The sequence below is a fragment of the Massilia sp. UYP11 genome, from assembly GCF_050434805.1.
Lineage (GTDB): Bacteria > Pseudomonadota > Gammaproteobacteria > Burkholderiales > Burkholderiaceae_D > Telluria.
Window position 1 is genome coordinate 57,672 of the sequence record NZ_JBNDJE010000017.1, and the last position, 53,829, is coordinate 111,500.

General features: G+C 66.5%; 62 protein-coding genes (2 of these 62 running past the window's edge). 29 read left to right on the plus strand and 33 right to left on the minus strand.

All coding sequences use genetic code 11. From position 1 onward, the window contains the following. Nucleotides 1-410, minus strand: partial view of a type IV pilus twitching motility protein PilT gene (locus ABIB38_RS19040; protein ID WP_429206333.1) — the 5' end (the start) only. It extends 712 nt beyond the left edge of the window; 410 of the gene's 1,122 nt are visible here — the first part of the coding sequence; the start codon lies at nt 408-410; its stop codon lies off the left edge, out of view. 69 nt (nt 411-479) lie between these two features. Further along, nucleotides 480-962 (minus strand): DMT family transporter, encoded by a 483-nt coding sequence (locus ABIB38_RS19045; protein WP_429206268.1) that lies wholly within the window; start codon nt 960-962, stop codon nt 480-482. Between the two features lie 180 nt (nt 963-1,142). Between ABIB38_RS19045 and ABIB38_RS19050 the strand changes: the two genes are divergently transcribed. Beyond that, nucleotides 1,143-1,913 (plus strand): head GIN domain-containing protein, encoded by a 771-nt coding sequence (locus ABIB38_RS19050; RefSeq protein WP_429206270.1) that lies wholly within the window; start codon nt 1,143-1,145, stop codon nt 1,911-1,913. 66 nt (nt 1,914-1,979) lie between these two features. Here ABIB38_RS19050 and ABIB38_RS19055 read toward each other — a convergent pair whose 3' ends face one another. Then, complete coding sequence (locus ABIB38_RS19055; protein ID WP_429206272.1) at nt 1,980-2,522, minus strand: YaeQ family protein; 543 nt, start codon at nt 2,520-2,522, stop codon at nt 1,980-1,982. 115 nt (nt 2,523-2,637) lie between these two features. On the opposite strand from ABIB38_RS19055, the gene ABIB38_RS19060 reads away from it, so the two are divergent. The 4 genes from ABIB38_RS19060 (at nt 2,638) to ABIB38_RS19075 (ending at nt 5,244) form a co-directional block, all read left to right on the plus strand. Next, nucleotides 2,638-3,669: an NADP-dependent oxidoreductase gene (locus ABIB38_RS19060; protein WP_429206274.1), complete on the plus strand. Its 1,032-nt coding sequence runs from the start codon at nt 2,638-2,640 to the stop codon at nt 3,667-3,669. Between the two features lie 66 nt (nt 3,670-3,735). After that, on the plus strand, nt 3,736-4,140 hold the full coding sequence (locus tag ABIB38_RS19065; RefSeq protein ID WP_429206276.1) for a phasin family protein: 405 nt from the start codon (nt 3,736-3,738) through the stop codon (nt 4,138-4,140). Nucleotides 4,141-4,291: 151 nt separating this feature from the next. Next, nucleotides 4,292-4,645, plus strand: coding sequence for a KGG domain-containing protein (locus ABIB38_RS19070; RefSeq protein ID WP_429206278.1), 354 nt, complete (start codon nt 4,292-4,294; stop codon nt 4,643-4,645). A gap of 83 nt (nt 4,646-4,728) precedes the next feature. After that, nucleotides 4,729-5,244, plus strand: coding sequence for a YgjP-like metallopeptidase domain-containing protein (locus tag ABIB38_RS19075; RefSeq protein WP_429206280.1), 516 nt, complete (start codon nt 4,729-4,731; stop codon nt 5,242-5,244). Here ABIB38_RS19075 and ABIB38_RS19080 read toward each other — a convergent pair. Then, nucleotides 5,241-5,627: a hypothetical protein gene (locus ABIB38_RS19080; protein WP_429206281.1), complete on the minus strand. Its 387-nt coding sequence runs from the start codon at nt 5,625-5,627 to the stop codon at nt 5,241-5,243. The two genes, ABIB38_RS19075 and ABIB38_RS19080, sit on opposite strands and share 4 nt — an antisense overlap. A 259-nt stretch (nt 5,628-5,886) precedes the next feature. Between ABIB38_RS19080 and ABIB38_RS19085 the strand changes: the two genes are divergently transcribed. Genes ABIB38_RS19085 through ABIB38_RS19105 form a run of 5 tightly spaced genes read left to right on the plus strand, consistent with a single transcriptional unit; the run spans nt 5,887 to nt 12,099 of the window. After that, nucleotides 5,887-7,146 (plus strand): hypothetical protein, encoded by a 1,260-nt coding sequence (locus ABIB38_RS19085; RefSeq protein WP_429206282.1) that lies wholly within the window; start codon nt 5,887-5,889, stop codon nt 7,144-7,146. Further along, nucleotides 7,146-7,598, plus strand: coding sequence for a phosphate ABC transporter substrate-binding protein (locus ABIB38_RS19090; RefSeq protein WP_429206283.1), 453 nt, complete (start codon nt 7,146-7,148; stop codon nt 7,596-7,598). The genes ABIB38_RS19085 and ABIB38_RS19090 overlap by 1 nt, the downstream gene beginning before the upstream one ends. A gap of 7 nt (nt 7,599-7,605) precedes the next feature. Continuing rightward, nucleotides 7,606-10,353 (plus strand): bifunctional diguanylate cyclase/phosphodiesterase, encoded by a 2,748-nt coding sequence (locus tag ABIB38_RS19095; RefSeq protein WP_429206284.1) that lies wholly within the window; start codon nt 7,606-7,608, stop codon nt 10,351-10,353. After that, nucleotides 10,317-11,450, plus strand: a complete 1,134-nt coding sequence (locus tag ABIB38_RS19100; protein ID WP_429206285.1) for a diguanylate cyclase — start codon at nt 10,317-10,319, stop codon at nt 11,448-11,450. The genes ABIB38_RS19095 and ABIB38_RS19100 overlap by 37 nt, the downstream gene beginning before the upstream one ends. 22 nt (nt 11,451-11,472) lie before the next feature. Continuing rightward, the gene (locus ABIB38_RS19105; RefSeq protein ID WP_429206286.1) at nt 11,473-12,099 is read left to right on the plus strand and encodes a YdcF family protein; all 627 of its coding nucleotides are present in this window, start codon (nt 11,473-11,475) and stop codon (nt 12,097-12,099) included. On the opposite strand, the gene ABIB38_RS19110 is transcribed toward ABIB38_RS19105, so the two are convergent. From ABIB38_RS19110 to ABIB38_RS19140, 7 genes are all read right to left on the minus strand, one after another. Beyond that, a complete protein-coding gene (locus tag ABIB38_RS19110; protein WP_429206287.1) occupies nt 12,051-12,653 on the minus strand; it encodes a TIGR00730 family Rossman fold protein in 603 nt (200 codons plus the stop codon). The two genes, ABIB38_RS19105 and ABIB38_RS19110, sit on opposite strands and share 49 nt — an antisense overlap. Nucleotides 12,654-12,663: 10 nt before the next feature. Further along, nucleotides 12,664-13,359: a TetR/AcrR family transcriptional regulator gene (locus ABIB38_RS19115; protein ID WP_429206288.1), complete on the minus strand. Its 696-nt coding sequence runs from the start codon at nt 13,357-13,359 to the stop codon at nt 12,664-12,666. A 91-nt stretch (nt 13,360-13,450) separates the two neighbouring features. Beyond that, entirely contained in the window at nt 13,451-14,278 is an 828-nt protein-coding gene (locus tag ABIB38_RS19120) for a response regulator (protein WP_429206289.1), read from the minus strand. Nucleotides 14,279-14,338: 60 nt separating this feature from the next. Next, on the minus strand, nt 14,339-15,313 hold the full coding sequence (locus ABIB38_RS19125) for an esterase/lipase family protein (RefSeq protein ID WP_429206290.1): 975 nt from the start codon (nt 15,311-15,313) through the stop codon (nt 14,339-14,341). Next, nucleotides 15,310-16,929: a GMC family oxidoreductase N-terminal domain-containing protein gene (locus tag ABIB38_RS19130; protein WP_429206291.1), complete on the minus strand. Its 1,620-nt coding sequence runs from the start codon at nt 16,927-16,929 to the stop codon at nt 15,310-15,312. The genes ABIB38_RS19125 and ABIB38_RS19130 overlap by 4 nt, the downstream gene beginning before the upstream one ends. Then, nucleotides 16,926-17,459: a hypothetical protein gene (locus tag ABIB38_RS19135; RefSeq protein WP_429206292.1), complete on the minus strand. Its 534-nt coding sequence runs from the start codon at nt 17,457-17,459 to the stop codon at nt 16,926-16,928. Before ABIB38_RS19135 ends, ABIB38_RS19130 begins: the two co-directional genes overlap by 4 nt. Nucleotides 17,460-17,495: 36 nt before the next feature. Then, nucleotides 17,496-18,266, minus strand: a complete 771-nt coding sequence (locus tag ABIB38_RS19140) for an RNA methyltransferase (protein WP_429206293.1) — start codon at nt 18,264-18,266, stop codon at nt 17,496-17,498. Between the two features lie 181 nt (nt 18,267-18,447). Between ABIB38_RS19140 and ABIB38_RS19145 the strand changes: the two genes are divergently transcribed. From ABIB38_RS19145 to ABIB38_RS19160, 4 genes are all read left to right on the plus strand, one after another. After that, nucleotides 18,448-19,227, plus strand: a complete 780-nt coding sequence (locus ABIB38_RS19145) for an inositol monophosphatase family protein (RefSeq protein WP_429206334.1) — start codon at nt 18,448-18,450, stop codon at nt 19,225-19,227. Between the two features lie 250 nt (nt 19,228-19,477). Next, nucleotides 19,478-20,842: a DEAD/DEAH box helicase gene (locus ABIB38_RS19150; RefSeq protein ID WP_429206294.1), complete on the plus strand. Its 1,365-nt coding sequence runs from the start codon at nt 19,478-19,480 to the stop codon at nt 20,840-20,842. 572 nt (nt 20,843-21,414) lie between these two features. Then, nucleotides 21,415-22,266 (plus strand): hypothetical protein, encoded by an 852-nt coding sequence (locus ABIB38_RS19155; RefSeq protein ID WP_429206295.1) that lies wholly within the window; start codon nt 21,415-21,417, stop codon nt 22,264-22,266. A gap of 9 nt (nt 22,267-22,275) precedes the next feature. Further along, the gene (locus ABIB38_RS19160; protein WP_429206296.1) at nt 22,276-22,881 is read left to right on the plus strand and encodes a hypothetical protein; all 606 of its coding nucleotides are present in this window, start codon (nt 22,276-22,278) and stop codon (nt 22,879-22,881) included. 79 nt (nt 22,882-22,960) lie between these two features. Here the strand turns inward: ABIB38_RS19160 and phbB are convergent, their stop codons facing one another. The 5 genes from phbB to ABIB38_RS19185 all read right to left on the minus strand — a co-directional run bounded on the left by phbB (nt 22,961) and on the right by ABIB38_RS19185 (nt 27,166). Further along, entirely contained in the window at nt 22,961-23,740 is a 780-nt protein-coding gene (gene phbB, locus ABIB38_RS19165) for an acetoacetyl-CoA reductase (protein WP_429206297.1), read from the minus strand. A 161-nt stretch (nt 23,741-23,901) separates the two neighbouring features. Next, nucleotides 23,902-24,456: a hypothetical protein gene (locus tag ABIB38_RS19170; protein ID WP_429206298.1), complete on the minus strand. Its 555-nt coding sequence runs from the start codon at nt 24,454-24,456 to the stop codon at nt 23,902-23,904. Between the two features lie 205 nt (nt 24,457-24,661). After that, the gene (locus ABIB38_RS19175) at nt 24,662-25,549 is read right to left on the minus strand and encodes a zinc-dependent peptidase (RefSeq protein ID WP_429206299.1); all 888 of its coding nucleotides are present in this window, start codon (nt 25,547-25,549) and stop codon (nt 24,662-24,664) included. Nucleotides 25,550-25,551: 2 nt separating this feature from the next. Then, nucleotides 25,552-26,298, minus strand: a complete 747-nt coding sequence (locus ABIB38_RS19180; RefSeq protein ID WP_429206300.1) for a glutathione peroxidase — start codon at nt 26,296-26,298, stop codon at nt 25,552-25,554. Nucleotides 26,299-26,542: 244 nt separating this feature from the next. Then, nucleotides 26,543-27,166 carry a winged helix-turn-helix domain-containing protein gene (locus ABIB38_RS19185; protein WP_429206301.1) on the minus strand — a complete coding sequence of 208 codons (624 nt, stop codon included), beginning with the start codon at nt 27,164-27,166 and terminating at the stop codon, nt 26,543-26,545. A gap of 504 nt (nt 27,167-27,670) precedes the next feature. On the opposite strand from ABIB38_RS19185, the gene ABIB38_RS19190 reads away from it, so the two are divergent. Together ABIB38_RS19190 and ABIB38_RS19195 are read left to right on the plus strand one after the other, a co-directional pair. Then, complete coding sequence (locus ABIB38_RS19190) at nt 27,671-28,705, plus strand: OmpA family protein (RefSeq protein ID WP_429206302.1); 1,035 nt, start codon at nt 27,671-27,673, stop codon at nt 28,703-28,705. Nucleotides 28,706-28,836: 131 nt separating this feature from the next. Then, nucleotides 28,837-29,751, plus strand: a complete 915-nt coding sequence (locus ABIB38_RS19195; protein WP_429206303.1) for a YihY/virulence factor BrkB family protein — start codon at nt 28,837-28,839, stop codon at nt 29,749-29,751. Nucleotides 29,752-29,984: 233 nt separating this feature from the next. Here the strand turns inward: ABIB38_RS19195 and ABIB38_RS19200 are convergent, their stop codons facing one another. From ABIB38_RS19200 to ABIB38_RS19210, 3 genes are all read right to left on the minus strand, one after another. Then, nucleotides 29,985-31,226, minus strand: a complete 1,242-nt coding sequence (locus ABIB38_RS19200; protein ID WP_429206304.1) for an AI-2E family transporter — start codon at nt 31,224-31,226, stop codon at nt 29,985-29,987. Between the two features lie 44 nt (nt 31,227-31,270). Further along, nucleotides 31,271-31,585: a BON domain-containing protein gene (locus ABIB38_RS19205; RefSeq protein ID WP_429206305.1), complete on the minus strand. Its 315-nt coding sequence runs from the start codon at nt 31,583-31,585 to the stop codon at nt 31,271-31,273. 83 nt (nt 31,586-31,668) lie between these two features. After that, a complete protein-coding gene (locus ABIB38_RS19210; RefSeq protein WP_429206306.1) occupies nt 31,669-32,214 on the minus strand; it encodes a hypothetical protein in 546 nt (181 codons plus the stop codon). A gap of 275 nt (nt 32,215-32,489) precedes the next feature. On the opposite strand from ABIB38_RS19210, the gene ABIB38_RS19215 reads away from it, so the two are divergent. After that, nucleotides 32,490-32,954 (plus strand): glycine zipper 2TM domain-containing protein, encoded by a 465-nt coding sequence (locus tag ABIB38_RS19215; protein WP_429206307.1) that lies wholly within the window; start codon nt 32,490-32,492, stop codon nt 32,952-32,954. Between the two features lie 93 nt (nt 32,955-33,047). Beyond that, on the plus strand, nt 33,048-33,413 hold the full coding sequence (locus ABIB38_RS19220) for a hypothetical protein (protein ID WP_429206308.1): 366 nt from the start codon (nt 33,048-33,050) through the stop codon (nt 33,411-33,413). Between the two features lie 61 nt (nt 33,414-33,474). On the opposite strand, the gene ABIB38_RS19225 is transcribed toward ABIB38_RS19220, so the two are convergent. The 7 genes from ABIB38_RS19225 to ABIB38_RS19255 form a co-directional block, all read right to left on the minus strand. Beyond that, entirely contained in the window at nt 33,475-34,617 is a 1,143-nt protein-coding gene (locus tag ABIB38_RS19225; RefSeq protein ID WP_429206309.1) for a DUF3616 domain-containing protein, read from the minus strand. A 480-nt stretch (nt 34,618-35,097) separates the two neighbouring features. Beyond that, a complete protein-coding gene (locus tag ABIB38_RS19230) occupies nt 35,098-35,481 on the minus strand; it encodes a hypothetical protein (protein ID WP_429206310.1) in 384 nt (127 codons plus the stop codon). Between the two features lie 191 nt (nt 35,482-35,672). Then, nucleotides 35,673-36,059, minus strand: coding sequence for a phage holin family protein (locus tag ABIB38_RS19235; RefSeq protein ID WP_429206311.1), 387 nt, complete (start codon nt 36,057-36,059; stop codon nt 35,673-35,675). Nucleotides 36,060-36,073: 14 nt separating this feature from the next. Next, nucleotides 36,074-36,418 (minus strand): DUF883 family protein, encoded by a 345-nt coding sequence (locus ABIB38_RS19240; RefSeq protein ID WP_429206312.1) that lies wholly within the window; start codon nt 36,416-36,418, stop codon nt 36,074-36,076. A 100-nt stretch (nt 36,419-36,518) separates the two neighbouring features. Beyond that, entirely contained in the window at nt 36,519-37,052 is a 534-nt protein-coding gene (locus tag ABIB38_RS19245) for a ferritin-like domain-containing protein (RefSeq protein WP_429206313.1), read from the minus strand. Between the two features lie 43 nt (nt 37,053-37,095). After that, the gene (locus ABIB38_RS19250) at nt 37,096-37,998 is read right to left on the minus strand and encodes an OmpA family protein (protein ID WP_429206314.1); all 903 of its coding nucleotides are present in this window, start codon (nt 37,996-37,998) and stop codon (nt 37,096-37,098) included. Nucleotides 37,999-38,075: 77 nt separating this feature from the next. Next, entirely contained in the window at nt 38,076-38,462 is a 387-nt protein-coding gene (locus tag ABIB38_RS19255; RefSeq protein WP_429206315.1) for a DUF4398 domain-containing protein, read from the minus strand. Between the two features lie 189 nt (nt 38,463-38,651). Between ABIB38_RS19255 and ABIB38_RS19260 the strand changes: the two genes are divergently transcribed. Together ABIB38_RS19260 and ABIB38_RS19265 are read left to right on the plus strand one after the other, a co-directional pair. After that, nucleotides 38,652-39,011: a BON domain-containing protein gene (locus tag ABIB38_RS19260; RefSeq protein ID WP_429206316.1), complete on the plus strand. Its 360-nt coding sequence runs from the start codon at nt 38,652-38,654 to the stop codon at nt 39,009-39,011. Between the two features lie 20 nt (nt 39,012-39,031). Next, the gene (locus tag ABIB38_RS19265; protein WP_109344196.1) at nt 39,032-39,253 is read left to right on the plus strand and encodes a glycine zipper 2TM domain-containing protein; all 222 of its coding nucleotides are present in this window, start codon (nt 39,032-39,034) and stop codon (nt 39,251-39,253) included. Nucleotides 39,254-39,420: 167 nt separating this feature from the next. Here ABIB38_RS19265 and ABIB38_RS19270 read toward each other — a convergent pair whose 3' ends face one another. After that, a complete protein-coding gene (locus ABIB38_RS19270; RefSeq protein ID WP_429206317.1) occupies nt 39,421-40,185 on the minus strand; it encodes a Crp/Fnr family transcriptional regulator in 765 nt (254 codons plus the stop codon). Nucleotides 40,186-40,381: 196 nt separating this feature from the next. On the opposite strand from ABIB38_RS19270, the gene ABIB38_RS19275 reads away from it, so the two are divergent. The 4 genes from ABIB38_RS19275 to ABIB38_RS19290 all read left to right on the plus strand — a co-directional run bounded on the left by ABIB38_RS19275 (nt 40,382) and on the right by ABIB38_RS19290 (nt 42,542). Further along, nucleotides 40,382-41,098, plus strand: coding sequence for a glycine zipper 2TM domain-containing protein (locus ABIB38_RS19275; protein ID WP_429206318.1), 717 nt, complete (start codon nt 40,382-40,384; stop codon nt 41,096-41,098). Between the two features lie 211 nt (nt 41,099-41,309). Beyond that, complete coding sequence (locus tag ABIB38_RS19280; RefSeq protein WP_429206319.1) at nt 41,310-41,534, plus strand: hypothetical protein; 225 nt, start codon at nt 41,310-41,312, stop codon at nt 41,532-41,534. An 87-nt stretch (nt 41,535-41,621) separates the two neighbouring features. Further along, a complete protein-coding gene (locus ABIB38_RS19285; protein ID WP_005671362.1) occupies nt 41,622-41,768 on the plus strand; it encodes a lmo0937 family membrane protein in 147 nt (48 codons plus the stop codon). A gap of 105 nt (nt 41,769-41,873) precedes the next feature. After that, nucleotides 41,874-42,542, plus strand: coding sequence for an OmpA family protein (locus ABIB38_RS19290; RefSeq protein WP_429206320.1), 669 nt, complete (start codon nt 41,874-41,876; stop codon nt 42,540-42,542). A 61-nt stretch (nt 42,543-42,603) separates the two neighbouring features. Here the strand turns inward: ABIB38_RS19290 and ABIB38_RS19295 are convergent, their stop codons facing one another. Next, nucleotides 42,604-43,455 carry a branched-chain amino acid aminotransferase gene (locus tag ABIB38_RS19295; protein ID WP_429206321.1) on the minus strand — a complete coding sequence of 284 codons (852 nt, stop codon included), beginning with the start codon at nt 43,453-43,455 and terminating at the stop codon, nt 42,604-42,606. A gap of 329 nt (nt 43,456-43,784) precedes the next feature. On the opposite strand from ABIB38_RS19295, the gene ABIB38_RS19300 reads away from it, so the two are divergent. Beyond that, nucleotides 43,785-45,968, plus strand: coding sequence for a site-specific recombinase (locus ABIB38_RS19300; protein ID WP_429206322.1), 2,184 nt, complete (start codon nt 43,785-43,787; stop codon nt 45,966-45,968). Then, nucleotides 45,965-47,353 carry a cardiolipin synthase gene (gene cls / locus ABIB38_RS19305; RefSeq protein ID WP_429206323.1) on the plus strand — a complete coding sequence of 463 codons (1,389 nt, stop codon included), beginning with the start codon at nt 45,965-45,967 and terminating at the stop codon, nt 47,351-47,353. Before ABIB38_RS19300 ends, cls begins: the two co-directional genes overlap by 4 nt. Before the next feature lie 55 nt (nt 47,354-47,408). On the opposite strand, the gene ABIB38_RS19310 is transcribed toward cls, so the two are convergent. Both ABIB38_RS19310 and ABIB38_RS19315 read right to left on the minus strand, forming a co-directional pair. Then, complete coding sequence (locus ABIB38_RS19310; RefSeq protein ID WP_429206324.1) at nt 47,409-48,245, minus strand: metallophosphoesterase family protein; 837 nt, start codon at nt 48,243-48,245, stop codon at nt 47,409-47,411. Nucleotides 48,246-48,270: 25 nt separating this feature from the next. Further along, complete coding sequence (locus tag ABIB38_RS19315) at nt 48,271-49,020, minus strand: phosphatase PAP2 family protein (RefSeq protein ID WP_429206325.1); 750 nt, start codon at nt 49,018-49,020, stop codon at nt 48,271-48,273. A 139-nt stretch (nt 49,021-49,159) separates the two neighbouring features. Between ABIB38_RS19315 and ABIB38_RS19320 the strand changes: the two genes are divergently transcribed. The 3 genes from ABIB38_RS19320 (at nt 49,160) to ABIB38_RS19330 (ending at nt 51,765) form a co-directional block, all read left to right on the plus strand. Next, nucleotides 49,160-49,372, plus strand: coding sequence for a hypothetical protein (locus ABIB38_RS19320; RefSeq protein ID WP_005671379.1), 213 nt, complete (start codon nt 49,160-49,162; stop codon nt 49,370-49,372). 112 nt (nt 49,373-49,484) lie between these two features. Then, nucleotides 49,485-50,486: a sulfate ABC transporter substrate-binding protein gene (locus ABIB38_RS19325; protein ID WP_429206326.1), complete on the plus strand. Its 1,002-nt coding sequence runs from the start codon at nt 49,485-49,487 to the stop codon at nt 50,484-50,486. A gap of 259 nt (nt 50,487-50,745) precedes the next feature. Then, a complete protein-coding gene (locus tag ABIB38_RS19330) occupies nt 50,746-51,765 on the plus strand; it encodes an SDR family oxidoreductase (protein WP_429206327.1) in 1,020 nt (339 codons plus the stop codon). On the opposite strand, the gene ABIB38_RS19335 is transcribed toward ABIB38_RS19330, so the two are convergent. The 3 genes from ABIB38_RS19335 to ABIB38_RS19345 form a co-directional block, all read right to left on the minus strand. Continuing rightward, nucleotides 51,727-52,161: a hypothetical protein gene (locus tag ABIB38_RS19335; RefSeq protein WP_429206328.1), complete on the minus strand. Its 435-nt coding sequence runs from the start codon at nt 52,159-52,161 to the stop codon at nt 51,727-51,729. The two genes, ABIB38_RS19330 and ABIB38_RS19335, sit on opposite strands and share 39 nt — an antisense overlap. Nucleotides 52,162-52,260: 99 nt before the next feature. Continuing rightward, nucleotides 52,261-53,250 (minus strand): porin, encoded by a 990-nt coding sequence (locus tag ABIB38_RS19340; protein WP_429206329.1) that lies wholly within the window; start codon nt 53,248-53,250, stop codon nt 52,261-52,263. Between the two features lie 223 nt (nt 53,251-53,473). Continuing rightward, nucleotides 53,474-53,829, minus strand: partial view of a helix-turn-helix domain-containing protein gene (locus ABIB38_RS19345; RefSeq protein ID WP_429206330.1) — the final stretch only. 376 nt of this gene lie beyond the right edge of the window; the window shows 356 of its 732 coding nt (coding positions 377-732); its start codon lies off the right edge, out of view — the gene reads right to left on this strand; the stop codon is at nt 53,474-53,476.

The window sequence follows — 53,829 nt, forward strand, 5'->3', positions numbered from 1 at the left end:
TCCCACAGGCCGAGTTCGCCCAGCGCAATCGGCTCCTTCGGAAAGCGCCGGATCACGCACCCGATGCGCTTGCCGCCCTGGAAGCGGAAACAGTTGGCGCGGATGCGCGCCGTATGCAGGTCGATCGAACGGTCGAAGGCGCGCGAGGCGATGCGCTGCGGCCAGTTCGGCTCGATCACATCGAAGAACTCTTCCAGTTCTTCCTTCGTGATCGGCGAGTCGGTCACCGCCACCAGGCCTTTCGGCTGGCGCAGCATCAGCGGGCTGTTTTGATGGATGATGATGTCCGAGAACACGAGCTTGGAGTTCAGCAGGTGCAGGATCTGCTGCACCAGGGTCTCGAACACCGGGTGGTCTTCGTTTTCGATGTACGAAAGTGTGGGGATCTGCGAGGACTGGTGGTATTCCATCTGGCGGCAAGGAGAAAACACGTTCCAGGCATTATAGAACTGGAATGTTGCACCAGAGTAAAAATATCGTCAGCGTGAAAAACTCGCAACAATGCGGTCGCCAAACACCGTGATGATCACGCCCAGGGCCACCACCAGCGCACCGCACAGACGCGCCGGCGACACCTCGCGCCTGGCCATGTTGATCAGCCCGAAATGGTCGATCGCCAACGAACTGAGCAGCTGGCCGGCGATCACCAGCACCACCAGCGTCAAGAGGCCGATGCGCGGCGCCAGGAACACGGTGCCGAGCACGAACGCCGCGCCCATGAAGCCGCCCAGGAATTTCCAGGCCGGCTGCGACGGCAGCGCCGCCAGGGTCGTCCCCAGGCCGGCCACGCCGCCCTTGGCCAGCGCCATTGCGAGCAGCGCCGCCGTGCCGCAACTGAACGAGATCAGCGCCGCCATGATCGAATTGGCCCCGATCGAATGGGCCAGCTGGCTGTTCACCGCGGCCTGCGCCGACATCGCCACGCCGATGCAGAAGGCCGCCGCCAATAAAATCAGGTTCATCTCGGTACGTCCTGGCAAAAAACGCACGATTCTAGTGCATTCCGGGCCGGCGCGTCGGCACGCCCCGTCGCGTACTCGTGCATTTCATCCCCGGCAAGCTGCAATTCGTCGCAAACGGCGCTTGCGGATCCGCCCGGCTCGCTAGGATGGCTGCCATACCAACGATTCACGGAGTCTACGATGCCAGCCTTTCAACCATCCCTTGCCGTGCGCACCCTGCTGGTGGCCGCCACCCTCGCCTGCGCCGCCGCGCCGGCGCCCGCCATGGCCTGGCCGTTCGGCGGCGAAAAAGTCGAAGGCAGCGGCAGCGTGACGCGCCAGGCGCGCCAGGTCGAGCGTTTCACCGGCATCGCGCTCGAGCTGCCGGCCCAGCTGGAACTACGCATGGGCACTACCGAGGGCATCACGATCGAGACCGACGACAACCTGCAACACCTGATCGAGACCGAGGTCGACGACGGCGTGCTGCGCATCCGGCCAACGAAGCGCAATATGAATTTGCGTGCGCGCACCATGAAAATCGTCGTCAACGCGCGCCAGATCGAGCGCCTGTCGCTGGGCGGCTCGGGCACCATCGATGCCGAGGCGCTGCGCGCCCCGAACCTGCGCTTCAACCTGGGCGGCTCGGGCAAGATGCGCATCGCCAGCCTGGACGCCGACAAGGTCTCGGTCAGCGTCGGCGGCAGCGGCGATTTCCGCGCCAACGGCGGCAAGGCGCGCGACGTGTCGGTGTCGATCGGGGGTTCCGGCAATGTCGACCTGGGCAAGGTCGCGGCCGACAGCGCCAGCGTCAGCGTGGCCGGCTCGGGCGACGTGACGGTCTGGGCCAAAAAAGAACTGAGCATGTCGATCGCCGGATCCGGCGACGTCAAGTACTACGGCGACCCGCAGCTGCGCACCTCGGTCGCCGGCTCGGGCAAGTCGCGCCGGCTGGGCGACGCGCCGCACTGACCGGGAAAGCGGCGCGCACTGATCGGCAAAGCGGCGCCTGCCGGGACAGGCTCCTTGGACAGGCGCTTAAAGCGCGCCGCGCAGCACTTCGCGCTCGACCTGCACCGTGTCCGCGCCGTCGGTCAGCCATATCTGGCCGTCCTGGATCGTGCACTGCAGCTGCATCGAACGCTGCGCCATCTTTTCCAGTTGCGCGCTGATCTCGGACGGGATGTTGATCACGCTGACGTTCTTCGCGCGCTCGATCTTGCCCGCCAGGCCCTTGAACCAGATGGCGCTGGTCGCGCTGTAGCTGTACACCACCACTTTTTCGGCGCGGCCGGCGGCCTTCAGCAGGCGCTTCTCGTCCGGCTGGCCGACCTCGATCCAGGTCTGGATGGCGCCGGTCAGGTCCTTCAGCCACAGCGCCGGCTCCTCGACGTCGAACAAGTCCTTGCCGTAGGCGAGCGCAGGGTCGGCGTGCAGGGCGAAGGCCAGCAGGCGGATCATCACGCGTTCTTCGGTCTCGGACGGATGCCGGGCGATGGTCAGGCTATGCTCCTGATAGTAGTTCCGGTCCATGTCGGCGATCGACAGGTCGGCCTTGTAGATGGTCGCTTTGATAGCCATTGTTGCGTGCGCTCGTGTGTGCTGGAGGATGAAAACCCGCTATTGTCGCATGCGCGGCGACTGCCGGGTTCCCCGCCGGTATAGACTGGCCGTCTCACCGAACATGGAGATCGCGATGACCAATGCTTTTCCTCCGAACCAGCAGTTCCTGCTTGCCGCGCGCCCGGTCGGGCTGCCCAGGCGCGAAGACTGGCGGTTCCACGAACAGGCCGTGCCCGAACCGGGCGAAGGCGAGGTCGTGGTCAAGGTCCTGTACCTGTCGCTCGATCCCGCCATGCGCGGCTGGATGAACGAAGGCAGATCGTATATCCGTCCGGTGGCGATCGGCGAAGTCATGCGCGCCGGCGGCGTCGGCGTGGTGGTGGCCTCGCGCTCGGACCGCTTCGCCGTGGGCGACTACGTGATGGGCGGCACCGGCGTGCAGCGCTACTGGTCCGGCCCGGCCGACGACAAGAGCGCCAACCTGGCCAGGATCGATCCGCAAGCGGGTCACCTGACGGCCTGGCTCAACCTGCTGGGCATGCCCGGCATGACGGCGTACTTCGGCCTGCGCGAGGTCGGCCAGGCCAGGGCCGGCGAGACGGTGGTGGTGTCGGGCGCGGCCGGCGCGGTCGGCATGGCCGTGGGCCAGCTCGCCAGGCAGATGGGCTGCCGCGTGGTCGGCATCGCCGGCGGGTTTGACAAGTGCGCCTTCGTCGTCGACCGTCTCGGCTTCGACGCCTGCATCGACTACAAGGCCGGCCAGCTCGGCGCCGCGCTCAGGCAGCATTGCCCGCAGGGCGTCGACGTCTATTTCGACAACGTCGGCGGCGAGATCCTCGACGCCGTCCTCACCCGCATCAACATGAAGGCGCGCATCGTGATCTGCGGCGCGATCTCGCAGTACAACGCGACCGCGCCGGTGAAGGGCCCGGCCAACTACCTGGCGCTGCTGGTCAATCGCGCGCGCATGGAAGGCATGGTCGTGTTCGACTACGCGGCGCGCTATCCCGAAGCCGTGGCCCAGCTCGGCGAATGGCTCAAGCAGGGCGCGATCCAGAGCCATGAACACGTGGTCGACGGCTTCGAGCAGTTCCCGCAAGCGCTCCTGATGCTGTTCGAAGGCCGCAACCTCGGCAAGCTGGTGCTGAAAGTGGCGGACGCCTGAAGAACTTGTCGCCGCCTCCATGGTCGTACAGGTCCGGGCCACCGCCCTTCTTTCATGGAGCCGGCCATGCTGTCCCTTTTCGAACAATTCTTCGCCAACCCGGCGCCGCAGGGCCCGTTCAGTCCGCAACTGGCCACGCCGCTGCAAGCCCAGCTGGCGGCCCAGTTGGGCACGCAGGTGGGCGCGCTGGCGACGCTGTCGCAGCACAGCCATGAGCTGCTGGCGCGCGTGACCGAGCTGAACCTGCAGATGGCGCGCCACCTGGTCGAGACGGCGCTCGACACCGAGCGCCAGCTCGCCGCCTGCACCGATCCCCTGCAACTGGCTCCCACCGCGATGCGTGGCTGGCAGCCGCTGGGCGAACACGTGCGCGCCTGGCAGCAGGGCCTGATGGGCGTGATGGCCGAGGCCCAGACCGGCCTCGGCCACGCAGCCGCACTGGCGCCGGCGCCTGCGAAACGTTCCGCCTGAGCGGGCCGGCGCCCCGTGTGGCGACGGGGCGGAACTAACGCTCACCACGTTTCTCTAAACGCACGAGCGCAGCCTGAGATGGCTCCAAGTGCGTTCATGCATAGCGTACAGCCTCTACAACTGACAGCCCCCCGGGCACAAGGAGATCGACATGGCGACCAGCAAGGAGAACGAAGGAAAGAGCAGCAGTCAGGGCAGTGCCCAGAAGAGCGGACCGCCCGCCAAGCGCGGCTTTGCGGCGATGGACCAGAACCAGCAGCGCGAGATCGCCAGCAAGGGCGGCCAGGCGGCCCACCAGAAAGGCACGGCGCACGAATTCGATTCCGAAGAAGCGCGCCGCGCCGGCCAGAAAGGCGGCGAGGCCGTGAGCCGCAACCGGGCCCATATGGCCGACATCGGCCGCAAGGGCGGCGAAAGCCGGCAATCGGCCCAGCGCGCGGCGGCCGCGGCGGCCGCGGCGGCGGCGGCGTCGCAAAAGGGCAATCGCCAGGGAGACGAAAGCTAGCGCGGCTGGCTGCCGACTGTCCACAGGGCGGTCCCGGCGCGGCCCGCCCGACGGGCCTGCCCCTGTGGTACATTGCCGGGCTTATGCCTACCCTGAAATACCTGACCGCCTACCCGGACACCCTGCAAGCCCAGGTCAGCGGGCTGATCGAACAGAACCGCCTTGGCGACACCTTGCGCCGCCGCTATCCCGAGCCGCACGGCATCCGCACCGATCGCGCCCTGTACGACTATGTGCAAGATCTGAAGGTCGATTACCTGCGCCAGGCCGCGCCGGTCTCGAAGGTCTCCTTCGACAGCAAGATCCAGGTGATCCAGCATGCGCTGGGCCTGCACACCGCCATTTCCCGGGTCCAGGGCTCGCGCCTGAAGGCCAAGCACGAGATCCGCATCGCCAGCCTGTTCCGCGACGCGCCGCTGCCCTTCCTGCGCATGATCGCCGTGCACGAACTGGCGCACCTGAAGGAAAAGGAACACGACAAGGCGTTCTACCAATTGTGCCGCTGGATGGAGCCGGATTACCACCAGCTCGAGTTCGACGTGCGCCTGTACCTGACCTGGCTCGACCTGTCGGGCGAGCGCTTGTGGGGCGGCGACTAGCCCGACTGCGCGCTCGATGCCGCCGGTGACACTGGCGCCTGACGCAGCGGCGCGCTTTGCGCCTCATCCGACTGCGCGGCGCATGTGCGCGTGCAGCGCTGGAGCGCCGTGTCGCAGGCGCCAAGGCGCGCCATCCGGCGCCCGTCGTCGCCGGCGGCATCGAGCGCGCGGCTCGCCTGGGCCGGTACCGCACCCTGGACGGTGCGCGCCAGCGGATTGCGGTGCTCCACATTGGCCCCCATCAGCCGTTGTTCCAGCGGCAGCGCCTGGGCGCTGGCGCGGCATTCGCGCTGCTCGGAGGCGCACATCGCGCTGCAGAACGCCGCGTCCGCGGCGGGCGCCGGCCTGGCGACGATCGCCGCCAGGGTAGCAAGGATGATCATCGACAAGGGCTTCATTCCAACCTCTCGCAAAGTGGCGGCATGCCATCCTGTCATCCTAGCCCGTTTTCGCTCAGAGCGCCTGTCCGCTACCCGCGCCGCCGCAGCCACCCGCAATCGTTGCCCAGCAACAACGAACGTTTTGTTCAAGTAAATTTATAACCGCCGGTCACTCGACTTCGTGAACCGGCTCCGATACAGTCTGAAAACTCGGAATTGTCGTCATCCCAAGGCCTTTCCAGCCTCCGGCCACTCACATCTCATGGTTCAGCAACATACCAGGCGCGTGTCCGCCGCGTTCGCTACGTGCGCGCTCGCCTTCCTGTCCTCTCACGCCCGCGGCGCCGAAGCGCCGGCCGAGGCGGCCTTGCGCGCATGGAAGCTGTCCGGCTTCGGCACGCTCGGCATGGTGTATGCCGACTCGCGCAGCGCCGACTTCACCTCGTCGGTGCTGCGCGCCGACGGCGCCGGCTACACGCGGGCCTGGAGTCCGGACGTCGACAGCCGCCTCGGCGCCCAGTTCGACCTCCATCTGGGCGCCTGGTCGGGTGTGCTGCAGGTGATCAGCGAGCAACGGCCGGACGGCAGCCATGCGCCCCAGCTCGAATGGGCCAACGTGAAGTACCAGCTGACGCCCGACCTGGCCGTGCGCGCCGGCCGCATCGCCCTGCCCGTCTTCCTCGGCGCCGATTCGCGCAAGGTCGGCTACACGATTGCCTGGGTGCGCACGCCGGTCGAGGTCTATGGTGCCCTGCCGATTTCCAGCAGCGACGGCCTGGACGCCACCTGGCGCTGGGGCACGGGTTCGGTGCTGCACGCCACCCAGGCATTCGTCGGCCGCACCAACCAACGCCTGCGCAACGGGCTGCGCATCAAGGCCGACGACATCGTCGGCCTGTCGCACAGCATCGAGCGCGGCGCCGTCAGCGCGCGCCTGTCGGCCGCCAGCGGACGCCTGCACACCGCCATCGGAGAAGAGCTGATCGTCGGCCTGCGCGGCATCAAGCCGGCCGGCGACGCGCTGGCCGACCGCTACGAGATCACGAACAAGCGCGTTTCGATGGTCAGCATCGGCATGAGCGTCGATCCGGGCGCCTGGTTCGTGACGGCCGAGTGCGGGCGTACCCGCACCGACTCGCTGCTGGGCGGCGGCACCTCGCTGTATGTCGGCGCGGGCCTGCGCCGCGGCGCACTGACGCCCTATGCCGGGTATGCCCAGGTGCGCGCCGACGTCCCGACCCGCGATCCCGGCCTGCCGCTGGACGGCTTGCCGCCGGCGCTGGCCGCGGCGGCCGTCCGTATCAATGCCGGCCTGAATGGCTTCCTGGCGGCGATCCCGGTGCAGTCCACCTGGAGCGCCGGCCTGCGCTGGGATGCGGCGACCAATATCGCGCTCAAGCTGCAGCTCGACCGGGTGCGTCCGCGCCAGGGCTCGCGCGGCACCCTGATCAACAACCAGCCCGACCTGCGTCCCGACCGCGCGGTGCACGTCGGCAGCGTGGCCATGGATTTCGTGTTCTGATGCGCGCGCACTCCCGCCCCTTCCCATCCTTGCGGCGCATCCCCGCCGCCCTCGCCCTCGCCCTTGGCCTGGCCGCCGCCAACGCGTCGGCCGAACTGGTGGTGGTGGTCTCCAACCGCAGCCAGGTGGCGGCCATCGATGCCCACCAGGTGGCGGCGATCTTCCTCGGCCATGCCAGCCGCTTCCCGGACGGCACCCGGGCGGTCGCGGTCGACCAGCAGCTCGGCGCGGCGCAGCGCGACAGCTTCTACCGCGAAGTCACCGGCAAGACGCCGGCCCTGCTCAAGGCGCACTGGTCGAAGATGGTGTTCACCGGCCGCGGCCAGCCGCCGCGCGAAGCCAGCGGGGACGCCGGCGTGCGTCGCCTGGTGGCCGGGAATCCGGCGATGATCGGCTATATCGAGCGCGACGCGCTCGACGCCTCGGTGCGCGCCGTGCTGGTGCTGCCGTGAGGATGCGATGAACACGCTCGCGTCCACCACGCCGGCCGCAGCGGCGGCCACGGCGGCGGCCACGGCGGCGGCGTCGACCGCCTCCCGTGCGCGGGCGCGTCGCGGCACGCCCGCGCGCTGGCTCGCCCTCGCGCTCGAGACCCACATCTCGCTGCCGCTGTTCGCCCTGTGCCTGCTCGGCGCCATGTGGTTCGGCACCCTGCATGTGATCGAGGCGGAACGCCGCGCCGCGGAAGGGGCCGCGCGCAACGCCACCCACGAGCTGCTCGACACCTACGAGGCGCAGATGGCGCGCAGCCTGAGCAACATCGACCAGACCCTGCGCGTGCTGAAATACGCGGTCGAGCAGAGCGGCGCCGGCGGCGCGCTGTCGGCGCTGGCGGCCAAGGGCCTGCTGCCGCCCGGCCTGGTGTTCCAGGTCGAGATCACCGACCGCCACGGGCGCGTGGTGGCCAGCAACCCGGACGTCGGCCCGCGCGACCTGTCCGGCGCCGGCTACTTCGAGTTCCACCGCCATCACCAGCAAGACCTGCCCTACGTGAGCCACGCCATCGTCCATCCGGGCGCCAGCGAACCGCACTTGCATTTCACGCGCCGCATCGACGACGCCGCCGGCCGCTTCGCCGGCGTGGCCGTGGTCGCGGTCGACCCGGCCTATTTCACCAGCTCGTACGAACGCTCGCGCCAGGGCGAGCGCGGCCTGCTCGGCCTGGTCGGCGTCGATGGCGTGGTGCGCGCGCTGCGTATCGGCGAACAGGTCTCCTGGGGCCAGGCCTACGCGGTCGACCCCACGGACATGATCAACCTGCGCACCTGCCGCATCGATGGCCAGACGCGCTACACCACCAGCCGGCCGCTGGGCGGCTTCCCGCTGCTGGCGGTGGCCGGGCTGTCGGAAACCGAACAGATGGCGCGATTTGGCCAGCAGCGGCGCGCCTGGCTGCTGGGCGCAGGCGCCGGCAGCGCCCTGCTGGTGGCGGTGGTGATCCTGGTCAGCGCCTGGTCCTGGCAGCTGGCCAAGGCGCGCCGGCGCGAGCGCCAGGCCCAGGAGACCTATGCGGCCGCATCCGAGGCCAGCCCGGACGCGTTCTTCGTCCTGCGCAGCATCATGGATCAGCATGGGCGCGTGGCCGACTTCACCATCGTCACCACCAACAGCCGCGCCGAGCAGCTCACGGGCCTGCGCAAGGAGCAGCTCACCGGCCAGCGCATGTCGGTGATGCTGCCCGGGGCCTTCAGCGCCGGCATCTTCGCCGACCTGGCCGCGGTGGCGCTGAGCGGCGTCGCGCGCGAAACCGAATGGCTGGCGCGCCCGCTGCCGCGGGGCGAACGCTGGCTGTACCGCCAGGCGGTCGCGGTCGAGGGCGGCGTGGTGGCGATCGTGCGCGACATCACCGAACGCAAGCTGGCCGAAGGGCGAATCCGCCACCTGGCGCACCATGACGACCTGACCGGCCTGCCCAACCGCAGCCTGCTGCGCGAACGCCTGGAGGAGGCGATCGGAGCCGCCGCGCGCGACGGCGGCGCGGTAGGCCTGGCCTTCATCGACCTCGATGGCTTCAAGCTGGTCAACGACGCCCTCGGCCACAACGCCGGCGACGCCCTGCTGAAGGTGGTCGGCGCGCGCATGGCACGCTGCCTGGGCGCGGGCGACACGCTGGCGCGCTTCGGCGGCGACGAGTTCGTGATCCTGCTGCCGGCGCTGTCGGGCGAGCCGGGATCGATCGCGCCGCTGCTGGAAAAGGTGCGCCAGGCGGTCACCGAGCCGGTGCTGGTCGAGGACCAGGAAGTGCGGGTCAGCTGCAGCGTCGGCGTGACCGTCTATCCGCGCGACGGCGTCGACGCCAGCACCCTGATGATGCACGCCGACGTCGCAATGTATCGCGCCAAGGAGCTGGGCAACGACAACGTCCAGTTCTACGCCAGCGAGATGAACGCCAGCATCGACGAGAAGCTGGTGCTGCTGGAAGGCTTGCGCGCCGCGCTCGACACCTGTGCCGACGGTCATGCCGGCCCCTGCCAGTTCGAGCTGCTGTACCAGCCCAAGGTGGACCTGCGCTCGGGATGCCTGTTCGGCGTCGAGGCGCTGATCCGCTGGCACCATCCGGAACAGGGCCGGGTTTCGCCCGAGCGCTTCATTGGCCTCGCCGAAGAGAGCGGGCTGATCGTTCCGATCGGCGAATGGGTGCTGCGCACCGCCTGCGCCCAGAGCGCCGCCTGGCGCGCCGCCGGCCTGCCGCCGGTCAGCATGTCGGTCAACGTCTCGGCGCGCCAGTTCGAGGACAAGCGCCTGGTCGAGCGCATCGCCGACGCCCTGCGCGCGAGCGGCCTGCCGCCCGAAGGTCTCGAGGTCGAGGTGACCGAAAGCCTGATCATGCGCGACCTGGGCCGCTCGGTGGACAAGATGCGCGAGCTCAAGGCCATGGGCGTGTCGCTCTCGATCGACGATTTCGGCACCGGCTACTCCAGCCTGTCGGCGCTGAAATCGTTCCCGATCAGCCGCCTCAAGATCGACAAGTCCTTCGTTGCCGACCTGGCCGACCGCGCCGACGACCAGGCGATCGCGCTGGCCGTGATCTCGCTCGGTCACAAACTGAACCTGCGCGTGATCGCCGAGGGCGTCGAGACCGAGCAGCAGCGCGACTTCCTGCGCGCCAATGACTGCGACGAGATGCAGGGCTATCTGTTCAGCCGCCCGCTGCCCGCGCAGGCGCTGGCGTGCCTGCTGGCCGACAGCCGCAAGGGCGTGGCGTGAATCCGGCGCGCGACACCACCAGCGTCCTGCTCGGCGCCGAGCCCGCGCTGCGGCGCATGCTCAATTACTGGATCGCCACCACCTTGCTGTACCTGGCCGGCGCCCTGCTGCTGGCCGGCCAGGTGGCGGCCGGCCACACGCCGCGCGCGCCGGCCCTGGCGCTGGCCGCCGCCGCCGGCGGCGGCACGCTGGTCTTCTATGCCCTGATCCGCTTCAGCGCGGCACTGGGCCTGGCGCCCGGCGCGCTGGCCATGCTGCAGTCGCTGTTCGCGATCGGCTGCGGCATGGCCTCGTATGCGATCGCGGGGCCGATGCGCGCCGCGCTGCTGTGCATGACGGTGGTGATCGTCGCCTTCTGCGCCATCGCCCTGCGCCCGCGCCAGACCATGTTCCTGTCGAGCGTCGCGCTGGGCGGCATGGGCGCCGTCATGGGGTGGCTGCAGGCCGCCGACCCGCTGCGCCACCCGCCCGAGATCGAGGCCATGAACTTCGGCTACCTGGCGGCGGCGCTGCTGTCCACCGCCCTGCTGTCGAGCGAGATGACCAAGCTGCGCCGGCGCATGAAACGCAAGAAGCAGGAGCTGGAACAAGCCCTCGCGACCATCCGCACCCTGGCCACGATCGACGAGTTGACGGCCCTGGCCAACCGCCGCCACATGAACGAACTCCTGTGCGCCGAGGAACGGCGCCAGCCGCCCGGCGCGCGCAGCTGCGTGGCCCTGCTCGACATCGATTTCTTCAAGCAGGTCAACGACCGCCACGGCCACGCGCTGGGCGACGCCGTGCTGCGCGAGTTCGCCGCGACCGCACGCGGCGCCCTGCGCGCGCGCGACACGCTGGCGCGCTGGGGCGGCGAGGAATTCCTGCTGCTGTTGCCGGACGCCGCGCCGCACGACGCGCGCCAGGTGCTCGAGCGCGTGGCCGACCACGTGCACGCGCTGCGCGTCGAGGGGCTCGACCCGCAACGGCGCATCAGTTTTTCGGCGGGCCTGGCCGAGCGGCGCACCGGCGAGCCGTTCACCGAGGCGATCAGCCGCGCCGACAAGGCGCTGTACCAGGCCAAGGCCGCGGGACGCGACCGCATCGAGGTGGCCTGAAGCGCGATCGAAACCGGCTAGAATGAGCGTCATGCACCCCGACCTGTCCGCCATTGCCGCCTACGTGATGCCCGCGGTGCCGCTGCGCGCCTGCGACGTCGGCTTCCTGTTCGGCACCCGCCACGGCGTGGAGGAATTCTGCCGCGCCGCCCACGACCTGTGGCAGCGCGGCATGTTCCGCGTGCTGCTGGTGTCGGGCGGCGTCACGCGCGGCGACGCGCGGCCCGAGGCCGAGGTGATCGGCGCGCGCCTGGTCGAACTGGGGATGCCCCCGGCGCTGCTGGTGCTGGAAACCGCGGCCGCCAATACGGGAGAAAACGTGATGCTCGGGCGCGCCGCGCTGGCCGCGCGGATGGACCTGGCGGGCGTGCGCAGCGTGCTGGCGATCGGCAAGGCCTGCGCCATGCGGCGCTACCTGATGACGCTCGAGCGCCACTGGCCGGGCCTGGCGCTGGCGGGCTGCCCGGTCAATTATTTCGGCATCGCGACCGAGCGCTGGCACGAGCACCCGGAATTTCGCGCCCGCGTGCTGGCCGAGTACGACAAAATCCCCGGCTATCTCGAGCGCGGTTTTCTGAGCGAACTGGCCGGCTATGGCGCTTATCCGCGCAAGCCCCTGGCCTCGGCGTCGGCCTCGAGCGCCGCCTGAACGGCGGGCGCCGGCGCCGCCGCGCGCAGGCGCCGGATCAACTCGCCGGGGTCGCTCTCGGACAGCATCAGGCCTTCGTGCTCGGGCCGCACGAAGCCTTGCGCCACCTGGTGGCGCACGAAGGCGCGCAGGCCGTCGTAGAAGCCGTTGACGTTGAGCAGGCCGATCGGCTTGGCGTGGATGCCCAGCTGGGCCCAGGTCACCATCTCGAACAGCTCTTCCAGGGTGCCCATCCCGCCCGGCATGGCGATGAAGCCGTCCGACAGGTCCGACATCATCGCCTTGCGCTCATGCATGTCCTTGACCACGAACAGGCGGGTCAGGCCAGCGTGGCCGACCTCGCGCTCGACCAGCGCGCGCGGGATCACGCCGGTGGCTTCGCCGCCGAGGCGCAGCACCTCGTCGGCGATCACGCCCATCAGGCCGACCTTGCCGCCGCCGTAGACCAGGGCGATATTGTGCTCGACCATGGCGCGCGCGAGGGCGCGCGCGGCGTCGGCGTACAGGGGATCGGCGCCGAGCGCGGCGCCGCAATAGACGGCCAGGGTTTTCATCGTGTCAGCCTCAGAAGAAGTCGGCGCCCGGCCTGGCGTCGGCCGAGAGTTTTTGGAGATAGTCGTCGGACAGCTTCTCGAACAGCACCCGGGTCTCGCCGCGCAGGTAGGGGCCCACCATCGACAGCACCTGGTAGCAGCCGCGCGCCAGCGCGTCGGCGATGGCCTGCTGCTCGCTGTACTTGCGCGGGTTGCGCACGTATTCGAACGACAGCCAGTAGGTCGCCACCACCACCATATTGGTCGCCATGGCGCCGATCTGCTGGTCGGACGCCTCGAGCGAGCCTTCGCTGCGCAGGTCTTCGCACAGCTGGCGCGCGACCTTGATCTTGTGGGCGTGGATGGCCTTGAAGTGCAGTTCGAGCTTGCGGTTGCGCGACAGCAGGTCGTTCAGGTCGCGGTAGAAGAAACGGTAGCGCCAGATCAGCTTGAACATATGGTGCAGGTACAGCCACACGTCTTCCATGTTCGAACGGCGCCCTGCCGGCACCGCGAGCACGCGCTCGATCTCCGCCTCGAACTGGACGAAGATCGAATTGACGATGTCGTCCTTGTTGCGGAAATGGTAGTACAGATTGCCGGGCGAGATATTCATCTCCTCGGCAATGACGGTCGTCGTGATATTGGGTTCGCCGAACTCGTTGAACAGCCTGAGCGACAGCTCGAGGATGCGTTCACGGGTGCGGCGCGGAGCTTTTTGTTGCATGAAGGCCGGAGTTAATAGTGCATTCCCGCAAGGATAACATCGAACGGTCGTTCGATGAATCTTTCGATCGCCCCCGGCCCATTGGCCCGGGTCAGGCGGCCGCGCGCTGGCGCTGCAGGCGGAAGGCCTCGTCGATCCGTTCGCGCAGGGCGCGCGCGCCCAGCGGCTTGACGTAGTGGCCGTCGGCCACGCCGCAGGCGATCGCGGCCTCGATCTCGGCGAGGTCGGGCTGGCCGGACAGCATCAGGCGCACGGTCGTGGGATAACGCTCGGCGGCGCGCGCCAGCACTTCGGTGCCGCGCATGCCGGGCATGGCCTGGTCGCACAGGATCACCTCGACCGCTTCGTGGTCGAGCACCGCGAGCGCCTCTTCGCCCGAGCTGGCGCTGAGCACGCGGTAGGGCTGGCCGGCCAGCATGTCGTTCAGCACGCCCAGCATGAAGCGGTCGTCGTCGACCAGCAGCAGCGTGCCCCCTGCGGGCGCGGCGCCGGAACCTGGCACGAGTGCGGGCGCGGACGCCGGCACGCTCGCCGCAGCCGGAGCGGCAGCCGGGGCGGCAGCCAGAAAGGCTTCGAGTTCGGCGACGAAGCTCTCCGGTTCGATCGGCTTGCCGATGTAGCCGTCGAAGCCGGCGGCCAGCACCTTTTCGCGGTCGCCCGCCATCGCCAGCGCGGTCACGGCCAGGATCGGCACGCCGGAAAGCTGCGGATCGGTCCTGAGCGCGGCCAGCACCGCGAAGCCGTCCATGCCGGGCAGGTTGACGTCGCAGGCAATCAGGTCGGGGCGCTCGCTGCGCGCGGCGGCCACGCCGCGCGGGCCATCAGAGGCGCACAGCGGCGTGTGTCCGTAGGCGCCGAGCAGGAACGACATCAGCTCGATGTTGGCCGGGTTGTCTTCGATGATGAGGATGCGGGCCACGGTGGCGCTCCGGGAATGCGGTGTTGTCCTCACTCTACCACGCGGCGCGGCGGGAGTCGGCTACGTGATGCCACGTCGATGGGGCGTTGCGGCAGGCGCCGCACGGTCGCTGCGCAAGGCCTCGATCTCGCCCATGACCATGGCCAGCACGCGCGGGTTGCGGCCGAGCGCCACGTGGCCCACGCCGCCCAGCGCCAGGTTGCGCGCGCCCGGCAGTTCGCTCGAGGTCTGCGGCGCGATGATGTTGTCGTGGTGGCTGTAGATCGACACGATCCGCGCGCGTATCTCGGGCGCTTCACCGCCCGCGAGCGCGGTGAGCCACGCGCAGTCGGGTCCGGCCACGCCCATGCGCCGCATCTGGCCCGCGTTGATGCCCAGGCCAAAGGCGGCCAGGCAGGTGCCGTGGTGCGGCGTGCCGAGCGTGATGAGGCGCGCCACCCGCCCTGCGCCGTGGGTGCGCATCCAGGCGCGCGCCGCCAGCCCGCCCATGCTGTGGGCGACCACGATCAGTTGCGCCGCGCCGGCCTGCGCGCACAGCTGCCCGGCCGCTTCCTCGATGCGCGCGGCATAGCCGTCGATGTCGCCGGTCAGCGGTTCCAGGTCGAGCGTGGCGTGGCTGATGCGCGCCGCATCCAGCAGCGGCGCCAGATAGGCCCAGTAGCCGCTGTTGCAGCCATAGCCGTGCACCAGCAGTACCGGCGGCGCCGCCGCGCCGGGATGGAGGCGGGTGCGCGCTTGCGCGCGCGGCATGTGCCAGGAGGTCATCAGCATGCTGGTGCTGAACTCTTCCCAGGCCATGCGCAAGGCGGCGCCCGGCGCGATCTGGAAAGCGGGCGGGGTCGGGCTGGCGGCGCGTGCCGACAACAGGAAATTGTTGACGTTGATAACCAGGCGCACCAGCGCCACGCTGCCCAGCCCCAGCGCCGCGGCCTGCCAGCCTGTCAACCCGAGCCAACGCATGCCGGCCGCGCCGATGCCGAGCGCCGCCAGTGCCTGCACCAGGAGGATCCATCGCAGCAGGGTGCGCGAGCTCATGCCAGCGCCGCCGCCGGGCGGCCCGTCAGGTTTGCCGCCAGGCCGCTCGCCAGGCGCGCCGTGACGGCGTAGACGGTCAGCTGCGGATTGGCGCCGAGCGAGGTCGGGAACAATGAACCGTCGTGCACCGACACGTTCGCCAGTCCCCGGTAACGGCCGGAGGGATCGACCACGCCGCCGCGCTCGTCGCCGCTCATGGCGCAGCCGCCCATCGCATGGGCCGAGACCACGCGCGTGAGGTGGGCGCGCTGCGGCAGGGCCGCGATCTCGCGCCGCGCCTCGGCCCAGGAACGGTAGCGCTGGGCCTTCTCGTGCGCCGGCTGCACGCTGCGGGCGCCGGCCGCGAACTGGATCTCGGCCATGGAAAGCAGCGCGCGCCGTGCGCCGTCCCACAGGTAGTCGTTCAGCTGGTAATCGAGTTCGCCGCTGCCGTCATGGCGCAGGCGCACGACGCCGCCGGGCGACTCGTCGTGAAAGCCGTCGCGCAGCAGCGCCAGCATGGCGCCCAGGTGGGCGAAGTCGCGCATCGCCGCCGCATGCTGCTCGCCGAAACCGCTCATCATGGTGGCCGTCAGCAGCGGATGCAGCGGCGGCGTTTCGAGCTTGTAGCCCATCGGGCCGTCGATCGGGCCCTGCGCCAGGAAGTGGTCGGAATACACGCTCTGCGGCGCCCCGGCCCAGCCCTCGACCCGCTTTTCGTGAAAGGCGGCCGAGATCACGGTCGGGTGCAGGAAAGTGCGCTTGCCCAGCTCGCCGCTGGGATCGGGCGCTTTCGAGCGCAGCAGCAGCGCCGGGGAATTGATGGCGCCGCCGGCGACCACGAAGTGGCGCGCGCGCAGGCGCAGCTGGCGTCCGCTCGGCAGCACGCCACCGCCGTCGAGCGCGGTGCAGACCAGCTCCTCGGCCTGCTGGCCGCGCAGGACCAGGCGCTCGGCGCGCGCGCGCGTGACGAGGGTGGCGCCGTTGTCGAGCGCCGCCGGGATGCTGGTGACCAGCATCGACTGCTTGGCATTGGTCGGGCAACCCATGCCGCAGTAGCCCAGGTTCCAGCAGCCCTGCACGTTGCGGCGGATGGCGGCGCTCGGGATGCCGAGTCTTGCCGCGCCGCGGCGCAGGATGTCGTTGTTCTCGTTCGGCCCGACCAGCCAGTCGACCACGCCGGTGCGGCGCTCGGCCATGGCGAACCATGGCGCCAGCTCGTCGTTTGAAGCGAATGCGAGACCGTGGTGGCGGCGCCACCAGGCCAGGGTCGATTCGGGGGTGCGAAAGCTCGAGGTCCAGTTGACCGTGGTCGAGCCGCCGACGGCGCGGCCCTGCAGGATGTTGATGGCGTTGTCCGCCGTCTTGCGCGCACCCGATTCCTGGTACAGGTCGGGATAGGCGTCGGCTTCGCGCATCTGGAAGTCGCGCGAGGATTTCAAGGGGCCCTCTTCCACCACGATCACCGACAGGCTTGACCTGGCCAGGATCTCGGCGCTGATGGCGCCGCCGGCGCCGCTGCCGACGATGACGACGTCCGCCTCCAGCGTGCGGTCGTGCTCGAGCCGCGAGCCGTCGATGACGCGCCAGCCGCGCGCCAGGCCGGCTTCGATCGGATCGGGAATGCGGGCGGTCATGCCGGCACCCTGGGCGGACCGGGGTAGCCGAGCGCTTCCCAGCTGGCCGGCTGCGCATACCACGCGCCCAGCACCAGGTCGTGCAGCGCGCCGTAGGCGCTGCGCATCAGCTTGAGGCGGTGCACGCGCCACTCTTGCAGGAAGGCGCTGACGTGGGCGATGTCGGCGCTTTCCCAGCCGGTCGGCACGCCGGTGAGCAGGCGCCGCGCCGGACGCAGGGCCAGCAGGCCGAACAGGTCTTGCACTTCTTCTTGCGTGGCTTGCGGCAGGCCGCGGATGGCGGCTTCGACGGCGTCGATGGCGCGCGTCAGCTGCTGCGCACGGCGGCCGGGATCGTGGGCCAGCGCGCCGTCGAGGATGGCCGGCGCGATCGCGTGCAGCGCGGCGCGCGCCTCGCCGGCGAGGGCGAAGCGGCGCGGCGCCTGTGTGTGCGTGGCGCGGTACCAGGCGCCGCCGGCGCCCAGCGCCAGCGCGGCCAGGCCGCCCACGGCCAGGAAGGTCCTGCGAGAGGTGCGGGAGAGATTCGCCATGTCCTTAGTGTACGACATGCGCCGGGCAAGGACGGTTCAGCGGGGCGGCCTGGCCTTCAGGATCGCGCTGGCGATGCCGCGCAGGATGTTGACTTCTTCGGTCTCGAGGCCGGTGCGCGCGAACAGGCGCTTCAGGCGCGGCATCAGCTTTTTCGGGTTGTCGGCGTCGAGGAAGCCGATCGCCGTCAGTGCCTGTTCCAGGTGCGCGTACATGCCATCCACCTGCGTGACGCTGGCGCTCTCGCCATGAAAGCCCACGCCGCGCGCATCGACGCCGTCGCCCGCCGCCGCCAGCCGCGCTTCATAGGCCAGCACCTGGGCCGCCTGCGACAGGTTGAGCGACGAGTAGTCGGGATTTGCCGGGATGTTGATCAAGACGTTGCAGCCTTCGACGATCCCGTTCGGCAGGCCGACCCGCTCATTGCCGAACACGATGGCCGGGCGCAGCTCCGGCTGGTTGCCGGCATCGGCGGCAAAGGAGGCGAAAGCGCGCGGGGTCCAGACCGGCGGCGAGAATTCACGCAGGCGCGCCGAGACCGCGGCGGCGAAGTTGCAGCCGTCCAGCGCCTGCCTGACGTCGGCGACGATGCGCGCCTGGCTCAGGACATCGATGGCGCCGCTGGCGAAGGCCACCGCCTCCGGATCGGTCAGCGGATCCTGGCACTTGGGGGCGACCAGCACCAGGTCGCTGAAACCCATCGTCTTCATGGCGCGCGCCACCGAGCCGACGTTGCCGGCGCGGCTGGTCTCGACCAGGACGAAGCGCAGGCGCTTGAAAAGAGAAGTGTCGGTTTGGGTCGGGTTCATTTACAATAGCGACCATCGCGCAGTGCGGACGGTTTTTTGTGATAACGGGAACAAGCCCGCGATTGTAGCCGTTTCGGCACTGCCCTGCTCTTTAATCACTCTTTAATAGCTGATCGTTCACGACACCCCCTGTGCGTGAGTGGGCGTTCGCGTTTTTCACGGAAAAGCCTCCATGCACCCAATGCTCAACACGGCCATCAAGGCCGCCCGCCGCGCCGCCACCGTCATCAACCGCGCGTCCTTCGATATCGATCGCATCGTCGTCTCCGAGAAGCAACACAACGACTTCGTCACCGACGTCGACCAGGCGGCGGAACAGGCGATCGTCGAGACCCTGCTCAAGGCCTATCCGACCCACGCCATCCTGGCGGAAGAAAGCGGCGCATCCGGCAACCTGAACGACGAGAGTGAATTCGTGTGGATCATCGACCCGATCGATGGCACCACCAACTTCCTGCACGGCTATCCCAACTACTGCATCTCGATCGCGCTCAAGCACCGCGGCGTGATCACCAACGGCCTGGTCTACGACCCGGTCCGCAACGACCTGTTCACCGCGACCAAGGGCGCCGGCGCCTACCTCAACGACAAGCGCATCCGCGTGCGCCCCACCGAGCGCATCGGCCGCGCCCTGCTGTCGGCCGGCCACGGTCCCGATCCCCGCGCGCTGGCCGAATACCTGCGCATGTACGAAGTGGTCGCCTCGCGCAGCCACGGCGTGCGCAGCGGCGGCTCGGCGGCGCTGGAACTGGCGAACGTCGCGGCCGGCCGCATCGACGGCTATTTCGAAAAAGGCCTGAAGGTATGGGATATCGCGGCCGGCGCCCTGCTCGTGACCGAGGCCGGCGGCATCGTCGGCGAATTCAATGGCGAGTCCGAATACCTGAACAAGGGCCACGTGATCGCCGCCGGCCCGAAGGTTTTTGGCGCACTCGTCCCGCTGCTTTCGCCTTTCGCGTAAAATAACGACTTACCAGGGGCCACTGGCAGGCTGCGCTTGCCGGTGGCCCGTTTGCTTTTCCAGGCGTCTTACAAAGCATTACATAGTCAGACGCAAAAACTTTCTACAGTGAAACTAAATTCACGATAATCCTTGCTGACCGCCTTGCGCGGCAGCGTCCGGGCGACCGCTTGATCGCGCGCCCGCCTCAATCCGATTCCCAGGACTTGCCGCCACTGTGGCGACGGGCCGTTTTTTACTGAAAAAATCTATGTCATTCTCTTCACTTGGTCTCTCTGACGCGATCGTGCGCGCGGTGACCGAACAAGGTTATACCGCCCCGACGCCGATCCAGAGCCAGGCCATCCCCGCCGTCCTGAACGGCGGCGACCTGCTGGCCGGCGCCCAGACCGGCACCGGCAAGACCGCCGGCTTCACCCTGCCGATCCTGCACCGCCTGTCAAGCGACGCCGTCGGCGCCGCCCAGCGCAACAAGACCGCGCCGCGCGCCATCCGCGCCCTGGTGCTGACCCCGACCCGCGAACTCGCGGCCCAGGTCGAGGAAAGCGTGCGCCTGTACGGCAAGTACACCAACCTGAATTCGGCCGTGATCTTCGGCGGCGTCGGCATCAACCCGCAGATCAAGCTGCTCAAGCACGGCGTCGACATCCTGGTCGCCACCCCGGGCCGCCTGCTGGACCACGCGGGCCAGGGCACGATCGACCTGTCGAAGATCGAGATCCTGATCCTGGACGAAGCCGACCGCATGCTGGACATGGGCTTCATCCACGACATCCGCAAGGTGCTGGCCCTGCTGCCACCGAAGCGCCAGAACCTGCTGTTCTCGGCCACCTTCTCGGACGACATCAAGGCGCTGGCCGACCGCCTGCTGGACAATCCGCAATCGATCGAGGTCGCGCGCCGCAACTCGACCGTGGAAGTGATCGCGCAAACGATCCACCCGGTGGACCGCGACAAGAAGCACCCGATGCTGGCGCACCTGATCAAGTCGAACAACTGGCAGCAGGTGCTGGTGTTTACGCGCACCAAGCACGGCGCCAACAAACTGGTGGAACAGCTGGGCAAGGACGACATCAGCGCGATGGCGATCCACGGCAACAAGAGCCAGTCGGCGCGCACCAAGGCGCTGGCGGAATTCAAGGATGGCAGCCTGCAAGTGCTGGTGGCCACCGACATCGCGGCGCGCGGCATCGACATCGACCAGCTGCCGCACGTGGTGAACTATGACCTGCCGAACGTGCCGGAAGACTATGTGCACCGCATTGGCCGTACCGGCCGTGCGGGCGCGACGGGCGAAGCGGTGTCGCTGGTGTGCGTGGACGAGCACCAGATGCTGAAGGACATCGAAAAGCTGATCAAGCAAACCCTGCCGCGCGCAGTGATCCCCGGCTTCGAGCCCGACCTGAACGCCAAACCGCAACCGATCCAGCTGCGTAGCGGCGCCCCGGGCCACACGGGCCGCGGCGGCCGTCCAGGCGGCGGCGGTGGCCGTGGTCACGGCGGTGGCGGTGGCGGTGGCGGTGGCGGCAAGCCGCGCACCCCGGGCACCGGCGCCCCCGCCGCGAAGCGCCAGAGCGGCCCCCGCCCCGCCTCCGCCGCCCGCCGGGACCGCTGATCCACAAGGGTCAACAACGAGGGTCAGTGTCGAATTATTGGGAAAGATTGTCACACCACCCAATCCGCTGACTTGACCCTCTGATTGTTTCAGCCAAGTTATTACCCAATAATGAGGGTCAGAGTCGAATTAAGTGACAACTTTCGAATGTTGTCATTTAATTCTACTCTGACCCTCATTGTTTTATTCCCTTCGCGCCATTGAATTGCCCGCTTTTCGTGAATAGCGATTTATCCTGCGCATTTTTTTGCCAGTTTCCATCAAAGCCTTATCCCACCGTGAACTTTAGCCTTTAAATCAATGAGGGTCAGAGTCGAATTATTGGCCAATAGCCATAATTCATTTTGACGACGGAAAAGTCAGGAGATGAGCATTCCGTTAGTAATTTGCTCAATAATTGGGGTCGGAGTCGAATTGTTTGACAACTCTGAATGTTGTCATTTAATTCGACTCTGACCCCGATTGTTATGCGGAGGGGGTTAGATTACGAGGGGGAATTGATAATTGGCAATGTGAGCCGGTGCGGGTTTGGAAGAATGGGGTTTTCGGGCTGGCGGTCGGGAGGATCCACAATGCTGCGTCGCATGATGGTGGGGCTGGTGTTGGGGCTTGGCGTGCTGCTCGGCGGCTGCGCATCGCCTGGATCGGTCAGCTTGCAGGAGGTGCGCGAGTTCGCGGATGCCTCCGCCAAGCTGGGTGGGTATGCGGAATTGTCGCGGCGCTACCGCGATACCTACGAGCGCGAGCAGCCCTATCTGTCGCCGCAGGCCGAGCGCATCGCGCGCGAAAACGATGCGCGGCGGCGCGCCGTCTATGACGACTTCGTCGCCATCCAGAAGACGCTGGTTCTGTATATGCAAACTCTCAGCCTGCTGGCGGGCGACGGACGCTACGACTTGTCGGATCGGATCGATGACTTGGGCAATGGACTGAAGGCGAATGTCGAATCCGGCTTGCAGCAGCGTCATGTGGCGGCGTACACGGGCATGACCCGGTTGCTCACGCGCGTGATCGCCTCGGGTTATCAGAACCGCAGCGTCGAGACCATGGTGCGCGACGGCGATGCGGATGTGCAGGTGCTGCTCGATGCCATGATCTCGCTCACCCGCCTCTATTACAAAACCAACGAGAATGAAAAGAAGACCGTGCTCGGCATCTTCGATGTGGAGCTTCCATTTTCGAACCGAAATACGGATCGTATGCTGGTCACCCTGGCCAAGGTGCACTACCTGAACAAGTCGACCGAGTACAAGCTGATCGACCGCCGCTACGAGCTGGCGCTGCAGGGACTGACCAAGGTGGCGCTCGGCCACCAGAAGATGCGCGAGAACATGCACAAGCTGACGAGCGACGAGACGCGGCGCATGCTCGCCAACTACGGCCGCGACCTGCGGGCGATCCGCGACGGACTGAACGGCGATTGAGGAGACGTCATGCAGGACTCATCACACGAGAAAACCAGCCCGTCGGATGCGGCTGCCGCGCAGGACGGGACTCCTCCGGCGCAGGCCATCGCTGCCGAGGGCCGGGCCGCGCCACCCGCCGAGGCCCAGGACGCCGTCGCCACGACCGCCCATGCCGCGGGCGCAGGCGGCCTGTCCAGCATGCAGCACGTGGTCGAACTGGCCGATGGCCTGTCGACGATCGCCGACCGCCTGCACGAACGCATCCTGCGCGAGATCCGCAGCTACGACGGCGGCAGCGTCCCGGTCCAGGTGCAGGACGCCATGCGCCGCCTGCTGGACGATGAAATGGTGTTGCGCCAGCGCGCCAACACCTTGTATGCCGACGCCGCCGCCTTCGTCATCCAGGGCCTGGACCAGCCGCAAAGCCGGCTCGTAGGCCTCACTTCCGCTGCCGCCGAAAAGATCCGGCGCATCGGCGTGATCGGCGAAGTCACCGGCCTCGTCGGCGGCCTGCTGTCGCTGGCCGGCGCCGTCGCCACCGGCCAGCCGACACCGATCGCGCTGGCCATCGAAAAAATCCATCTCCACAGCACCACCCTCGATGCGCTGACGCCGCCGACGGCCGCGGTCTGAACCTTGGTCTGAATCGCAGCCTGAGTTGCAGCACGAATCGCAGCCCGCGGCGGCGAGGCCGCCGCAGGCCGCCACCTCATCAATACATATGCTGTCCGCCATTGATGGCAATATTGGCGCCCGTCAGATAGCCTGCCAGGTCCGACACCAGATACGCCACCAGCCCCGCCACTTCCGCCGGCTTGCCCAGCCTGCCGACGGGGATCTGCGGCAGGATGCGGTCGCGCAGCACGTCCTGCGGCACTTTTTCCACCATGGCGGTGTCCAGGTAGCCGGGCGAGACCGTGTTGACCGTGACGCCGTGGCGCGCCACTTCCAGCGCCAGTGACTTGGTGAAGCCGTGCATGCCAGCCTTGGCCGCGGCGTAATTAGCCTGGCCGAAAGCACCTTGCTGGCCATTGACCGAAGAGATATTGATGATGCGCCCCCAGCGCTGCGCGATCATCGCCTCGAGCACTGGCCGGGTCATATTGAATACACTGTCGAGATTGGTGCTCATGACCGCTTGCCAGTCTTCCCCGCTCATCTTGCGCATGCTGCGGTCGCGCGTGATCCCCGCGTTGTTCACCAGGACGTCGATGCGGCCCAAGTCGCCCAGCACACGCTGCACGACGTTCTCGCAGGCACTACCATTGGAAACGTCGAGCTCATAGGCGCGCACCTTGACGCCGTCCGCTTCCTGGCCGGCCAGCCAGGCGTCGCGACGTACATTCTGCGGCGAATGGGTCGCCGCCACCAGGAACCCTTCCGCATGCAGGCGCCGGCACAGCGCCGTGCCCAGCCCACCCATCGCCCCCGTCACCAGGGCTACCCGCGCTTCGTGCTTTGCTACCTGCTTTGCTACCGTGTCTCCTGCCATGTCGTACTCCTGTTCTCGTTGGCGCGCCGCTGGCGCGGCTGCGAGCATCCGAGTGTATGGAAACGACAACAGTAGGCTGTTGATTAGGATCAAGTGTGAACAGGACAAAACCTCTGTGCAATGAACAACACGACAAACACGGTGCCTGGCGCCACGACAATTCAGGCGATGACGTCGGGCCTGCTGCTGGGATCGAAATCGGCCCAGTCGCCGCCGGCGATATTGCCCTGGGCGCGCTCGATGTGGTGGGCGCCCAGCTGGCGCAGCAGGTCGACGGCGCGTGCCTGCAGGTCGGGATCGTCGAAGGCGACCGCCACCAGCATGCCTGCCGGACGCGGCGGCACGGCGTTTTCGCCACCCTCTTCGGGCTCGCCCCGCTCTTTCATCTTGCTGAAGCTGAACAGCGAGCCGACATGGCCGCCCACCAGCCCGCCGACGACCGGGCCCAGCGGTCCGGTGACGGGCGAGGTGGCGGCGCCCAACGCTGCACCGACGGCGCCGCCGGTGGCCACGCCCTGCATCACGCCTTCGGGCGCTTCCTTGGCGCCGGGCGACTGGATATGGTCGCCGCCGATGGGCGTCATGTCGTGCTGGCCAGGCTGGGTCAGGTAGAACCCGCTGATGCGGTCGACATCGAATCCGGCGTCGACCAGGGCGTCGCGCGCACGGTCGACCTCGTCCTGAAGCTGGAAACGTCCTGCGATGATGATGGACATCGGCGAATCCTCCCCATTAATGTGGCAAATAAGTGGCAACCAAGTGGTGGCAAATAAAGGCAAAAGTGGCAGATACGGTAGCTCGAGCGTATGCGGGCCGCGCCCAGCGATCTGTACGCGATCGCACGCTGCTCGTTGCCACTGCAAGGCCAGGGTTACCATAAGTACTCAACCGGAAATAAATGTTTTATTGATGGGTGAGTACTTAGCGCCACTGTCCATAGACGACGCCGTAGCTCGGCGCTTGCTCCGCCGGCGGCGGCGGAGCGCTCTGCCATTGGCGTGGATCGATCCGGTAATACTTGAGGAATTCCTCGTACAGGTCCGGATGGCGCGCCGCCAGCTGGTGCGGCTGCTCGAAGAAGCTTTCGGTGGCCACTGCGAAGAACTCGGCGGGATTGGTCGCGCCATAGTGGTCGAGCACGCCCTGCGTGCCCCACATCGCCTCCTGGCGCAGGTTGGCATAGTCGCGCGACAGCACCTCGGACCAGCTTCGGTAGCGCTCGCCGCTGCCCAGGTAGGGAGCGCCATTCGTATTGCCCGACTCGCTGTCGAGCTGGTGGGCGAATTCGTGCAGCACCACGTTGTGGCCGGCCGGCGCGGCATGGCCGGCGCGCCGCACATGGTCCCACGACAAGATCACGCGGCCATCGCCCCAGGATTCGCCCAGCAGGTCCTGGCGCTCCTCGGTCACCACGCCCGCCACGTCGACCTGCTTGCGCGGCGCCAGGAAGGCGCCGGGATAGACCAGGATCAGGTCCAACGTCGGATAGATGTCGGGCTTGCCCGTATCGCCGACCCGCCCCAGCAACAGCAGGCAGGCCTGGGCCGCGATCGTCACCCGCATCTCGTCGGTGACGTCCAGACCGGCGCAGCCGACGAATTTCTTCTCGTGCAAAAATTGCTGGACCATGCGCTGCAGGCGCCGGCGCTGCCCGTCGTCCATCCCACCGTATTGGGCGAGATTGCGCGCCAGGATGGCCGCTTGAAACGCCGGCAAGGGCCGCGCCAGCGCCTGCCGCAGGCGCCACTTCGGCCACAGCCAGGCTGCCAGCGCAGCCAGGCCCAGCGCGCCGACTACGATGCCTTCCACGGTCAGGCCCTGCCGGCCAGCCAGGCCTGCACCTCGTCGGCGCCGCCGATCAGCTCGCCACCGACGAAGACTTGCGGCCAGGTCATGCGGCCGGTGACGCCGCGCAGGACGATAGTGTTGATCTTCTGGTCTTCGGAGATATCGGTAAAGTGGATGTCATTGTCGCGCAGCGCCTGCTTGGCACGGGCGCAATGGGGGCAGCCGGGACGCGAGAACATGACGACCGGTTCCGGTACTTCGGCATCCGGCGCCAGATAGGCCAGCATGGTATCGGCGTCCGATACCTCGAACGGATCGCCTTCACGCTCCGGTTCGATGAAGATCTTCTCGATCACGCCGTCGCGCACCAGCATCGAATAGCGCCAGGAGCGGCGGCCGAAACCCAGCTCGCGCTTGTCGACCAGCATGCCCATGCCCTCGGTAAAGTCACCGTTGCCGTCTGGAATAACTGTGATGTTGCCCGCATCCTGCCCGGCTTTCCACTGGTTCATGACGAAGGCATCGTTGACCGCGATGCACAGGATGTCGTCCACGCCGTGCGAATGCAGTACCGGCGCCAGTTCGTTATAGCGCGGCAAGTGGGTCGAGGAACAGGTCGGCGTGAACGCGCCCGGGAGGGAAAACACGACGACCGTACGGCCCTTGAACAGCTCGTCCGAACTGAGGTCACGCCATTGATCGTCCGGCCTGGCCTTGAAGACCACGCTCGGGACTGCTTTGCCTTCCAGCGATTCGGCACTCGGTAACATCTTCACTCCTATCTGGTTGCACCTGCCGGCGAGCGGCGACATGGCAGGCAAGTGAGGATAATTGACCGGTTTTCAACATAAGAGTTGCAATAAAGTGGTCACCCGGATGGCGTCCCGCGGCAGCCGGCCTGGACGGTGGGGCCTGAAAAAACAAAGCCGCGCATGAAGCGCGGCACAAATGACGACAGCGATCGTCTGACCGGAGTCGTTGCGGGTCTCTACCGCAACGCCTCCGGGCGCGCACTCAGGCGCGTTCCTTGGCGGTAACGGCATTCTGGCTCGGCGCCGGGCCGAACAAGGCAGCCACCAGCGGGTCACGCGCGACCGGGCTGCGGTTCACGCGGATGGCGTAGTGGGTGTCATCGGCCAGGATGTGGAAATGGCGACCGCTGCCGGCCATGCTCTGCTCGCGCAGGCCTGGACGTTCCTTGCGTGGGGCAACACCTTCGCGCTTCGGCTGGCAGATCGCGGCCAGGAAGGCCTTGACGCGATCCGGATCCGGCGAGATCTGGTACACGGCCTTGCCGAGGTAGGTGGCGGTGCCTTCGATATAGCGCGCCAGTTCGATCACGCCGGCTTCGCGCAGGTCGCGGATGTACTTGCGGGCGCCCGACGGCGAGAATTTGAGGAACCAGGCGATCTCGTCGGCCAGCATTTCGTGGTTCGACAGCTCGTTGATCAGCTTCTGCATGTTTTCGATGCGACGCTGAGTGGCCGAGGTCGAACGCACCCGTTCGATCGGGGCCAGCGAAATCGGGGCGCGCTCGGTCGGTTGTGGTGGGACGCGCTCGATCAGCGCCGAATTGCTGGTAGTGTGCACTGCGCCGGTGTCGCCGGAGACCGCGTTGTGCTGAGTCGTTGCATGCATATCGATGAGCTCCAATATAGAGAGTGAGACTGTGTGGTCCGGGTCGCTGTGTGTCGTCTGACACCCTGACAACATCTCGGTTCCGCTTAACTGGGCTCAAGATTGCCTGCATCAGACACTATGGTCTGTGCGCCAACCAACATTCAACAACATTCCTAAAAGCATTTATTTAGCGACCCCTTCCGGCGTGGACGATGCGGCACATGCGAGCGCTCCCACCGGGCGTCTGCCTGCGCCACACGGGATGGCAGAATGTCACACAACTTTCCTAATATAAATATTTCGTTCTGGCGGGCGATGGAGTGCGCCATCACGCTCGTCACGTCGTTACAGCTCGTTTCATCTTAGAAATGTAGAGATTTTTCCACTGTTGTAAAATTGCACAGCCATTCCGCGTTGGGTGCGCTACCGCACCGAGCTTACGGAACTTGCACTGTTATGCTTTATCCAACATCGCTGCTGACGTATGCGTTGTCATCAACTTTTAACCTACGGGAGTTACCTGTGAACAATACCAAGAAGATCGCCCTGGCTGCTGCACTGCTGTGCGCATCCGGCGCCACCCTCGCCCAAGAACTCAACCCGTCGTGGTACATCCAGCCAAGCGTCAACCACGTGAAGCCGGATGCCGACTTCGGCGTGGATGATCGCGACACCGGTGGCGGCCTGAAGTTCGGTAAGGCGGTGCACCAGAACTGGGACATCCAGATCGGCGCCAGCCAGACCCGCTTCGAGCAAGGCATCAACGACTACCGCCAGACCCTGCTGGGCGTCGACGCCCTGCTGATGCTGAGCCGCGATCGCTTCCGTCCGTTCGTCCTGTTCGGCCTGGGCGCCGAGCGTGACAAGGTTGAGAACCGTGTCGCCGGCCGCTTCGTCGAGAAAAACTCGCCGTACGCGACCGTCGGTATCGGTTTCCAGGCTAGCCTGACCCCGCAATGGTCGCTGCAGGCCGACCTGCGCACCGTGCGCGGCTTCCTGCGTGATGACGAAGAATTCGGCTTCAAGCGCAGCAACAACAAGATGCTGACCGTCGGCCTGAACTACGCGTTCAACCCGCCGCCAGCACCGCCGGCACCGGCGCCAGCCCCAGTGGTCGAGGCTCCGGCTCCAGCACCGGCGCCAGTCGCACCGCCGCCGCCACCAGCACCGCGCTTCCAGAAAGTGACCCTGGAAGCCACCAAGCTGTTCGCCTTCGACAAGGCTGAAGTGATCACCCCGGCGCCGAAGCTGGACGAGATCGCCGCCGCCCTGCAGGCCGACACCTCGGTTACCAACGTCGAGATCACCGGCTACACCGACCGCCTGGGTTCGGAATCGTACAACCAGAAGCTGTCGGAGCGCCGCGCCAACGCCGTGCGCGAATACCTGGTCGGCAAGGGCATCGACGGCAACCGCCTGCGCGCCGTCGGCAAGGGCGAAGCCAACCCGCTGGTCGAGTGCAACCAGCGCAACCGCGCTCAGCTGATCGCTTGCCTGGAACCGAACCGTCGCGTCGAAGTCGACCAGATCACGGTCGAAGTGCCAGTGCAGCAGTAATACCTTAGGCGACATCGCCTTGACGCACTCGCCCTCCCGCCCGCCGTCCCGTACGGCGGCCGGGGGAGCGGGTGGTCGCGGCAACGCTTGACCAGGGGGCTTCGGCCCCCTTTTCATTTGGAGGATGCGATATGGCAGTTACGAAATGGTTCCCTTACACGCACCAGATTCTGAAAGTGCTGCGCTGCGCGGTGACGGAATGGCTGGACCACCGTGCCTCCAGCAAGGGCGCGGCACTGGCCTTCTACACCCTGTTTTCGCTGGCGCCGATCCTGGTGCTGGTGATCGCCGTCGCCGGCTTCTTCTACGGCGAGGAAGCGGCGCAAGGCCAGTTGCTGGCCGAACTGCGCGGGCTGCTGGGTACGCAGGGCGCGGATACGATCCAGGCCATCCTGGCCGGCGCCCAGAACAAGGAAACCGGCCGCTTCGCCACGATCGTCGCCACCGTGCTGCTGATCGTCGGCGCCACCACCGTGTTTTCCGAGCTCAAGGACAGCCTGGACGAGATCTGGGGCCTCCCGGCCCCGCCGGATGCCGGCATCTGGAATACGGTCCGCACCCGCCTGCTGTCGTTCGGCATGGTCCTGGTGCTGGGTTTCCTGCTGATGGTATCCCTGGTCGTCAGCGCCGCCACCACGGTGGCCGAAAAGTTCATCACCGGTGTGTGGCAGGAAGCCGCCATCATCATGGGCTGGATCGCCTCCGGCATCGGCTTCCTGGTCATCGCCACGCTGTTCGGCGTGATCTACAAGCTGCTGCCGCGTGTGCGGCTGTCCTGGAAGGACGTCACCATCGGCGCGCTCGGCACCGCCGCGATGTTCACGCTGGGTAAGTTCGGGATCGGGCTCTACATCGGCAACAGCGGCACCACCGACAGCTTCGGCGCCGCCGGTTCGCTGATCGCCCTGCTGCTGTGGGTATATTACTCGGCGCAGATCTTCTTCCTGGGCGCCGAATTTGCGCGCCAATACGCCGTGCAGATGGGCAGCTTGCGCAACAAGCCGAAAGAAATCACTGGCGTCGAACCGAAGACCAGCACCGCCTGAGGTAGGGTCGGCGGCTTGGCCGCCGACGCGGTGATTGGAACAGGCTCCGCTGTCGTGCCGGATGATCTCGCCGCCAACCATCACCGCGGCTTAGAGTCTACCCCGGTAGGCAGGGGGAAGCTCATGGTGATGCATGGCGGGCGTGAGCAACGCAGCGCACGCTTGCCCGGCGCGCCAGGAGCGACTCCCACCTACCGGGATAGCTCTTAGCCGGCTGCGCGCCCCGGCCAACCCTACTCGCCCAACAGCTCCGACACCACTTCCATCCCCTCGACCCGCTCGGCCACCACCTTCAGCACCATCACCACCGGCACCCCGAGCAGCAAGCCCCATACGCCCCACAACCAACCCCAGAACAGCAGGCTGACGAAGACCGCTGCCGGATTCATGCGCGCGATCTTGCCGGTCATCCAGGTGGCGACGACCATGCCGACCAGGGTCGCGATCGCCATCGAGGCCCCGCCCACCAGCATCACCATGCTCAGGGTCTCGAACTGGAGGAAAGCCGCCAAGCCGGTCGCGACCGTGATGACGAGGGGGCCGAAATACGGCATCAGGTGCGCCACGCCGGCGAAGGCGGCCCAGGCGCCGGCGTTCTCGAGGCCGATCAGGCGCAGCGCGCCCCACATCATGAGGGCGAGCAGAACGTTGGTTACCAGGAGCATGAACATATAGCTCTGGATCGAGGTGTTGATGTCGTCCAGGATGTGGACCGTGACTTTCTTGCGTGTGAGCGAAGGACCTGTGAGCTTGACCAGCTTGCGCTTGAAGGTGTCGCCAGCCAGCAGCAGGAAGAACACCAGGAACACGACCATGGTCGCTTGCGACATGAAAGCGGCCAGGCTCATGGAGCCGGCCAGCACCCAGTCCATCACGCGGATCGGCGAACTCGCCGCGGCGGCCGGCGGCGGATACTGGCGCCGCTGCTGCGCCAGGCGCTTGGCGTCGGCGCCGACGTTGCTCGCGGCGCGCTCGATCTCGGCCGCCGCCGCCTGCATCTGCTGCAGGGTCGAACGCTGGCCGCTGGTATTGGTGAGGATGCGCGTGATCTTGTGGGTCAGCGTCGGCAACTCGTCGAGGATGTTGAAGAATTCGCCCTGCAGCCGGTACAGGGTGCCCGCCATCGCGCCCACGATCACGGCCGTGACCAGGGTGGCGCCGATGATGCGCTTGACGTGCCAGCGCTCGAGCCAGCGCACGACAGGATTGAGGGTATAGGCGATCAGAATGCCGAGCAACAGCGGCACGAAGAATTTCTGCGCCCATTGGAGCGCGAATACGAAGGCGATGGTGGCGAGGATGCCGAGTGACAGCCCGCGCGCATTGACGTGCAACGGCACGCGCATGCCGCCGATGTGCAATGTGATGTCGTCGCCGGCCGCGCGCGTGTCCGCGCGGGCGGCGTCAGGGGCGGCTAATTCAGGCGAAGGGTTGGATGCTGCCGGCGTGGCCGGATCGGTTGGTGCTAGCTGCATGGTATGCCTGAACGAAATGCCGGGCCGCCCCGGTTACCTGCGTATTATTTCACACGGATGTCATTCTTGACCGACGTGACGCCCTTGACGCCACGTGCGATCTCGACGGCGCGCTGCGCATCGCGTGCATCTGCCACGAAGCCCGACAGCTGGACGTCGCCCTTGAAGGTTTCGACGTTGACTTCGCGTGCCTTCACGTTCGGGTCGTTGACCAGGGCGGCCTTGACCTTGGTGGTGATCACGGCGTCGTCGATGTACTCGCCGGTGCTGGCCTGCTGGTTGGTCGACGAGCAGCCGACCGCGGTGATGGCGACGGTAGCGACGAAAGCGGCGGAAATGAGGTTCTTGGCGATTTTCATGATGGCTCCTTATTGATAATCATGGTGGTGCAATACCCTTGCGGGCGGGTTGGGCGGCGCCGGCAATCCGGCCCGCAGGTTCTTTATTTGCCGTAGGCCGTCCGGGTGGTGCTGACGCACCCTTCCTTGACGTCACCGGCGAAGGCATCGCACTTCTGCAGTGCGACACGGTATTCGGCGTCGATCTTGGCGCCCTGCGCTTCGAGGCGCGCCTCGATCGCCTTGCGGTCGGCCCGCGCGTCGGCCTGGCTGGCCACCAGGGTCGCCTTGGCCAGGCGCTGGCACACTTCGCGGTCGTTGCCGACCGCGGCGCCGCAGCGCGTCTTGTCGCGCTCGTAATACGCCGAGGCGATGCGCATACGCGCCTGGGTATAGGCCGCCAGCGTGTTCTTGTAGGCGGCGTCCGCTTCTTCCTCGACGCGAACGCGGGCGGCGCGGGCGTCGGCCACGCAGATGTCGTGCGGGATGCCGGCCAACGCATCGCAGCGCGTCTTGGCGGCGTCGTAGACGGTCTCGGCGGCGTCCATTGCCTGCTGGTAGACGGCCTTCGGTTCCAGCTGCTGGGCGCCAGCCTGGCCCGTCCAGCCGAGAACCGCGCCAATCAAGAGGATCGCATGCGACGTTTTCATTGTTTTTGTTCTCCATTTGTCAACACTGGACATATCTTTACATGCCGCGCACTCGTCTTCTGTTCGATGCCGAACACAACAGGCAGACTCTTGGCGCACGCCTATAGGTGTGTAGATATAGAACAACTGGATTGCCGAGACGTGCCGCGTCAAACGATGCCGGCGGAGTTTGATAGCGGCGGGCACGACCCTCGGAGCAAGGTAGGTGCGGCAACGCACAGACCCTCGTTACCCACCTGATTATTCTGAGTCCATACTTTTGTCAGGAGAACAACATGAATGCTAATCGTAAATTTATCGTCGCTCTAATGGCGACCGGCGCACTCCTCACCGGCTGCGCCAGCAACAGCTCCCAGCCATACGGCTACAACAACGGATACGGCTCGGGCAGCAGCACCGCCTCGGCTGGCTACGGCGTGATCGAATCGATCCAGGTGGTCCAGGGCGAGAACCGCACCAGCGGCGCCGGCGGCGTGCTGGGCGGTGTCGTCGGCGCGCTGGCCGGCAGCCAGATCGGCAGCGGCAGCGGCCGTACCGCGGCCACGGTGGCCGGCGGTCTGGCTGGCGCCGTCGTTGGCAACAACGTCGAGAAGAACCGCAATGCAGCGGGACCGGAGATGTACCAGATCAATATGCGCATGGATAATGGCGAATACCGCGCCGTGACCCAGGACAGCGCCTACGATCTGCGCGTGGGCAACCGCGTGCGCATCGTCGACGGCCGCGTCTACCGCTATTGATTTGCCGGCATGGTGGCGGGCAGGCGCATGACGCCCTGCCCGCCACCATGCGTTCCGGCCGGCGCGCCGGCCATTGACCAGCTGGAGGCAACCATGGCTACTTTCACCCGCATCGTGCGCGGCGCCTGCGCCTGCGCACTGGCCGGCGCCGCCTTCGCGGCATCGGCTCACGTGTCCGCGCAAACCACTGCGACCACGCAAGCCGGCACTGACGCGACCGTCAACCCGATCGTCGGCCGCCAGCAGGCGCAGGAAATCGCGCAAGGCGACCCGCCGCGCTGGTATCGCGACGATCCGCAACAGCAGACGCTGCGCAAGGAACTCGGCGCGGCGCTGCAGGAGGCGCAGAACGCCTGCCGCAAGGCGCCGACGGCCGAACGCAAGTCGTGCATGGAGCAGGCGCGCGCGACCTGGCAGCGCGAGACGGCGCAGCTCGGCAAACCGATGCCGCGGCATTAAGCCGGGCAAGCAACGCTTCGGCAAACGCACTGACGGCCATTCTACTGGCCGTTTTTTTCGCCTATTTCTTTTCACGCCGCGGCGGCAGTGTATAGACATCCGCCACCAGGATGCTGTCGCCGATCTGGCGACTGGGCGACGCCGCGTCGTGCACCACCAGCAGCCCTTCTTCGCGCCCGTCCCGGCTCGAAAACAGCGAAATGCCTTCCGGGTGATCGACGCCCTGCCCGAACGGCAGCGACAGCACGTGTTCGAGCATGTCCCGGCTCAGCGCCGAGGCCTTGTCCGGCCGCGCCCCGCCGGGCCAGCGCAGCAGCGTCACCGGCCCATCGAGGTCCATCGTCGGCCCGGCCAGGATCAGGAGATCCTTGCCATGCACGCACAGGTCGCGGATGCCCAGGCCATCCAGGTCGAGAAAATGCTTGCGGTACAGGGCGCCTTCAGCGTCGAGCGGCGCCAGCCGTAGCCAGCCCTCTTCGCCATCGTCGACCGGCGCCACTTCGACGATCGCGGCCCAGCCGCGCAGCACCGGGCCGCGCAAGCCCAGCAGCACGCGCGTGCCGGCCAGGGCGATGCCTTCGATATCGAAACCGTTGTCCTTGCCGGGAATGGCCAGGAACGGACCGAAGTGCTCGTCCTGCCGCAGCAGTCCGGTCAATTCGTTGCCGTGCTCGTCGCCGCGCAGCAGCGCCGCGGTGCGCCGCTTGCCCCTGTGCACGGCCTCCTTCTGCAGCGTGAAGCCGCCATCCTGCCTGACGAGGGGGATGCGCGCCAGCAGATAGCGGTTGCCGTCGGCGCCGACGCTGGCCAGGCGCTTGCGCGTGCGCCGCCCCCCATCGCCCTGGTCCGGCCGCCTGCGGCGCAGGCTATGCGAACCGGTCACCCACAGATAGTCGCCGTCGCTGGCCAGGCCCTCGATATCGGCTTCGTGCATGCGCTTGCCTTCTTCGTCATGCGGTGGCAAGGGCAGCTGCAGAAAGTCGTGCAGCGCGAACTGGTGGTGTCCGCGAGCGAAACTGGTCTTGCCGCGTTTGTCCTCGGCGGCCAGGGTCAGGCGCTCGATGGTGAGCGACTCATCATTGGCCAGCCACAAGGTATCGCCCATGCGCAGGGCCACCGACAGCCCGTTGCGCAATTCCTTGTCGGGGCTGAGGTCATTGCGGTCAGGATGGAATTCGAGCAGGACGATATTGGATGGATGCATGCTGCGCCTCGCGATCGGTATTGACGCCAGCATACCCCATGGACTTGGGCGCAGCGCCCGGCTTGCGCATGTCACGCGATCTATGCCAAGCCTTGCGCAGGAAGCGATAACGAAAAAATACCACGCCGCGTCAACCATCCGTCGCGACGTGCGTTATATGCCCAGAGCAAGCAGCGGAGCATGGCAAGCGCGTGGCAAGCTACGCTGTCACGAACCAGCTTACGGGCAAGGCGCCGCGGCCGGCAAAAAAAGACGGCGTCCAATCAACGATTGCGACGCCGCTCAAGCCCCACCATATTCTGTACTGCACGATCCGCCCTGTCGTTCTTGGATGGCGGCGACTGCGCATGTGCCGGTCGAATCCGCCAGCCGCATCGGTCGCATGGACTGCCCGCATGTGCCGACCATACGCTCCAGCCTGTATTTTGGCCGGCGATTGCCGCAAACTCGTTGCGGCAACGTGTCAAAAACAGCTTACCCTTATTCTGGTATTTGCCGCGCCCGTTTGCGATTGACGTACCAGCCCAGTGCGCCCAGCACCAGGGCGGCGCCCGCCGCCGGCTTACCCAGCCGGCGCTGGCGTACGAAATTGATCACGCCCAGCGCATATGGCAACAGCACCGACACATTGGTTCCGGTTGGCTTCAGCAGGGCATCGGCCCGGGCGCGCAAGGCCCAGGTCGCGTGATCCATCGCCGAGTGCAGCATGACTTCGGGCTTGATGCCGTACTGGATGCTGGCCTTGGCGTGCGCCACGCCTGCTCGGAAGAACTCGCCCTCACGCAATAGTTCTGCCTTGCGCACCGCCGGATCGAGGCTGTGCTGGTGACCGGCCAATCCTGTCGTTCCGTTTTGATTCTGCATACTTTCTCCCTTGGTGACACCGCCTGTTATCGCGGCTTATGCTCGCCCGTCCCGGCAGGCGCTCATCACAGCTATCTACAGCAGCCCGCCTGTAACAGCCCGCTTATTGCAGCCCGCTTATGACAGCCTGTTTTTACTAGAGCCCGTTTATTCCAGCCGTCCGCTCATTGCAGCCGCTTTATCACAACCGCCTATAACAGCATTTCGCGGTCGTTCTTGAGCTCTTTCATCGTCGCCGGAAACGCCAGCTTGTTCTGCTTGAGCAGCGCGAGTCCCTTCGTCACCAGCACTGCCGTGATCAGGGCGAACACCGCAAACATGATCAGCAGGATGGTCCAGCCCATTGCGTCCCATGCCAGCGCCACCACCGTCATGGCGCCGAAGGCGATGGCGAACCACACCGCCAGCACCGCCGCCGCGAAGATGGCCAGCAGCTCGATCACGTGGTTGCGGATCTCGGACAGCTCGAGCGCCGCCAGTTCGACGCGCGATACCGCCAGCCCGAACAGGCTCTTGAACAGGCTGGAAATGCCGCCGATGACACCGGGGTTATGTACGATTGCGTCTTGTTTATCCACGTCTGCCCCCGGCCCTATTGCCTGCGGCTCAGCAGGACGCCGAGCAGCACACCGACGCCGGCCGCGATCGCCATCGTGCGCCACGGATTGCCCTTCACGTAGACATCGGCCGTGTGGGCCAGTTCCTTGCCCTTTTCCACTGCCTGGGTCGGCAGCAGGCTGGCGCCACCCAGGGCGCGGTCGAGCAGCTCCATGCCGCGTGCGCGCAGCTCCTCGGCCTTTTCGCCGGTCAGCGAAGCGGCCGCGGTCAGCATCGACTGGGCATCGCGCACCAGCGCTTTCATGTCGGACTGGGTCGCATAGGTGCTGCCGCTGATCGGGTGCATGCTGCCGTTGGTATTGCGGGAAGTTTCTAGCATGTTCTACTCCTGTCACTGAAAATCATTTGATAAAGCCGGACGCGGACAATCCGGCGCGGTCCAGCGCCTGGCCCTGGACCGCGCCCGAACGGTCGACGACTCACGCCAGCAGGTCGCGCATATCGTCGGCATGCTCTTCCTCGACTGCCATGATGTCGATGAGCATGTTGCGCGTGGTGGGATCCTTGTCGCCGATCACCGCGATCATCTGGCGGTAGGACTCGATCGCCACCCGCTCGGCGATCAGGTCGGCCCGCACCATCGCCTGCACGTCGTCGGACTCGTCGTACTCGGCATGGCTGCGCGCGGTAAACGTGGCCGGGTTGAAGTTCGGCGAGCCGTTGAGCTGCACGATGCGTTCGGCGATGCGGTCGGCGTGGTCCTGCTCTTGCCGGGCATGCTCGAGGAACTCGGCCTTGATGTGACCCGTGTTGGGACCAGCCACCGTGTAGTAATGGCGCTTGTAGCGCATCACGCACAGCAGTTCGGTGGCCAGGGCGTCGTTGAGCATCGCGATGACCGCTTCGCGGTCGGCCTGGTAACCCTCGGTGACGGCGCCGTCATCGAGATTGGCCGCCGCACGCCGGATCGCCGCGATGTCGAAGCCGTGCGCCAGGTTGTTCGTCTGTTCCATGGTATTTCCTCAATCAGTGTTCAGCTCAGTGCTTCAGCGTGGTTCAGCGCATTGCGGCGCGTGGGGGAATCTGCGCGCCATCGTTGGACAGCACGATCTCGACGCGGCGGTTCTGCTGGCGGCCGGACGCGTTGTCGTTCGACGCCACCGGGAACGCCTGGCCGTAGGCCTTCATCGAGATGCGGTCGCGCGGCACGCCCATTTCGCCCAGGGCGCTGGCGACCGCGTTGGCGCGGCGCTGCGACAGGTCCTGGTTGTAGCTCGCGCTGCCGGTACTGTCCGTAAACCCTTCGACCAGCACCGTACGGTCCGGGTTCTCGCGCATCACGTCGGCCAGCTTGCGCAGGGTCGACATTCCGTTCGGATTCAGGGTCGCCTGGTTGGTGGCGAACAGCACGTCGCCGATCGTCACCACGTAGCCGCGCTCGGTCTTGACGGCCTGGATGTCGTTCAGCAAGGCTTCCAGGTGGGCGGTGCGCTCGGCCAGGGCGGCGTTCTGCTGCTGGGCGGCCTGGGCTTGCGCCTGCGCCTGCTGGGCTGCGGCGGTGGCGGCTTCGGCCTCGCGCTTGGCGCGCTCGGCTTCCGCGGTGCGCGCCTCGAGGCGGACCTGGTCGCGCTGGCGCGCGGCGTCGGCGATGTCGGCTTCGGCGGCCTTGGCCTTGGCGACTTCCTGCGCGGTGGCGATGCGCTGCTTGGCGACGTAGGCCAGGCGGTCGACATCTGCCAGGCTTTCGCGGCGATGCGCGGCCTGGTTGGCCTGATCGAGCGCTTCGCTGGCCTGTTTGAACTCCAGCGGCGCATAGGTCGACACCTGCGGATTGTTGTTGGCGCTGACGAAGTCGGCGCGCGCCTGGTCCAGGGTCGCGGTGGTCACCGGGGCGCTGGCGCAGGCGGCGGCCAGCACGGCGGCGGCCAGGATCGAGACGGCGGATTTACGGTTTTTCATGTTCTTGTTCCTCTTCTTGTTGAAGCGCCGTTCGACGGCGCGGACTCATGCGTTCAATGCGGACGTCAAGGGTGATCTCACTGGCTGTTGGCGCGGTCGACCTCTTCGCGCAGCACGCGCAAGTCTTCGTTCAGCTGGGTCGAGGCGGCGGTCGCCTTGGCCGACACGGCCTTGCTCTGCGCCAGCTTGGCGTCGGCCTGGGCCTGGACCGCCAGTTCGCGCGCCAGCTTGTAGTCGCGCGCGGCCAGGGCCTGGTTGGCGCGTCCCATCTTCTCGCGGGCGGCGCTGATCTCAGCTGGCGCCAGTTCGGCGGCGCCGGCCGCCACGGCGTTCTCGACTGCATTGCGCGAGACCGCCACGTCGGCCGTGGCGGGCGCCTGGTCGGGGCTTGCGCAGGCGGTCAGTGTCAGTACTACGGCGGCGCAGCTGAGGCGAAGCCCGGTCATCGCTTGATGTTTATTCATCGCATATTCTCCTGGGGAAGTGTTGTAGAGAACGTTATAAACCTGTTATGCACGGCACTCAGTTCGTTGACGCACATTCATTTCTCCTACAACAAAGCCATAACCGCGACGCGGCGGAAACACCTTGTAACAACATGGGGCGGTCACTGTGTGTTGCCGAACAGATCAAATTAGCAACGGACTCTAGTCTTGAGCCAAGTCACCGAGAAACGACATACCCGAATGAATGGATCGAGCATCAAGCGTCACGCGAGTATTCCAGTCCTGCTGGCCTTCCTGGCTTGCGGACCGCTGGCAGGTTGCGCCTCAGGCATTCCCGGTTTCGGCAGTGAAGAAACCGTCAATGACGAAGCCATCAGCGCCGGCGTGCGCAGCGCCATCAAGCACGACCCCGAACTGACGGTTTCCGATCTCGATGTCGACACTTACCAAGGCATTGTCCGGCTCAGCGGCTTCGTCAGCTCGGCCGACAGCGTAGCCGCGGCGGCCTCGGTCGCGCGAACTGTCAAGGGCGTCAAATCGGTCAGGAATGACCTGCGCCTGAAATAACCCCATCAATGGAGATCATCATGAAAAACATCAAATCGCTGGTAGTGACCGCAACCCTGGCAACCGCCGCCTTCGGCATGGTCGGCTGCTCGAACATGTCGAAGCAAGACCGCAACACCGCCATCGGCGCCGGCGCCGGTGCAGTGCTGGGCGGCGCGGTGAGCGGCGGCAGCGCGCTCGGCACCGTGGGCGGCGCGGCCGTCGGTGGCGTGATCGGCAATCAGGTCAAGACCACCAACTGATCCAGGTCTCCGCTCGACAGCAAACGCCCGGCATGCCGGGCGTTTGTGTTGGTGCGGTACCCGTAAGCCGTCGATGAGAGCGGGTCCAGCGCCTTGATGTTCGTGGAAGAATCTCGCCAGCACGGCCGGACGGCCTTGCGCAGCCGGGGCGCAGCGCCGTCGCCGGCTTAGTCGACGTGGCCGTCCGCGACCGGCATGTCCGCGACCGGCATGTCCGCGACCGGCATGGCGCCGGCTTCCCTGACGATCGCGTAACAGCTGCAGGCTGCGGCGGCCAGGCCCTCGGGATCGAGGATCTCGATATTGCCGCGGCTATAGTCGATCAGGCCCTGCTGCTGCAGCGCGCTGGCGGCCTTGGTGACGCCGACGCGGCGCACGCCGAGCGAGTGCGCGAGGAATTCATGGGTCAGGTGGAACCGATCGGATTGCAGGCGGTCGCGCGTGACCAGCAGCGAGCGCGCCAGCCGCGCCTCCAGCACGTGAAAGCGGCTGCAGACGGCGATCTGGATCGCCTGCGCCAGCAAGGCGTCGGTGTACCGGTACAGGACTTTCTGCAGCGCAGGATTGCGTTCGACCTCGCTGCGAAAGCGCGCGCCATCCATGCGGCTGGCGTTGCCGGCGCGCTGGACGACGGCGCGCACCTGGGTCGTGTCGTGACCGAGGGCGCTGGTCAACCCCAGCATGCCTTCGCGTCCCACCTGGCCGACCTCGAGCGTCATGCGCCCCTCGGCCACGCCCAGCAGCGACACCAGGCAATCGTGGGGAAAATAGATGTGTTCGATTAGATCGCCGGCTTCGCACAACACTTGCCCCGCCTCGACCCTGACCTGGTCCAGCATCGGCAGCATGCGCGCCATTTCTTGCGGCGGCAGCGCAGCCAGCAGCCGGTTGCTGTGACACTCGGCGACGGGCGGATGGACGGCAGAGTTCATTCTTTCCTCGGAGAAAATCGTAAGAATCAGTACGCGGCAAGCCGGATGCGCCCCGTTCCAGAAACATTTGCAAACAATTTCAGTGAGCGTAACCGTCGCGCCTTGCGCGAGTATGTACGGTGACGCACCGAACCTCAGGTTGTTCCTGAAGACAATCATCGTACCTAGGCGTCAACGCCATATGAAAGGAATAAAGATGAATACGCCCCCACACCATCCCGTCAAGAACCGCGCCCACCCCCTGCTCCTGCTGGCGGCGGCCGCAGTTGTGCTGTTCTGCCTGGTCGGCACGGCCGCCATCATGGGCTGGCTGCCTTCTTCGATCGGCGGCACCGCCAACCGCCAGCTGACTGAAGCCGACCGCCTGGCCCTGGCTTCCACCCTGCCGCAAGACGTCCCCGACCAGGGGCCGGGCTACGCCGCCTATCCGGGCGCGCCGCTCGCGCCGGCACAGCAGCCCTATGCGCCGGTCCAGGCCGTCCCGGCGGCCCCGGTGCAGCAGCTTGCGCCGACGCCTGCGCCCGCGGCGCCGGTCAAGCAAAGCAAGCCGCTTCAAGCCGCCAATGCGCGCGACTGGTGCGCGAACTGCGGCAACGTCGAATCGGTCCGCGCCATCACCCAGCGCGCCGAAGGCAGCGGCCTGGGCGCCGCCGGCGGCGCCGTCATCGGCGGCCTGCTGGGCAACCAGGTCGGCGGCGGATCCGGCCGCACCCTGGCCACCGCGGCCGGCGCGATCGGCGGCGCCGTGGTCGGCAACCAGGTCGAAGGCAATATCAAGGCGACCACCAGCTACGAGATCCGCGTGCGCCTGGACGACGGCACCCTGCGCACCTTCCGCCAGAACAGCGAACCGCAATGGCGCAATGGCGACCGCGTGCGCATCGTCAACGGACGGCTGCGCTCGGTTGCCTGAAGCAGGCTGACCTGAATCCACGGGCTTGGATCCGATGACGTGATTCAGGCAGACTGCATGGCTAGCACATGGCCGGGATTGCGCAAGCGTCCCGGCCAAACTTTTTCCTGAGTGCAATGTGCGACAGCGCACGGAAATATGGATGAGCTGACCCGACAATCGAATCACGCTGAAACGAAAAGTGGGACACCATCAACCGTGGGAGAAGCGCATGAACAGCATGGCATGGATTGGCATCATCATCTGGGGAATCGTACTGACTCTGTTCGGCCTGTTGTCGGCCGGGCCGACGCCCGATGGGGCGGGTTACCTGCAGCCGCAAGACATCGTGTTCCTGATCGCGGGCGGCCTGCTCACCTGCCTGATCGGCTGCACCGGCCTGATGGGCATGATGGGCTGGATTCCCGGATTGCGGAAACGAAAAAGTTGCGCATAATGTACGCCATCGAACGGTACTCAACAGTGAGCAAGTACATACTGGAATCACAGCGCAACCGGCGCAAACAGTAGAGGAGAAACCACCATGTTGTATACCATCGCTGTCGTTCTCGTAATCCTGTGGCTGCTCGGCCTGGTGACTTCGTACACCATCGGCGGCTTCATCCACATCCTGCTCGTCGTCGCCGTCATCATGATCCTGGTGCGCCTGATCAGCGGACGCGGCATATAGCGGTAGAATGACAAGTCACGCTTGTCGCAACACCCAATCCGTTTCGCGGTCGCGCCTGTAACGGCGTGACGACGAAACGGATTTTTTTTTACTTAAGGAGTGCATATGCATAAAAACTTCATCAAGACGACCGCCGCGGTCGCCATCATCGCCCTGACCGCCACCGGTTGCGCCGACATGTCCACCACCCAGCGCGGCACCGCGACCGGCGCCGGCATCGGCGCCGGCCTGGGCGGCCTGATCGGTGGCACGACCAGCGGCGGCGGCGGCGGCCGCGTTGCCGGCGGCGCCGCCATCGGCGCGGCCGCGGGCGCCGTGATCGGCAACATCTGGTCCAAGCGCATGGAAGTGCAGAAGCAGCAGATGGAACAAGCCACTCAGGGCACCGGCGTGCAGGTTACCCAGACCCAGGACAACCGCCTGAAGCTGGAAATCCCGAGCGACATCTCGTTCGACACCGGCCGCTCCGACATCAAGGGCAACTTCCAGCCGATCCTGCAGCGCTTCGCGCAGACGCTGCAAGAGAACCCGAGCACCAATGTCGTCATCATCGGCCACACCGACAGCACCGGCAGCGATGCGATCAACCAGCCACTGTCGGTCGACCGCGCCTCGCGCACCCGTGACTTCCTGGCTGGCCGCGGCGTGAACCCGAACCGCATCACCATCGAAGGCCGCGGCTCGCGCGAACCGATCGCCTCGAACAACGACAACGCGGGCAAGGCGCGCAACCGCCGCGTCGAGATCTACGTCGCCGAACCGGCGCGCGGCTGATCGCTCCACCCATCGAAAAAGGCCGGCATTGCCGGCCTTTTTCGTTTTTGCTTGCGCCGCGTTACGCGGCCTCGGTGAACGCCAGGTACAGCTCGCGCGCCTGGCGTGCGACCGGGCCCGCTTCCAGCGTGCGGTCTTCATACCGGGTGCACGGCGTGACCTTGCCATAGTTACCGGTGCTGAAAATTTCGCGCGCGGTGTTCAGTTCGGTGGCCTTGACGCTGCGCTCTTCCACCTGCATGCCGGCCGCGGCCAGCAGCGCCATCACGCGCGCACGAGTGATCCCCGCCAGGAAGGTGCCGTTCGGGGCCGGCGTCACCACCTTGCCGTCATCCAGCACCAGAAACAGGTTCGACGTTGCGAATTCGGCCACGTGGCCTTCGGCGTCGAGCATGATGGCCTGGTCGAAGCCGCGCTCTTTCGCTTCGCGCATGGCGCGGGTCGAGTTGGCGTACAGGGCCGAGGCCTTGGCGTCGGTCGGCGCCATGTTCGGCTGCGGACGGCGCAGGGTCGACAGGCAGGCCGAGAACCCGGCGAACGGCGGCAGCGGCGCATCGAACAGGGTCAGCGCGAACCGGCTTTGCTCGGCGACCGGGATCAGGAAGCCCTCGGAGCCGAACACCAGCGGACGAATATAGAGTTCGGCGTCGATCGGGAATTTGGCCACGCCTTCACGCACCAGCGCTTCCATCTCGTCGACCGTCAACGGGCAGCGCAGGCCCAGTTTTTCGGCGGACGCGATGACGCGTTCCAGGTGCGGCCGCAGGTCGGGCAGCTTGCCGCGCAACGCGCGCGCACCGTCGAACACGGACGAACCGAGCCACAGACTGTGGTCCATCGCGCCGTACAGCGGCGTGTTACCTTCGGCCCATTGGCCGTTGTAATAAGTGAGGTACATGGTTTCCTTCGTCATTGCAAAACCGTACCAGTGTAGCGGCACCGGCGCCGCCCCGTCCAGACGCGCCGTCCCGCCGTCCCGCCGCCCCGCTACCGGGACTCGTCCAGGCCCAGGGCCCTGCGCCCTCGCTGCGCATCTTGTGCGGATCGTCGTTATCGGCCCACCAGCCCCCCAGGACGGCATCACCGGCGGTGTTCCTCGTTTTACTTCGTCACCCTTGGCATGCGGCCGCAGCCAGCCGGAATAACTGACGGCCGCGTCGGTCCTCCATGCATTGTTCGTTGCCACACCATATTTACCGGCCTCGTCGCGTACACTATGGCTTTCCGGTAAAAATTGTTTTCATGCTTGCTACTCTCGAACGGATCGATCCCTACAGCGACGACATCGACCTGCTGGTCGAGTTGGTCTGCCACCTGCGCCCGCGTCAGCGCTGGGTGTGGCAGGACGCTGACGATCCGGCCCAGGCGGTACGCACGCTGACCCAGCTCCTGAAGGGCAATCCGACCCAGGCCTGGGCGCTGCGGCGCTACCTCACCACCCTGCTCGAGAAACGGCGGCACACCAGTCTGTACAGCGACATCGGCATCCTGTCGAACGACGGCTTCGTCACCGAACTCAAGAGCCGCATCGCCTACCGCTTCCTGCCGCCGGCGCTCGACAACCTGTATTTATCGGACGCGCTCGACCAGGTGCTGTACCGCGAGGACGACTTCGAATGGATCCGCGCGGTGCCCGACGACGAATGGATGCTGCTGTTCGACGTGATCGCCAATGCCCCGCCGCCGGACGACGACGCGCCCGACCGCGCGCGCGTGGTCACGCTCAAGGGCCTGCTGGACGCGATCCGCACCCTGTCCTGCCGCATCTGCGCGCTCGGCCTCGAGCCGCGCCTGGTGCACAGCTACAGCCAGATCGAGAATTTCGACTCGCCGTTCCTGATGCAGAACATCGAGGCCAACCGCTACCTCGATGATTACGCGCGCTATCTCGCCGGCGAGCGCGAGCGTCCCGACGACGCGGGCCACCTCCTGGTGATGCTCGACCAGTGCGAAGACGTGGTGCTCAAGATCCGGCGCCTGGCGCTGGCGAACGGCACCAGCATTGCCCTCACCTACCTGCTGGTGGCGGTGCAACAGAGCATCGACCGCCTGCAAAAGCTGCTGTTCCTGGTCGACGTCACCGACGAACAGAGCCCCACCCCGGCGCCGGCGCCGGCGCACCCGTCGGCCCATGAGGTCATGGACGAGCTGGTCATCGACGGCGAGGTGCTGCTGCCGGTGGCGCCGCAGGGCGACAATCCGGGCCAGCTGACGGTGCCCGATGCGCCGCTGCTCAGCCCGCGCCAGCGCGCCGCGATCTCGCTCGCCGAAGAATTGATCGAGGCCCATAACACCAAGTACCAGGTCAGCGGCCTGGTGCGCGACAACGTGCACCTGCTGGCGCGCAACGTCACCGAGAACGCCAGCCGCACCGGCGAGCACTATATCGCCGAAGACCGCAAGGACTTGCGCAAGATGCTGTGGTCTTCGTCGGGCGCCGGCTTCATCGTCGGCTTCATGGCGCTGTTCAAGATCCTGTTGGGTTACCTGAGGACGCCGCCGCTGGTCGAGGCTTTTTTGTTCAGCATGAACTACTCGCTCGGCTTCGTGCTGATCCACATGCTGCATTTCACGGTCGCCACCAAGCAGCCGGCCATGACGGCGCAGCGCATCGCCGCCTCGCTGCATCGCTCCGCGACCGGGCGCGGCATCGACGTCGACAAGTTGGCCGAACTGGTCAATAAAGTGTTCCGCACCCAGATGGTGGCGGTGCTCGGCAACGTGCTGGTGGCCTTTCCGGTGGCCCTGGGCATCGCCGAGTTCGTGCGCTGGTACACCGGCCACCACCTGGTCGACCCGATCAAGGCGCTGCACCTGCTCAACGACATCGACCCACTGCACAGCCCGGCACTGTTCTACGCCGCCGTGGCCGGCGTCTGGCTGTTCGTGGCCGGCCTGATCTCGGGCTACTACGACAACAAGGCGCTGTACACGCGCATGGGCCAGCGCGTGCGGCAGCTGCGCGGACTGCGCCGGGTGCTGGGCCCCGCGCGCCTGGCGCGGCTGGGCGACTATGTCGAGGGCAATCTCGGCGGCCTGATGGGTAACTTCTTCTTCGGCATCCTGCTCGGCACCACCGGCACCGTGGGCTTCCTGCTCGGCCTGCCGATCGACATCCGTCACATCACGTTCTCGGCGGCCAACTTCGCCACCGCCCTGGTGGCCCTGGACTACGGCATGACCTGGGCCCAGATCGCCAACGCCACCGCCGGCGTGCTGTTGATCGGCACCGTCAACCTCTTGGTGAGCTTCGGACTGGCGCTGTGGGTGGCGCTGCGCGCGCGCAATATCGTCTTTAAACGCTGGATCCTGCTGGTGCAGGCACTGGGCCGGCGCTTCGCCTATTCGCCTGTCGAATTCTTCCTGGGCCCGCGCCATCGCCAGCTGCCGCCGCCCGATACCGTGTACTCGAAGGGAACAAAATGAACAAGAAGCGCTTCGCCGCCTGGGTCGGCCTCATCGGTTTCGTGTGCGTGGTGGCTTCATGCAAGGCGCTGCCCGACCGCAGCACCATCGCCGGCGCGCCCGACAAGGCCGTGCCCACCGTCGCCACGCAACGCGGCGAGCTGCAGGATGGACAGGCGGCGGCGCTGCTCAAGCGGCGCTGGGCGCGCGCCTCGCCCGACCTGAAGCAACTGGCGGTGCTCGAAGAACAGGCGACCGGCGTGCCGCTGATCGCCGGCAACCAGGTCTCGCTGCTGTTCGACGGCCCGGCCACCATGCGCGCCATGATGGAAGCGGCCAGGAATGCGAAGAGCTCGATCAACCTCGAGACCTATATCTTCGACCATGACGAGATCGGGACCCAGTTCGCCGAGATCCTGATGCAGAAGCGCGCCGAGGGCGTCACCGTCAACATCATCGTCGACGGGGTCGGCACGCTGGCCACGCCGAAGGAATTCTTCGAGCGCCTGCGCCAGGCTGGCGTCAACGTGCTGGTGTTCAATCCGGTCGACCCGACCAAGCGGCCCGGCAGATGGGCGCTGAACAACCGCGACCACCGCAAGATCATGATCGTCGACGGCAAGGTCGCCTTCACCGGCGGCATCAACATCAGCAGCACCTATGCCAACAGCTCGCTGTTCCGCTCGAACAAACGCCCCGGCAAGGTCAACCAGGAAGACGTCGGCTGGCGCGACACCCACATCAAGATCGAGGGACCGGCCGTCGGCGCCCTGCAATGGGCCTTCATCGACAACTGGGTGCACCAGGACGCGGGCGAGCTGCCCGCGGTCGAGTACTTCCCCCAGCTCGCCCCGGTGGGCGAGAAAGTGGTGCGGGTGCTGGCCACCTCGCCCGACCGCGATTCGGAAATCTATAAATCGCTGGTGCTGGCGATCGGCGAAGCGAAGAAGTCGATCCACCTGACGGCGGCCTACTTCGTACCGGACCGCCAGATCGTCGACAGCCTGGTCGCGGCGGCCCAGCGCGGGGTCGACGTGCAGCTGGTGCTGCCGGGCGTGTCGGACCACGATTTCATCAAGTATGCGGGCGAGTCGTTCTACCACGAGCTGCTCGAAGGGGGCGTGCGCATCTTCCAGCTGCAGGTGGCGGTGTTGCACGCCAAGACCACGGTGATCGACGGCATGTGGTCGTCGATCGGCTCGGCCAATATCGACCGCCGCAGCTTCATCCACAACTACGAAGTCAATGTGGTGGTGCTCGATCCACACTTCGGGCGCGACATGGAAGCGGCGTTCAAGGAAGACCTGCGCCACTCGAAAGAGATCAAGCTCGAGGACTGGAAGCGGCGGCCGTGGGGCGACCGGCTGCGCGAGATGATGTCGAGGCTGACCGAATACTGGATCTGATGCGCGTAGGGCCGGTAACACGGGCCGGTAACACGGGGCGGCAATACGGGGACGGTTACAGTCCCGCCGCCAGCATCCCGTCGCTGTGCGGCGACCAGATGCTCCCGGCGCGCACGAATTTCTCGGTCGTGACCAGGGCGAACCTGCCCGCCACCACGTCCCAGCCATAGCGGTCGATCTCAACCCGCTGCGGCGCGACCCGCACCACGTTGAACGAATTGACTTCGCCGCGCCCGCGGGTGGAGGTGGCGGTGCCGGCCTGGACCACGAGCGCCGCATATTCGGCGATCTGGTAGCGCGCCGCCGTGCTGCCCGCGTGGCTGGCATGCATGTGGCCGGCCATCAGGATATCGACGTTCGTCTCGGCGAACACTTCCATCGCCATCGGCGCGCGCACCACGAGGTCGCGCTTTTCGAAGTGTTCCGGCAAATCGAAGGGATGGTGGGTGACGACGATGCGCGTGACCTGCGGCGGGAGCCCGGCCAGGCGCCGGCGCAGCCCCGCCACCTGGTCGTGGCTGATGCGGCCATCCTTGATAGTGAGCGAACGCGCGGTGTTGACGCCCACCACGGCGATCTCGTCGTCGATGAACGCGGGTTCGAGATCATCGGTGATGTAGCGCTTGTAGCGCGACAGGGGCCTGGCGAACCGGCGGAACACGTTGTACAGCGAGATGTCGTGGTTGCCGGGCACGACGATCTGCGGGCCGGGCAGCGAATCGAGGAAGGCGCGCGCCTGTTCGAATTCCTCGACCCTGGCGCGCTGGGTCAGGTCGCCCGAGATCACGACCACGTCGGCCGCAATGCGCTCGACCAGTTCGCGCAAGGGGCCGAGCAGCGCCTGGTCGACACGGCCAAAATGCAGGTCGGACAGGTGAACGAGGGTGCGCATCCGGGAATCTCCTTTTCTACAACGCTTATATCTCTTGTCGCGGCGCCCGGCCGGACGCGCGCCGCGCGCGCGCGGCCCGGCGCCGGTTCAGGGTGGCGACGCCGCCGATGCAGACTGCCAGCCAGCCGCAGCCCTCGGCCAGCGCGGCAAGGATGTCGGTCAGGTAGTGCGCGCCGAGGTACATGCGCGAGAACGCGACCAGGCCGATCATCAGCGCCGCCAGCACGAAGGGCAGCACCCGCCCCATCCATGACCCGGCATGGCGCGCGACATAGCAGGCCAGCAGGCCGTACAGCACGGTGGCGGCCATCGTGTGCCCGCTCGGGAAACTGTAGGTGCTGAGGGTGAGGATGGGCTCGGAGAAATGGGGGCGCGCGCGCTCGAAGGTATGCTTGAGCGCCACATTGAGCAGCATCCCGCCCGGCACGCTCGAGATCAGCGCCACGATCCAATAGCGGTGCCCGCGCCGAACCATCCAGACGCCGACGCCGAAGGCGATCGCGAGCACGCCGGGCGTGCTGTGGGCGTGGGTGACCACCAGCAGCGCGTCGCGCAGCAGGCCGCCCTGGCTGGCGTGCGCGTGCAGCCAGTTGGCCACCACCACGTCGAGCCGGGTGATCGGGGCGCCGGCATTGAGCGCGCCGGCCAGGTGGGCGAAGCCCGCCATCGCCAGCAGCAGGAACACGATCCCGACCGTGAGATGGAGCCCGTACGCGCCTTCCGGCGAGAAGCGGGCGGCGGCAAAACGGTGAAGACGCGGTAGGACATTGCTCATGGCATCGATTATGACTGACTTGGCGAAAAAGCCACACACACAAAAATTTACTGTATATCCGAACAGTAGCTGTAGATTTATACAGTAGTTGTGTTATTCTTTCCTTACTGCACAACCACTACGATTCAAGGAAACGAACATGACCACTCTGAACAGCTCCTTCGGCCTGGAACACGCACCTGTCCCCTTCCTGGCGCGCATTGGCCGTCGAGAAATTCTCGTCACCCGTGATTTCCGCAAGCGCTTCTATGCGGTCAATCCGGTCATCGAATGCGATACCGGCGTCGAGGCCGGCCACGTCGAGATCCTGCTGTTCCGCCGCTGGCTGCTCATTCTTTCCAAGGCACACTGATCCATCCTGGAACGATGCTGAAAAAGCGCATATGGTTGTGTGAATTTATTCGTTTTCTCTCTGTGGGTCGAGACCTTAGGCTATGGGTTCCCACCCTCCAGAAAGATAATAAATGCTTCGCACAACCTTCATCCGTTCGCTGGCAGCACTGACCCTGCTGGTACAGGCCCCGGCGTTTGCCGCCGACGTCAACCTGCTCAACGTATCGTACGACCCGACGCGCGAGCTGTACCATGAGTTCGACGCGGCCTTCGCCAAGCACTGGAAAGCCAGGACGGGCGACAACGTCAACGTGAAGCAATCGCACGGCGGTTCGGGCAAGCAGGCGCGCTCGGTGATCGACGGCCTGCAGGCCGACGTCGTCACCCTGGCGCTGGCCTACGACATCGACGCCATCCGCGACAGGGGCCTGATCAATCCGGGCTGGGAACAAAGGCTGCAGTACCGCAGCTCGCCCTACACCTCGACCATCGTGTTCCTGGTGCGCAAGGGCAATCCGAAGAAGATCAGGGATTGGAACGACCTGGTCAAGCCGGGCATCTCGGTGATCACGCCGAATCCGAAGACCTCGGGCGGCGCGCGCTGGAACCACCTCGCGGCCTATGGCTACGCGCTGCGCCAGCCGGGCGGCAATCCGCAGAAGGCGGCCGAGTTCCTGGGCGCCCTGTACAAGAACGTGCCGGTGCTCGATTCAGGCGCGCGCGGGTCGACCACCACCTTCGTCGAGCGCGGCATCGGCGACGTGCTGCTGGCCTGGGAAAACGAGGCGCTGCTGGCGCTGCGCGAGCTCGGTCCCGATAAATTCGAGATCGTCGCGCCGTCGCTGAGCATCCTGGCCGAGCCGCCGGTCGCCGTGGTCGACAAGAACGTCGACAAGAAAGGCACCCGCAAGGTGGCCCAGGCCTACCTGGAATACCTGTACAGCGACGAAGGCCAGGACATCATCGCCAGGAACTACTTTCGCCCGGCGGTCGACAAGTTCGCCAAGAAGTATGCCTCGCAGTTCCCGCAGATCAAGCTATTCAAGATCAGCGATCTGGGCGGCTGGACCGCGGCCCAGAAGACGCACTTCGCCGATGGCGGCATCTTCGACCAGATCTACACCAGGAAGTAAGCTGCCCGCGGCACGCGGCGCCCGCAGCACCCGCAGCATCCCCGTCTCCCCGACGCCGTTCCCGCCGCTGGTGGGGCGGCGTTTTTTTGTCGGATCCTGGCATGGGCGGCACCCGCCGCTCACCCGCGCGCCAGACAATCCCTTGAAATAGCAAACTCAGTCACGAAGTGAACAATTCACTAACTCGTGGCCCGCCGCGCATCGCCGACGCGAACGCGGCGGTCCTTCCCCGCACAACGAACAAGGAAAGGATCACCCCATGTCAGTCAAACTCCGCAGGATCAATGAGCAAGTCATGGTCATCACCGGCGCCACCAGCGGCATTGGCCTGTCGACCGCGCGCATGGCCGCCGGGCGCGGCGCGCGCCTGGTGCTGGCCGCGCGCGCCGACGACGCGCTGGACGAACTGGTCGACGAGCTGCGCGCCGGCGGCGCCGACGTCATCGCCGTCGCCGCCGACGTCGGCAAGATCGACGACGTCGAACGCATCGGCGACGCCGCCATCCGCGCATTCGGCCGCATCGACACCTGGGTCAACAATGCCGGCATCTCGATCTTCGGCCGCATCGAGGACATCGCGCCCGAAGACCACCACCGCCTGTTCCAGACCAATTTCTGGGGCGTCGTGAACGGCTCGCTGGAAGCGGTCAAGCGCATGAAGCAGCGTGGCGGCGGCGCCCTGATCAACCTGGGCAGCGAACTGTCCGACCACGGCATTCCGCTGCAGGGCATGTACGCGGCGTCCAAGCACGCGGTGAAAGGCTTCACCGATTCGCTGCGCATGGAACTGGAAAAGGAAGGCGCGCCGATGTCGGTCACCCTGGTCAAGCCGTCGGGCATCGACACCATGTTCGCAGTGCACGCCAAGAACTACATGGAAAAGGAGCCGAAGCTGCCGTCGCCGGTGTATGCGCCGGAGCTGGTGGCCGACGCCATCCTGTACGCGGCCCAGCATCCGAAGCGCGACCTGTTCGTCGGCGGCGCCGCCAAGATGAACTCGTCGGGCGCCCGCTTCCTGCCGCGCGCCTTCGACAAATACGTGACGGCAACCATGTTCAAGGGCCAGACATCGGACGCGCCGGCCGACCCGGGCCGCCGCGACGCCCTGCACAAGCCCGACCATACGCGTGAGCTGCGCGAGCGCCAGGGCATTTACCAGACCCATGAGCGCAGCCCGTACACCGCGGCGCAGCTGCGCTCGAAACAGATCACCACCGCCCTGCTGGGCGGCGGCGCGCTGCTAGCGGCCTTCGTCCTGAGTCGGCGGACGGCTCGTTAAGAACGCGGTGTCCTCCTCGGTCAGCGGCAGATCGGGGATGGACTCGATGCGGTCGGTATCGATGTCGGCGCCATCCTTGGCCACCGTATCGCGGCCGGCCGCGGCGCGTTCTCCGGTGCCGCCCATGTCGCTGTCGCCCGAGAAATCGGCGTCGCCGACGTCAGGTCCGGCGGTGTCGCCGGCGTGGCTGGCTTCAAGGTCCGAGGTCGTGCCTTCATCGAAGTCGAGCACCTGGTCGGGATCGAGATTGCCGGCAAAGCCCGGGCCGCCGACGACGTCGCTGCCGGTGTCCGAAATATCGCTCGGGCCGAGCGCGTCGATGCCGTGGCCCTTGCCCAGGTTGCGGTCCGGGCGTTCCGGGAAGTTGTCCGGATCGAGTGTGCTGGTGCCAGTCATGTTTGCCTCCATAAGTGTTGATGAACCATGGAGACAGAGTACTGAATTTCGCCGCCCCGTGTCGCAGCGCACGCCTGCGCGACCGGACTGCGCCCGGGTTCAGAACGCGCGCCGCATGCCCACGTTGAGCGAGGAACCGTTGCCGGGCTTGACGCCCAGGTGCGCACCGGCCAGGTGCTGGATGTGCGAATAGGCGGCATAGAAATCCATCCGGCGCGACATCGCATAGGTGGCGCCGACGGCGAGCTGGCGCGCATCGTTGTCGGCCGGATCGCGGTCGTTGCGGCGCACGAAGGATGCCAGCAGCGTGGTCTGGCGCGATACCGGCATCGCCACGCCCATCAGCACATCGCGGCTGTCGGTCGAGCGCGTGGCGGCGACGCTGGCGCCATACGGATTGTCGGGATTGAACAGCGGCGAATTGCCCCAGCCGCGGTTGGCGCTGTAGGCGGTATAGGCCGTGCCCCAGTCGAAGCGCATATTGGCGGCGACGATGGAATTGCGGGCCGCCATCGTGATGTCGACCTCGTTGTAGCGGGTCACCTTGGCCACGTTGCGATTCTGGTGGGCGGCCCGGATGTTGAGCGGGCCCAGGTTAACGCCGACCGTCATGCCCCAGGCGCGTCCCGACGGCGAGCCGTCGACGTCGCCCTTGCGCCACTTGGCGCCGGCGCTGACGCCGGCAAAGCGGCCTTCGAAGCCTTCGCTGTCGTCGGCGCGTATGCCGCGCGGCGCCGCCTGCGCCGCCAGGCCGCCCTGGAAGGGATCGCCGACTTCGTTCAGGGCGGTGTAGTCGACGTTGTACTGGCGCCCTGCGGTCACGCTGCTGCGCCACTCGCGCTCGGGCGAGCGCGCGATGCCGGATGCGCTATCGGGCTCGCCCTCGAGCATGAAGATCGACGACTCGGCCGGCACCGTCTCGGCGCGCGCGGTCAGCTGCAGCTGGCTCAGGCAGTCGGCCCCGCAGACGGCTTCCTGGATCGCCCCGGCGCCGGCGCCCTCCGCATACTGACGGGCCGGTTCGTTCTGCGCCGAAGCGCAGGCCGCGCTCCCTCCGAGCACGGCCAATGCGACGATGGACATTCTCATGGCGTCAATCTCTCCCTGACACCTACTATCCGCCTGTTATGGCAGCCTGATCTGTCTTATACCTCACATAAACGCGCGTTTCGGTTCGCGTTTGCCTGACTCATGACCCGGCGCATGGCCTGACGGCCCGCCTTGATCCGGCGCACGGCTCATGCGTTGCTGCCTACCGTACACCGAACCGTTAACGGAAGCAATCTTTACGACGATTCCGGCCGCATCGGCGTCAGCGGCGCAGCGCGGCGAACGCCGCCGGCTCCCATTCGCGCAGCGCCAGCAGCAGGCCGCTGCCGCGCCGCTGCGCCAGCGGTGCGGCCAGGCTTTCCTCGTGCAGCTGGGCGAAGCGGGCGCGCATCAGGCGCAGCTCGTGCTGCAGCTTGGCGCGCGCGCTATCGGTGAGCATCCCATGCGCGAAATCGAGGGTCTCGCCGGCGCCATCGAAGCCGCCGGCCACGAATTCGGGCATGCCCTGGCCATTGAAGTAGCGCCGGATCGGGCCGTCGGCCAGCCAGTCGAAGTCGCGCGCCACGTTGACGCGGATGCGGTTGCCGGGCAGAAGCGTGATCAGTTGCAGGCGGTCCA

Bases quoted from the DNA above. Each gene is read 5' to 3' on its own strand.
- ABIB38_RS19045 (WP_429206268.1), bottom strand. From the start codon at position 962: ATGAACCTGATTTTATTGGCGGCGGCCTTCTGCATCGGCGTGGCGATG.
- ABIB38_RS19050 (WP_429206270.1), top strand. From the start codon at position 1,143: ATGCCAGCCTTTCAACCATCCCTTGCCGTGCGCACCCTGCTGGTGGCC.
- ABIB38_RS19055 (WP_429206272.1), bottom strand. From the start codon at position 2,522: ATGGCTATCAAAGCGACCATCTACAAGGCCGACCTGTCGATCGCCGAC.
- ABIB38_RS19060 (WP_429206274.1), top strand. From the start codon at position 2,638: ATGACCAATGCTTTTCCTCCGAACCAGCAGTTCCTGCTTGCCGCGCGC.
- ABIB38_RS19065 (WP_429206276.1), top strand. From the start codon at position 3,736: ATGCTGTCCCTTTTCGAACAATTCTTCGCCAACCCGGCGCCGCAGGGC.
- ABIB38_RS19070 (WP_429206278.1), top strand. From the start codon at position 4,292: ATGGCGACCAGCAAGGAGAACGAAGGAAAGAGCAGCAGTCAGGGCAGT.
- ABIB38_RS19075 (WP_429206280.1), top strand. From the start codon at position 4,729: ATGCCTACCCTGAAATACCTGACCGCCTACCCGGACACCCTGCAAGCC.
- ABIB38_RS19080 (WP_429206281.1), bottom strand. From the start codon at position 5,627: ATGATCATCCTTGCTACCCTGGCGGCGATCGTCGCCAGGCCGGCGCCC.
- ABIB38_RS19085 (WP_429206282.1), top strand. From the start codon at position 5,887: ATGGTTCAGCAACATACCAGGCGCGTGTCCGCCGCGTTCGCTACGTGC.
- ABIB38_RS19090 (WP_429206283.1), top strand. From the start codon at position 7,146: ATGCGCGCGCACTCCCGCCCCTTCCCATCCTTGCGGCGCATCCCCGCC.
- ABIB38_RS19095 (WP_429206284.1), top strand. From the start codon at position 7,606: ATGAACACGCTCGCGTCCACCACGCCGGCCGCAGCGGCGGCCACGGCG.
- ABIB38_RS19105 (WP_429206286.1), top strand. From the start codon at position 11,473: ATGAGCGTCATGCACCCCGACCTGTCCGCCATTGCCGCCTACGTGATG.
- ABIB38_RS19110 (WP_429206287.1), bottom strand. From the start codon at position 12,653: ATGAAAACCCTGGCCGTCTATTGCGGCGCCGCGCTCGGCGCCGATCCC.
- ABIB38_RS19115 (WP_429206288.1), bottom strand. From the start codon at position 13,359: ATGCAACAAAAAGCTCCGCGCCGCACCCGTGAACGCATCCTCGAGCTG.
- ABIB38_RS19125 (WP_429206290.1), bottom strand. From the start codon at position 15,313: ATGAGCTCGCGCACCCTGCTGCGATGGATCCTCCTGGTGCAGGCACTG.
- ABIB38_RS19130 (WP_429206291.1), bottom strand. From the start codon at position 16,929: ATGACCGCCCGCATTCCCGATCCGATCGAAGCCGGCCTGGCGCGCGGC.
- ABIB38_RS19135 (WP_429206292.1), bottom strand. From the start codon at position 17,459: ATGGCGAATCTCTCCCGCACCTCTCGCAGGACCTTCCTGGCCGTGGGC.
- ABIB38_RS19140 (WP_429206293.1), bottom strand. From the start codon at position 18,266: ATGAACCCGACCCAAACCGACACTTCTCTTTTCAAGCGCCTGCGCTTC.
- ABIB38_RS19145 (WP_429206334.1), top strand. From the start codon at position 18,448: ATGCTCAACACGGCCATCAAGGCCGCCCGCCGCGCCGCCACCGTCATC.
- ABIB38_RS19150 (WP_429206294.1), top strand. From the start codon at position 19,478: ATGTCATTCTCTTCACTTGGTCTCTCTGACGCGATCGTGCGCGCGGTG.
- ABIB38_RS19155 (WP_429206295.1), top strand. From the start codon at position 21,415: ATGCTGCGTCGCATGATGGTGGGGCTGGTGTTGGGGCTTGGCGTGCTG.
- ABIB38_RS19160 (WP_429206296.1), top strand. From the start codon at position 22,276: ATGCAGGACTCATCACACGAGAAAACCAGCCCGTCGGATGCGGCTGCC.
- phbB (WP_429206297.1), bottom strand. From the start codon at position 23,740: ATGGCAGGAGACACGGTAGCAAAGCAGGTAGCAAAGCACGAAGCGCGG.
- ABIB38_RS19170 (WP_429206298.1), bottom strand. From the start codon at position 24,456: ATGTCCATCATCATCGCAGGACGTTTCCAGCTTCAGGACGAGGTCGAC.
- ABIB38_RS19180 (WP_429206300.1), bottom strand. From the start codon at position 26,298: ATGTTACCGAGTGCCGAATCGCTGGAAGGCAAAGCAGTCCCGAGCGTG.
- ABIB38_RS19185 (WP_429206301.1), bottom strand. From the start codon at position 27,166: ATGCATGCAACGACTCAGCACAACGCGGTCTCCGGCGACACCGGCGCA.
- ABIB38_RS19195 (WP_429206303.1), top strand. From the start codon at position 28,837: ATGGCAGTTACGAAATGGTTCCCTTACACGCACCAGATTCTGAAAGTG.
- ABIB38_RS19200 (WP_429206304.1), bottom strand. From the start codon at position 31,226: ATGCAGCTAGCACCAACCGATCCGGCCACGCCGGCAGCATCCAACCCT.
- ABIB38_RS19205 (WP_429206305.1), bottom strand. From the start codon at position 31,585: ATGAAAATCGCCAAGAACCTCATTTCCGCCGCTTTCGTCGCTACCGTC.
- ABIB38_RS19210 (WP_429206306.1), bottom strand. From the start codon at position 32,214: ATGAAAACGTCGCATGCGATCCTCTTGATTGGCGCGGTTCTCGGCTGG.
- ABIB38_RS19215 (WP_429206307.1), top strand. From the start codon at position 32,490: ATGAATGCTAATCGTAAATTTATCGTCGCTCTAATGGCGACCGGCGCA.
- ABIB38_RS19220 (WP_429206308.1), top strand. From the start codon at position 33,048: ATGGCTACTTTCACCCGCATCGTGCGCGGCGCCTGCGCCTGCGCACTG.
- ABIB38_RS19225 (WP_429206309.1), bottom strand. From the start codon at position 34,617: ATGCATCCATCCAATATCGTCCTGCTCGAATTCCATCCTGACCGCAAT.
- ABIB38_RS19230 (WP_429206310.1), bottom strand. From the start codon at position 35,481: ATGCAGAATCAAAACGGAACGACAGGATTGGCCGGTCACCAGCACAGC.
- ABIB38_RS19240 (WP_429206312.1), bottom strand. From the start codon at position 36,418: ATGCTAGAAACTTCCCGCAATACCAACGGCAGCATGCACCCGATCAGC.
- ABIB38_RS19245 (WP_429206313.1), bottom strand. From the start codon at position 37,052: ATGGAACAGACGAACAACCTGGCGCACGGCTTCGACATCGCGGCGATC.
- ABIB38_RS19250 (WP_429206314.1), bottom strand. From the start codon at position 37,998: ATGAAAAACCGTAAATCCGCCGTCTCGATCCTGGCCGCCGCCGTGCTG.
- ABIB38_RS19255 (WP_429206315.1), bottom strand. From the start codon at position 38,462: ATGAATAAACATCAAGCGATGACCGGGCTTCGCCTCAGCTGCGCCGCC.
- ABIB38_RS19265 (WP_109344196.1), top strand. From the start codon at position 39,032: ATGAAAAACATCAAATCGCTGGTAGTGACCGCAACCCTGGCAACCGCC.
- ABIB38_RS19270 (WP_429206317.1), bottom strand. From the start codon at position 40,185: ATGAACTCTGCCGTCCATCCGCCCGTCGCCGAGTGTCACAGCAACCGG.
- ABIB38_RS19275 (WP_429206318.1), top strand. From the start codon at position 40,382: ATGAATACGCCCCCACACCATCCCGTCAAGAACCGCGCCCACCCCCTG.
- ABIB38_RS19280 (WP_429206319.1), top strand. From the start codon at position 41,310: ATGAACAGCATGGCATGGATTGGCATCATCATCTGGGGAATCGTACTG.
- ABIB38_RS19285 (WP_005671362.1), top strand. From the start codon at position 41,622: ATGTTGTATACCATCGCTGTCGTTCTCGTAATCCTGTGGCTGCTCGGC.
- ABIB38_RS19290 (WP_429206320.1), top strand. From the start codon at position 41,874: ATGCATAAAAACTTCATCAAGACGACCGCCGCGGTCGCCATCATCGCC.
- ABIB38_RS19295 (WP_429206321.1), bottom strand. From the start codon at position 43,455: ATGACGAAGGAAACCATGTACCTCACTTATTACAACGGCCAATGGGCC.
- ABIB38_RS19300 (WP_429206322.1), top strand. From the start codon at position 43,785: ATGCTTGCTACTCTCGAACGGATCGATCCCTACAGCGACGACATCGAC.
- cls (WP_429206323.1), top strand. From the start codon at position 45,965: ATGAACAAGAAGCGCTTCGCCGCCTGGGTCGGCCTCATCGGTTTCGTG.
- ABIB38_RS19310 (WP_429206324.1), bottom strand. From the start codon at position 48,245: ATGCGCACCCTCGTTCACCTGTCCGACCTGCATTTTGGCCGTGTCGAC.
- ABIB38_RS19315 (WP_429206325.1), bottom strand. From the start codon at position 49,020: ATGAGCAATGTCCTACCGCGTCTTCACCGTTTTGCCGCCGCCCGCTTC.
- ABIB38_RS19320 (WP_005671379.1), top strand. From the start codon at position 49,160: ATGACCACTCTGAACAGCTCCTTCGGCCTGGAACACGCACCTGTCCCC.
- ABIB38_RS19325 (WP_429206326.1), top strand. From the start codon at position 49,485: ATGCTTCGCACAACCTTCATCCGTTCGCTGGCAGCACTGACCCTGCTG.
- ABIB38_RS19330 (WP_429206327.1), top strand. From the start codon at position 50,746: ATGTCAGTCAAACTCCGCAGGATCAATGAGCAAGTCATGGTCATCACC.
- ABIB38_RS19335 (WP_429206328.1), bottom strand. From the start codon at position 52,161: ATGACTGGCACCAGCACACTCGATCCGGACAACTTCCCGGAACGCCCG.
- ABIB38_RS19340 (WP_429206329.1), bottom strand. From the start codon at position 53,250: ATGAGAATGTCCATCGTCGCATTGGCCGTGCTCGGAGGGAGCGCGGCC.